This window comes from Streptomyces sp. NPDC052023, assembly GCF_044548465.1.
In the GTDB taxonomy this organism is placed as follows: Bacteria; Actinomycetota; Actinomycetes; order Streptomycetales; family Streptomycetaceae; genus Streptomyces.
In genome coordinates, this window is sequence record NZ_JBIUBW010000023.1 from 1 (window position 1) to 57,010 (window position 57,010).

The window sequence follows — 57,010 nt, forward strand, 5'->3', positions numbered from 1 at the left end:
GACATTGCCCGCGTCCGTCTTCAACGCCGCGTAGTCCAGCTCCAACTGCGCCAGATCACCGGTGAACTGAGGAATCTGCTCCGGCTTGATCACGCCTTGCCCGCCCCCGGCATGTCCAGCTTCGGCGCCTTCAGCGTGTTGCGCTGCGCCTCCGCCGCCATCTCCTGATCACCGTTCAGATACGCCGTGGTGGCGTCGACCACGCCCTGCAACGACTTACCCGCCCGGGCCGCCACGAACTGCAGATCCTTCGACGCGCGCTCCGCGTACTGCGACAACGCCAGAGCGACCAGACCGCCCTGCGCCTTCTCACCACCCTCACCGCCACCCTCGGCGGAAATGGTGCCCGCACTCGAAGCCGCCGACGTCAGATTCTCACCGAACGACTTCCCGTACTTCTCGAAACCCGACGCGGTCTCCCCCGTCGTCTTCAGCACACCCGAAATACCCTGCGGCTTCAGATCCCACCCGGGCACCACAAACCCCCGTACCTAGCCCACAAACCAGCCACCAGCCTCGGCCACAGGCCTCAGCCGATGTTGTCCACCGCAGCCTTCGCCCGCTGCAACGTCGACTGCGCCGTCCCGTCGTTCTTCTCCAACGTCGACTTCAGCAACTGGATGATGTTCCGCACCTCCTGCGAAGCGTTGTTCCAGCGCTGCTCCTTGCCGTGATACTCATCCGCCACACCATCAGCCGTGAAATCAGCCATCGCCGCCTTCACCTGCCGATCACGCGCACCGATGACCTCCTCCAGACGCCCGATCACCGTCTGAATATTGGCCTGCGCATCCGTCGACGCACCCACGTCATACGAACGACGATCCGAACCAGCAGCCATCACACACCACTCCCCGTGAAAATTAACGAACCGGACAAAGCCGCCCAGACAGCCAGGCAGGCTCCAGACAGGCCAGACGGCAACGCCTCAGCGGAAACGCGCCCCGTCGAAGTTCGCCGCCGCCATCTGCTGACGCGCGTTGTCACCCTGCTCCTGATCACCCGAGCTGAACGCCGTCTCCATACCCGACTGACCACCCAGGATCGCCGACAACGAACCGTTCAACGCCGACGTGATCTCATCCGCACGCGCCTTGAACTGGTCGAACATCGCCCGGCCCGTGCCGTTGAACTTCCCCTCCAACGGCTGCGCCGCCTGCACCAACTGCCGGATCAACGTACCGAGATCATCACTCGAACCCCGCGAATCACGCATCAACGACGACAGCGTCTGCGCACCCATGTCGAACTTCATGCAGAACTCGCCTCCCCCATCTCGTGTCCTGGTTGTCGCACCGTACTCGTCCCATCTCTACCAACTCCCCGATCGCTCACGCAATCGGGAGCGAACGGCAGTTACAGAGGCGGCACAAAGCCATGACCGGCCACCCGCCCGGGCGGTCAGCGGGCGGCGGAGTGGGCCGTCGGGCCTTCGCGGCAGATCAGCAGGAGTGCGCGGTCGTCGTTGACGTCCTTCGCGACCGCCTCGATGAGGTGCCAGGCGGCGCCCTGGAAGCCGCCGCCGACGTAGCGGTCGGCCTCGCCGGTGAGGCGGTCGATGCCCTCGACGATGTCGCGGTCGGAGGTCTCCACCAGGCCGTCGGTGAAGAGCATCAGCACGTCACCCGCCCGGAGCGAGCCCTTCACGGGGTCGAACTGGGCGCCGTCGTACACGCCCAGCAGCGGGCCGTCGGCCGCCTTCTCCTCCCAGCGGCCGCTGCCCGCGCTGAGCTGGAGCCCGGGCGGATGGCCCGCGGAGTACAGCTCGTAGTCACCGGTGTCGAGGTCGAGGACGAGGTGGATGGAGGTGGCGAAGCCCTCCTGCCAGTCCTGACGGAGCAGATAGCCGTTGGCGGCGGGGAGGAAGGCGTGCGGGGGCAGGCTGCCGAGGAGCCCGCCGAAGGCGCCCGACAGCAGCAGGGCACGCGAGCCGGCGTCCATGCCCTTGCCGGAGACGTCCGTCAGGACGACCTCCAGGGTGCGGCCGCCGTTCGTACGGGCCGCGACCACGAAGTCGCCCGAGAAGGACTGGCCGCCCGCCGGGCGCAGGGCCATCTCACTGTGCCAGCCCTGCGGCAGCCCGGGCAGCTTGCTCTGGACCCGGATGCGTTCGCGCAGGTCGAACAGCATGGTGCCGCCGCGCCGCCAGGGCACCCCGACGCGGCTGCGGAACTGGGCGATGAGCAGGCCGAAGAAGCCGCACGCGGCGACGACGAGGACGACCCCGGGCGTCACCCGGGACGGGCCTTGCGTGTAGGGGCCGAGCTGTATCGACTCGACGATCAGGGCCGTGGCGGCCGCGGCGTACAGGCCGAGCAGGCTGGCCGGGCGCAGCAGCAGGCCACCGGCGACGATGGGCAGGACCAGTACGACCGGTGAGCACCACACCGAGTTGGCGAGCGTACCGGCGGTGATCAGGGGAATGGTGAGCAGCAGGCCTGCCAGCGCGACCCAGTCGGAGCCGTCGCCGCGGAAGTAGTCGACGGCGCTTCTGCGCAGGGCTACGCGGACCCGGTGCCATCGCATCTTCAACCGGGCCGTGAACGTCTCGGCCGCCGTGCGCCGCTCTCGTCCTGCTGCCATCAGTTCGGGACCCTATCCATCGGACCAGCCGCTCGGCACGGGAGGTCCCACTTGTCCCCCGTCCGAGGCTCGACTCCACAGTGAACTTCACGGAAAGCCCGCTCGCCGCCGTCCTGGCGAAGTCGGGGAAAATTCCCTCGCCGGTCCCGCGGTGCCCTGGTAGGCATGGCCCCATGGCAACTGACTTCCCCGCCGGACCGGCCACCGGGCCGCGGGTGCTGCGACCGGACGACTGGGATTCCTGGTACGACACTCTGATCCGTGCCTTCGGCGGGGTGCCGGAGTCTCCCGAGGAGCGGGAGCTGTGGAACGCGCTCACGGAGTTCGACCGTTCGCTGGGCGTCTGGGAGGACGGCACGTGCGTGGGGACGGCCGGGGCGTTCTCGTTCCGGCTGACCGTCCCCGGCGGGGCCTTGGTGCCCACCGCGGGCGTGACGATGGTCGGGGTGGCGGCCACGCACCGTCGCCGGGGCGTGCTGACGTCCATGATGCGGCGGCAGTTGGACGACGTACGGTCCTGGGGGGAGCCGCTGGCGGTGCTCACCGCGTCCGAGCCGGCGATCTACGGCCGGTTCGGGTACGCCGCCGCGACCTTCGGGCTCAGTGCGGAGATCGACACCGGGCGGGTACGGCTGTCGGTGCCGGCCGGCGCCGATGACGTACGGCTGCTGTACGCGTCGCCCGCCGACGTCCTCGACGTGTGTGAGGACGTCTACGCCCGCCTGGTGCCGTCGCGGCCCGGGATGCTGGCGCGGCGGCCCGGGTGGGAGCGGCTGGGGGTGCTCGATCCCGAGAGCGAGCGGGACGGGGCGTCGCCCCTGCAGTGCGTCGTCGCCGGGCGGGGCGGCGAGGTCGCCGGGTACGCGCGGTTCCGGGTCAAGCTCGGGTGGGGGGAGGCCGGGCACAACGGCACGGTGGTGCTGGAGGACCTGGCGGCCCTCGATCCGGAGACGGAGGGCGCGCTGTGGCGGTTCCTGTTCGGGATCGACCTGACGACGACCCTGTCGTTGCGGGGACGGCCTGCCGACGACGCGTGGCAGTACCAGGTGTCCGACATCCGGCGGTGCCGGGCGCGGTCCCGGGACGCGCTGTACGTGCGGCTGGTCGACCTCGGGGCCGCGCTGGAGGCCCGTACGTATCAGGCGCCGGTGGACGTCGTGTTCGAGGTGGAGGACGACTTCTGCCCCTGGAACGCGGGACGTTGGCGGCTGTCAGGCGACGCGAAGGGCGCTTCGTGCGCAAGGACCACCGAAGCGGCCGACCTCGCCCTGTCCGTGCGGGAGCTGGGGGCGGTGTATCTCGGCGGGGTGAGCCTCGGCGCGCTGGCGGCGGCCGGACGGGTACGGGAGCTCCGGGCCGGTGCGCTGACCGAGGCGGCGGTGGGATTCGGGAGCACCGTGACGCCCTGGATGCCGCACGGATTCTGAGGGGGCCGGCAGGCCCGGGTCAGCCGCGCTGGCAGGCAGGGCACCAGAAGAGGTTGCGGGCGGCGAGGCCGGCGGTGCGGATCTCGCCGCCACAGATGTGGCAGGGCTGCTGGGCCCGGCGGTAGACGTAGACCTCGCCGCCGTGGTCGTCGACGCGAGGCGGGCGGCCCATGGCCTCGGGGGTGTGCTCGGGGCGGACGGTGTCGATGCGGTTGTTGCGCACGCCCTCGCGCATGAGCTCGACGAGGTCGCTCCAGATCGCGTCCCACTCGGTGGGCGTGATGTCCTTTCCCGGGCGGTACGGGTCGATCCGGTGCCGGAAGAGGACCTCCGCGCGGTAGACGTTGCCGACGCCGGCGACGACCTTCTGGTCCATGAGCAGGGCGGCGACGGTGCTGCGGCTGCGTGAGATCCGCCGGTAGGCGGCGCCGGGGTCGGCGTCGTCGCGGAGCGGGTCGGGCCCGAGGCGGTCGTGTATCGCCCGCTTCTCCTGGCCGGTGATCAGGGCGCAGGTGGTCGGGCCGCGCAGGTCGACGTACCCGGTGTCGCCGGCGAGCCGCAGGCGCACGGTGCCGGTGGGCGGCGGGGCGGGCGCGTCACCGAAGGCGACCTTGCCGAACAGCCCCAGGTGGATGTGGACCCAGTCGGCGTCGCGGAAGCGCAGGAAGAGGTGCTTGCCGTGGGCCTCGGTCGCGGTCAGGACGGCCCCGTCCAGGAGGTCCGCGGCGTCGGAGAACTTGCCCTGAGGACTGGTGACCCGGGGGGCCGTGCCGGAGAAGCGGGCGGCGTAGTCCTGCGCCAGCCGGTGAATCGTGTGCCCCTCTGGCACGGTCCCTGCTTCCTTCCGGCCCCCCGGGGGCGGTGTCGGTACGGCCGCCTCAGTCCTGCTGCGGGTGGTGCGCCGGGATCGGCGGCAGCTCGCGCGTGGTCTCGTACGCGGCCAGCATCTCGATGCGGCGGACGTGACGCTCCTCGTCCGTGAACGGCGTGTGCAGGAACGTCTCGGCGAACTTCGTCGCCTCGTCCAGCGAGTGCATCCGGGCGCCGATGGCGACCACGTTGGCGTTGTTGTGCTGGCGGCCGAGCGACGCCGTCTCCTCGCTCCAGGCCAGTGCCGCACGGACGCCCTTGACCTTGTTCGCGGCGATCTGCTCACCGTTGCCGGACCCGCCGATGACGATGCCGAGGGCGTCGGGGTCGGCGGCGGTGCGCTCCGCGGCGCGGAGGCAGAACGGCGGGTAGTCGTCCTGGGCGTCGTAGATGTGGGGGCCGCAGTCGACGGGGTCGTGGCCGGCCGCCTTGAGCCACTCGACGAGGTGGTTCTTCAGTTCGTAGCCGGCATGGTCGGAGCCGAGGTACACGCGCATGGGACGAGTGTGACATGCGCCGTGCGGGGCAGCAGGGCCGGGTGGCTGGGCCGAAAAATGTGAGTAACGCCACCGAACCTCAGGAAAACCTCAAGTAACGATCCGGAATCAAAGGTTCAAGAATCCATTCACCTCAGATTCACTGGTCCGACTCGTACGCCACCCGTACGGGGAATTGCTCACGCGGCGCAAAGGAAATCCGTCCCATGACTTCGCAGCCGACCCTGACGAAGGCCGGAAGCGGCCCCGGAGACCACGGTGGAACCGGCGATCCCGGTTCAGGTCTCCAGGCAGGGCTCAAGAACCGCCATCTGTCGATGATCGCCATCGGCGGTGTCATCGGCGCCGGCCTCTTCGTGGGGTCCTCCTCCGGTATCGCCACCGCCGGACCCGGCATCCTCCTCTCCTACGCTCTCGTCGGCACGCTCGTGGTGCTGGTCATGCGCATGCTCGGTGAGATGTCGGCCGCCAACCCGACCTCGGGTTCGTTCTCCGCGCACGCCGACCGGGCGCTCGGCAGCTGGGCCGGGTTCTCCATCGGCTGGCTGTACTGGTTCTTCTGGGTCGTCGTGCTGGCGGTCGAGGCGACCGCCGGAGCGGTGATCCTGGAGGGGTGGATCCCGGCCGTGCCGCAGTGGGCCTGGGCCCTGATCGTGATGGTGGTGCTGACCGCCACCAACCTCGTCTCCGTCGGGTCCTACGGCGAGTTCGAGTTCTGGTTCGCGGGGATCAAGGTCGTGGCCATCGCCGCGTTCATCGTCATCGGCGGCCTGGCCGTCTTCGGCCTGCTGCCGGGCGTGGACAGCGAGCAGGCCGGGCTGGCGAACCTGACCGAGCACGGCGGCTTCCTGCCCAACGGGCCGGGCGCGATCCTCACCGGTGTGCTGCTCGTCGTCTTCTCCTTCATGGGCAGCGAGATCGCCACCCTGGCCGCCGGCGAGTCGGAGAACCCGCAGCAGGCCGTCACCAAGGCCACCAACAGCATCATCTGGCGCGTGGCCGTCTTCTACCTCGGCTCGATCTTCGTCGTGGTGTCCCTGCTCCCGTGGGACAGCAAGTCCATCGCCGAGGACGGCTCCTACGTCGCCGCGCTGAACTCCCTCGGCATCCCGCAGGCCGGTCAGATCATGAACTTCATCGTGCTGACCTCGGTGCTGTCCTGCCTCAACTCCGGCCTCTACACCGCCTCCCGCATGGCCTTCTCGCTCGGCCGGCGCGGTGACGCGCCGAAGTCCTTCGCGCGGACGACCGGCCGGGGTGTGCCGCGGACGGCGATCCTCGTCTCCGTCGTCTTCGGCTTCGTGGCCGTCTTCTTCAACTACAAGTTCCCGGACTCGGTCTTCCTCTTCCTGGTCAACTCCTCCGGTGCCGTCGCCCTGTTCGTCTGGCTGGTGATCTGCTTCTCCCAGCTGCGGATGCGGAAGATCATCGAGCGGGAGGCGCCCGAGAAGCTGGTCGTGCGGATGTGGCTGTACCCGTATCTGACCTGGGCGACCGCCGCACTGATCGTCTTCGTGCTCGGCTACATGCTGACCGACACCGAGCACGACGGACGCAGGACGGTGCTGCTGTCGCTGCTCGTCGCGGCCCTGGTGCTCGCGGTCGCCGTGGTCCGGCAGCGGATCGGCAGGCGCGGGACCACCGAGTCCGCCGCGCGGCCCGCCGACGTGCGCGACTAGGCACACCCCCCCCTGCGAGAGCTTCACGCCGCTGTGCCCTCACAGCGGCGTGAAGCTCTTCTTCACGTCTTCGTAGATCGCCAGCGCCCTGTCCTCTGCCGCCGGCTGGTACCACGTGTTGATCTGGTAGGACTTCCCCCTCGCGTCGAAGCCCAGCAGCCGGGCGTGCCAGGGGACGCCGTCCAGCGTGAAGGTGTACTCCCAGACCACCGCCGGGTGGCCGCGGAACGTCGTCTCCGCCAGCCGGATCTTGCGGTAGTCCCGCCCTTGGTGGGCGTTGCGTTCCGAGGTGCGCCAGCTCTCCATGAGGTTCCCCCGGGCCAGGGACGACTTGGCGACCAGTTCCTGGGTGCCCTCGGGAGAGGTGTAGTGCACCTCCGCGCCCGTCTTCACATCCCGCCGCCAGCCTTCGGGCGTCACCCACGCGTACCCGCCGGCCTCCTCGCGGGCGCCCGGGGGCAGGCCCGGCGGCCGGGAGGTGCCGGCGACGGTGGGCGAGGCGGAGCCGGAGGCCGGGGCACCGGCCGGCGACGACGCCGGGGGCCTGCCGTCCGCCCGGGCGCCGTCCGGTGTCTTCCCCGTCGCCGCCCAGACGATCCCGGCCACCGCCGCGGCCACGAGGACACCGGCCGCGGCGGCCACCGCGGTCCGTCCCGTCCGGCGCCCGGCGGGCACCGGCGGCCCGCTCCCGGGCGGTACGTCCGCGGTTCCGGGGGCCGGACGCCGCTCGGTCACCGCCTGTGCCCGCGAAAGGGAGACACCGCCGCCCGGCCGGGCCCGTTCGGGGGGTGACTTCACGAGCGCCGGCGTCGGCCGCTCCCGCACCGGCGGCGGCTCCGCCACCGGCGGGGCCGGTGCGGGCTCCGCCGACGCCACCCCGCGCAGCGCCGCCGCCAACTCCTCCAGCCCCGGCCGGGCCTGCGGCTCCTTCCGCAGCAGCGCGCCCAGCACTTCCCTCAGCGGCCCGGCGGACGCCGGGAGTCCGGGCTCCTCGTACAGCACCGCGTGCAGGGTCGCCAGCGTCGTGTTCCGTGCGAACGGGGACTGCCCGGCCAGGGCCGCCGACAGCGTCGCCCCGAGCGACCAGATGTCCGACGGCGGCCCCTGCGGACGCCCGGAGATCCGCTCGGGGGCCATGTAGTCGGGCGAGCCGACCAGCATCCCGGCCATGGTCAGCGCCTTGGCGTCCTGGATCGCCGCGATGCCGAAGTCGGTGAGCACCACCCGCCGGCCGGCCCTGTCGACCAGGACGTTCCCCGGCTTGATGTCCCGGTGCAGCACTCCGCGCGCGTGCACCTCGCGCAGTGCCTCCACCAGCCCCAGCCCGATCCGCGCCGCCTCACCCGGCCCGAGCGGCCCGTCCTCGGCCATGATCCGTTCCAGGGAGCGCCCGGCCACCAACTCCATGACGATCCACAGGCGTTCGCCTTCATCGACGACGTCGTAGACCCGCACCACATGGGGATGGTCGATCCGCGCGGTGGCCCGGGCCTCGCGCAGGGTGCGTTCGCGGCGGGTGCGGGCGTCCTCGGCGTCGAGGCCGTCGATGCGCATTTCCTTGACGGCGACCGGCCGGTCGAGCATTTCGTCGGCGGCTCGCCACACCCGCCCCATTCCCCCCTGCCCGATGCTTTCGGCCAACCGATAGCGCCCTGCCACCAGCAGACCTGGAACACCGGAACTTCGCGTATTCCCCGGCAATTCGCCGCACCCCCCTCAACGAAGCCTCAACAGCCACACGTCAGGCCGTAACAGCATAGTGCGGAGAAATCTTGTGGTACCTCTTCAAGTACTGCGAATTCAGGCGCAGGCAAGGGGGACGAACATGCGTTCAACTCGAATGGGGACCATCACCGGATCACTGGTGGCGGCATCTTTCTCGGCCGTGCTGGTCCTTTCCGGCACGGCCGGGGCGGACGACCAGGGGCCCGGAAGCGGCAAGGGGGGAAAGGCCGTCGACAAGGCGCCCGCCGGGGTGGAACTGACCACGCTGCTGCCCGAGAAGATCTCGGTCCACAACGATTCGAAGGAAACGGCGATCACCGCCACCGTAAAGAACGGGGGGACGAAGGACAGCGGTCCGATCAGGCTTCTGGTCGTCGGTTTCGACGGGCTGACGGTCACGAATGTCAAAGGCTGCTCCGCCATACCGGAAGGCGATCTGCCGGAAGGTTCGAACAGCGGCTTCGCCTGTTCGCTGGACGATCTGGCGGCGGGCGCGTCGAAGTCGTACGGCATCGACGCGACCTACGACCTGAGCAGGACCGGAAAGATCTGTCTGCCCGTCCAGAACAGCGACGGAAGCAAGACGTTCTGGCAGCAGGGCCCCGTCCCGTTCGGTACGGCGAACCCGTCCCCGAACGCCCCGGCCACCCCCCTGCTGCTCGGCACCGACAACAAGCCGGTGGCCCCGGGCGGCGACGAGCTGCCCAGGACCGGTCCCGGCCGTGACGTCCTGCCGCTGGGCGCGGCCGGCCTCACGCTGGTCGCGGCGGGCGCCGCGGGAGTGTGGTGGACCCGGCGGCGACCGGCGTAGCGGCGGCGCGGGAAACGCGGAGGGCCGGGGTGGCGTCGCCGCGCCACCCCGGCCCTCCGCGGGATCGCCCAGGGGTCAGCGCCTGCCGACGAGCTTCCACGCCGCCGGCAGCAGGCCCATCGCCAGCGCCGCCTTCAGCGCGTCCCCGATAAGGAACGGCGTGAGGCCGGCCGCGATCGCGGCGGAGGCGGACATGCCGGTGGCGAAGGCCAGGTACGGGACGCCGACGGCGTAGATGAGGGCCTCGCCCAGGAGCATCGCGCCCGCCGTCCGCCACGGGGAGCGGTCGGCGCCCCTGCGGGCCAGCGCGCCGACGACCGTGGCGGCCAGCACCAGGCCGATGACGTAGCCGAAGGACGGGGCGGCCGCGCCGGAGCCGCCCTCCGCGAACCACGGCACACCGGCGACGCCGGCGAGCACGTACAGGGCGAGGGAGAGGAAGCCGCGTCCGGCGCCGAGGGCGGTGCCGACGAGCAGCGCGGCGAAGGTCTGCCCGGTGACCGGGACCGGGGTGCCCGGGACCGGCACGGCGAGCTGGGCGGCGAGGCCGGTGAGCACGGCGCCGCCGACGACGAGCGCGACGTCGCGGACGCGGGAGGAGGGCAGCAGGTCGGCGAGGACCTGGCCCGGGCGGGCGGGGGCGGCGGCAGCGGTGCTCATGGGGACTCCGCGAGTGAGGGCGGTTCGGGACACCGTGACGCTAACCCAGGGCCCTGGGGCCGACCACCGTCATCGCCCGACAAAGGGGCAGGCGTGGCCGTGGTTGGCTCCTTACAAAGAGTGCTGATTACACGTGAACCGGCGTGATACCGGTCACTGAGGTGGAGACGTGTGGCTCACGCGGAAGGCGTGGGACGAGCTCTGTAGGGTCTCGCCAATTGGGCGGGCAGGGGAGAACACCGACGCGGCCTTTACACTCCGTGTGATTGTCCCCCTTATCCCCTCACCTACTGGACGAGCCGCGCCCATGTCCCGCACCACCCCTGTAGAGGCCCCGCCCAAGGCGGACGCGTCCCTGTCCCACGGACTCAAGCAGCGCCACCTGTCGATGATCGCCCTCGGTGGCGTGATCGGCGCCGGGCTGTTCGTCGGCTCGGGCGCGGGCATCGCCGCCGCCGGCCCGTCGATCGTCGTCGCCTACGTCATCTCCGGTCTTCTGGTGATGCTGGTGATGCGGATGCTGGGCGAGATGTCGGCCGCGTATCCGTCGTCGGGGTCGTTCTCCGCGCATGCCGAGCGGGCGATCGGCCCGTGGGCCGGGTTCACCGCGGGCTGGGCGTTCTGGGTGCTGCTGTGCACGGCCGTCGGCCTGGAGGGCATCGGTGCCGCGAAGATCGTCAGCGGCTGGCTGCCGGGCACGCCGGAGTGGGCGTGGGTGGCGCTGTTCATGCTGGTGTTCTGCGGCGCGAACCTCGCGGCCGTGAAGAACTTCGGCGAGTTCGAGTTCTGGTTCGCCGCGCTGAAGGTCGGCGCGATCTCGCTGTTCCTGGTGCTCGGCGTGCTGGCGATCGCGGGTGTCCTGCCCGGCACCGACTCCCCCGGCGCGAGCAATCTGACGGACTTCATGCCGGGCGGCGGCGAGGGTCTGGTGATCGGCCTGCTCGCCTCGGTGTTCGCCTACGGGGGCCTGGAGACGGTCACCATCGCGGCGGCCGAGTCGGAGGATCCGGTGAAGGGCGTGGCGAGCGCGGTCCGTACGGCGATGTGGCGTATCGCGCTGTTCTACATCGGCTCGATGGCGGTCGTCGTCACCCTCGTCCCCTGGGACTCGAAGGAGGTCGTCGAGAGCGGCCCGTACGTCGCCACCCTGGACCAGCTCGGCATCCCGGGGGCCGGTCAGCTGATGAACGTGGTCGTGCTGGTCGCGCTGCTGAGCGCGATGAACGCCAACATCTACGGCGCCTCGCGGATCGGCTACTCGCTGGTGCGCCGCGGCCAGGGACCCAAGGCGCTGGGCCGGGTCTCGGGCGGGGTGCCGCGGATCGCGGTGCTCGCGTCCTGCGTCTTCGGCTTCGTCTGCGTGGTGCTCAGCTACTGGCGCCCCGACGACGTCTTCCCGTGGCTGCTGAACATGATCGGCGCGGTGATCCTGGTCGTCTGGATCTTCATCGCCGTCTCACAGCTGCGGCTGCGCCGCCGGCTGGAGCGGGAGGCGCCGCAGAAGCTGGTCGTGCGCATGTGGGCGTTCCCGGTGCTGACCTGGGTGGCGCTGGCGGGCATGGCGGGGATCTTCGTCCTGATGGCCCGGGAGCCGGACACGCGGGTGCAGTTGTACTCGACGGGCGCCATGACCCTCGTCCTGGCGGCCGTCGGCTACGCCTGGCAGCGGGCGCGCGCCAAGCGCTGACGCCACCCGCGTCCCCCGAAAGGCCCCCACGTTCACGCATGGGGGCCTTCTTCTTGCTAGGTTGTAGTTGCAAGCTCATTGCAATAAGAGGTCGGAGGGGACCCCGCATGCCCGTCTACACGCTGCCTGAACTGCCGTACGACTACTCGGCGCTCGCCCCCGTGATCAGCCCCGAGATCATCGAGCTGCACCACGACAAGCACCACGCGGCGTACGTGAAGGGTGCCAACGACACCCTGGAGCAACTCGCCGAGGCGCGGGACAAGGAGTCCTGGGGCTCCATCAACGGCCTGGAGAAGAACCTGGCCTTCCACCTCTCCGGGCACATCCTGCACTCCATCTACTGGCACAACATGACCGGTGACGGTGGCGGCGAGCCCCTCGACAAGGACGGCGTCGGCGAGCTGGCGGGCGCGATCGCCGAGTCCTTCGGCTCCTTCGCGAACTTCAAGGCGCAGCTGTCCAAGGCGGCGGCCACGACGCAGGGCTCGGGCTGGGGCGTCCTCGCCTACGAGCCGCTGAGCGGCCGGCTGATCGTCGAGCAGGTCTACGACCACCAGGGCAACGTCGGCCAGGGCGCGACCCCGATCCTGGTCTTCGACGCCTGGGAGCACGCCTTCTACCTGCAGTACAAGAACCAGAAGGTCGACTTCATCGAGGCCATGTGGCAGGTCGTGAACTGGCAGGACGTGGCCAGGCGCTACGAGGCCGCCAAGTCCCGCGCGGATGTCCTGCTGCTGGCTCCCTGAGCACCACCCCTGATCGTCCTGCCTCGTGATCGTCTTCTCACCTTTCACGCCGGCAGGCGGAGTAAAGAAGGCCCCCGCGAGGACGTGACTCTCGGGGGCCTTCCCCTGTCCGGGCGCCGGATGCCCCCGCGCGCCGGTCCGCGGGGGCTACCGGTGGGCGGGGTTCCGGGTCATGGTGGCGGCATGCCGATGGAGAGGACGATGCCCTGCTACACGTGCGGGACGGATCAGCCGCACCGGCAGGTCAAGGACGACCGTGAACGCACTGTGGTCCGAGAGCTCCAGGGGCTCGCGCCCCATGCCTATGTGGACCACTACTGGATCTGCGTCAGCACCGAGCGGGACTGCCGCAACATCCGCACCGGCCATGTGTGGAGGCCCCTGCGTCCGCCGCGCAAGATGCCGGCCGAGCCCGAGGACCCGCAGGACCATTAGAGGTTGCTGAAGTCGGGGCCCTTGGTGCGGGTGCGCTTGATCTCGTAGAAGCCCGGGACCGAGGCCACGGCGAGGGTGCCGTCCCAGAGGCGGGCGGCCTCCTCGCCCTGGGGGGCGGGGGTGACGACCGGGCCGAAGAAGGCGACCTCCTCGCCGCCGGGGCCGGGTACCGAGATGACGGGCGTGCCGACCTCCTGGCCGACCTTGTCGATGCCCTCCTGGTGGGAGGCGCGCAGCTGGGGCTCGTAGGGGGTGGCGTCCCAGTGCTCCATGAGGGTGTCCGGCAGGCCCACCTCCTTCAGGGCGGCGGCGACCGCCTCCTTCTCGGGGCCCTGGCCCTCGTTGTGGATGCGGGTGCCGAGCGCGGTGTAGAGGTCGCCGAGCACCTGGGAGCCGTGCTCCTGCTGCGCCGCGGCGACGACCCGTACCGGTCCCCACGCCTTGGTGGCGAGCATCTCGCGGTACTCCTCGGGGAGTTCGTCCAGCTTGTCCTCGTTCAGCACCGCGAGGCTCATCAGGTGCCAGCGGACCTCGATGTCACGGACCTTCTCCACCTCCAGCACCCAGCGGGAGGTCATCCAGGCCCAGGGGCACAGCGGGTCGAACCAGAAGTCGACGGGGGTCTTGTCCGACATGTCTCTCCTCATGAGGAAGCGAATCTCCCGGGGGAACGTCCGCAGCAACGCCGCCACGCGTCCCCCCATTCCCGGCTGCCCCCGGTCAGCAGCACATGGCAGGATCGGTCCTGATCAGCAGTGTCCGAAGAACCGAGGGAGTGCCGCCCGTGCCCGGTGAGAATCTGTCCCGTGACGAGGCCCGGGAGCGGGCCGCCCTGCTGTCCGTCGACGGGTACGACGTGGCCCTCGACGTGCGCTCCGCGATCGGCGAGGCGTCCGGGGACGGGCCACGGACCTTCCGCTCGGTCACCACGATCAGGTTCCGCTGCGCCGAGCCGGGCGCGGCGAGCTTCGCGGACCTGATCGCGCCGCACGTCACCGCGGTCTCGCTGAACGGCCGCGACCTCGACCCCAGCGAGGTCTTCGACGGCTCCCGGATCCTGCTGGAGGACCTCGCCGCCGACAACGAGCTGATCGTCGACGCGCTGTGCGCCTACTCCCGTACCGGCGAGGGCCTGCACCGGTTCGTCGACCCCGAGGACGGCGAGGTGTACCTGTACACCCAGTACGAGCCGGCCGACGCCCGCCGGGTCTTCGCCAACTTCGAGCAGCCCGACCTCAAGGCACCCTTCCGCTTCGAGATGCGCGCACCGGAAGGATGGACGGCGTGGAGCAACGGGGCCGGGCAACTCACCGACGGGGTCTGGCGGTTCGCCGAGACCAAGCCGATCGCCACGTACATCACCTGTGTGATCGCGGGCCCGTACCATTACGTCACCGACTCCTACACCCGCAAGCTCGGCGACGGCTCGGCACTGGAGATCCCGCTCGGCGCGCTGTGCCGCAAGGGCCTCGCGCCCTACTTCGACACCGACGAGATCTTCCGGATCACCAAGCAGGGCCTGGACTTCTTCCACGACCACTTCGACTACCCGTACCCGTTCGGGAAGTACGACCAGGCCTTCGTGCCCGAGTACAACCTCGGCGGGATGGAGAACCCGGGCCTGGTGACCTTCCAGGAGGAGTACCTCTTCCGCGGGAAGGTCACGCAGACCTCGTACGAGCACCGCGCCACGGTGATCCTGCACGAGATGGCGCACATGTGGTTCGGCGACCTGGTCACCATGCAGTGGTGGGACGACCTGTGGCTGAAGGAGTCGTTCGCCGACTTCATGGGCTCCTTCTCGCTGGTCCGCGCCACCCGCTTCACCGACGGCTGGATCGCCTTCGCCAACCGCCGCAAGTCCTGGGCCTACCGCGCCGACCAGCTCCCCTCGACGCATCCCGTCACCGCCGACATCCGCGACCTGCAGGACGCGAAGCTGAACTTCGACGGCATCACCTACGCCAAGGGCGCGAGCGTCCTCAAGCAGCTCGTGGCGTACGTCGGCGAGGAGGCGTTCCTGGAGGGCGCGCGGCGCTACTTCAAGCGGCACGCGTACGGCAACACGCGCCTCGGCGACCTGCTGTCGGTGCTGGAGGAGACCAGCGGGCGGGACATGGGCGCCTGGGCGCGGTCCTGGCTTCAGACGGCCGGCGTCAACTCGCTCACCCCGCAGGTGCTGCTGGACCCGCGGGGCCGCGTCGAGGAGCTGGCGGTGGTGCAGGATGCGCCCGAGTCGCACCCCGAGCTGCGCCCGCACCGGGTGCGGATCGGCCTGTACCGGCGCACGGCGGACGGGGCGCTGGAGCGGTACGCCGTCCAGGAGGCGGACGTCGACGGGCCGCGCACCGTGGTGACGGGGCTGGCCGGCGCCGAGGCGCCGGAGCTGGTGCTGGTCAACGACGACGACCTCACGTACTGCAAGATCCGCTTCGACGAGACCTCGCTGGCCGCCCTCAAGGACTCGCTGGGCGGACTGACCGATCCGCTGGCCCGCGCCCTGTGCTGGTCGGCGCTGTGGAACATGACCCGGGACGCGCTGCTGCCGGCGCGGGACTTCGCCGACCTGGTGCTGCGGTTCGCGGGGCGCGAGTCGGACATCGGCGTGCTCCAGATGCTGCACGCCTGGGCGGAGTCGGCGCTGATCCACTACGCCGCGCCGCAGTGGCGTTCCACCGGCCAGGAGCTGCTCGCGCAGGGTGCGCTGCGTGAGCTGCGGGCGGCCGGGCCGGGCAGCGAGCAGCAGCTGGCCTGGGCGCGGTTCTTCGCGTCGGTGGCGTCCGGCGCGGACCACCTGAGTCTGCTGACGGGGCTGCTGGAGGGCACGGAGCGGATCGACGGGCTGGAGGTGGACCAGGAGCTGCGCTGGGCGTTTCTGGAACCGCTCGCCGCGCACGGGGCCGCCGGCGAGGAGGCGCTGGCGGCGGAGCTGGCCCGGGACGACACCGCGTCCGGCAGGCGCCGTCAGGTCCGCTGCCTCGCCGCCCGCCCCTCGGCGGCGGTCAAGGCACAGGCGTGGGCGCAGGTCGTGGAGTCGGACGCGCTGTCCAACGCGCTGGTGGAGGCGACGATCGCGGGCTTCGGCCAGCCCTCCCAGCGGGAGTTGCTCGCGCCGTACGCCGAGAAGTACTTCGCGGCCATCGAGCGGGTGTGGCAGGAGCGGTCGATCCAGATCGCCATGCACGTGGTGCGCGGCATGTTCCCGGCGCTGCGCGCGGACGAGGAGACGCTGGCGGCTGCGGACTCCTGGCTGGCCGCGCACGAGGGTGCCGCCCCGGCCCTGCGCCGGCTGGTCCTGGAGGCCCGTGACGACCTGGCACGGGGTCTGCGCGGACAGGCATGTGACGCGGCAGCGGGTGACTGACCAGCAGCTTTGGCCTGAGCTTGGGCCGTAGGTCACCGTTACGAAATTCAGGCAACAACAACCGTAACCCCTGGTCCACACCCGAACGGACCAGGGGTTTTCGCCGCCCTCTCGGCATCCGAACACGCGTCCTTTAGGGCGAGCTTGTCCGGGTTTGTCGACGGGCGTGTAACAGCGGTTAAACGGCGGACCGGGCGCGGGAATCTCCGGGTCATGAACCACAACACCCCGCTCTCCCCCCGCCCCCTGCATCACCTGTCCGACGGCCGGCGCCGGGTCATGACGGCCGCTCAGCTGCGGATGCACGGCGTATCGGCAGCCGAGACGAACGGGCAGTGCAAGCCCGGCGGTTCCTGGCAGGAGCTCCTCCCGGGCGTCTACCTGCTCCACCCCGGCCCGCCCACCAGCGAGGAGCGGCTGCACGCGGTGCTGATGTACACGGCCCGGGAGCCCTCCCCCGGCGTGCCGGCCCAGCCCGGCGCCGACGACGAGCAGCGTCCGCCGTACCCCGACGCGATGATCACCGGCCTCGCCGCGCTGAACCTGCACGGCTTCTCCGCCGTCCCGCCGCTGCTCTCCCTGGACCGCGTCGACGTACTGGTCCCCCGGATGCGGCGACTGCGCTCGACCGGATGCGCCCGCGTGCTGCGCACCCCCGCACTGCCCACGCCGCAGTACCGCACGGGCCTGCCGGTCGCACCGGTGCCGCGGGCGCTCGCCGACGCGGTGGCCGACCTCGCCGACGCGGGCGCGGTACGGCGGCTGCTCACCGAGGCGGTGCGCGGCGGCCACTGCGAACCGGCCGCGGTCGTCAGGGAGTTGAACGAGGCCAGGCTGCTGAGCCGCCCGCACGTCGTGGACGCCGTGGACTCGCTGCTGGCGGAGGGGCGGGCGATCGCGGAGGACCGGCTGTACCGGATGGTCCGCGAGTACGGCCTGCCCGACCCGGTGTGGAACGTCGACCTGCGCCTGCCCGGCGGCCCGCACCTCGGGGGCCTGGACGCCTACTGGCCGGAGCACGCCGTGGCGCTGGAGCTGGACACCCGGGCGCCCCGGCAGGGCGACCGGCAGGAGAACGACGCCCTGTGGTCGGAGTACGCCCGCAAGCGTGAGCACCTGGAGCGACTGGGCATCACGGTCGTGTACATCACGCCCAAGAAGCTGCGGGAGGCGATGGAGCAGCAGGCGACGGTCGTGCGCACGGCGCTGATGGCGTCGGCGGACCGGGACCCGGCGGCGTATGTGGTGGTGCTGCCCCGGTAACGATGGACCGGGGCCGGCATCAGGAGGGGAGAGGAGGGGCCGTCCGGCGGTGACGCCGGACGGCCCCTCCTCATGTCGGGGCGTGCCAGGGCGGGTCAGGACACCTCAGGACTTCAGGACGCGTTCCGCGGCCGGCGGTCGCCGCAGAACTCCGCCTCGATCACCGCGTCGCTGTCGCCCGCCCAGTCGCCGTTGAAGTTGAGGGCGAGGGAGTGGCGGGCGTCGGGGGTGGTGACGGCCTCGGACGAGGAGCCGTGTATGCCGCCGCCGTGCCCCCAGACGTGGACTCCGCAGGACAGCTTCCGGTCCATCAGGCCGAGCCCGTAGGCGGCGTCGGGGGCGCCGTCGATCGGGACCGTCGTCTTCATCGCCCTCAGCTGCCGTGATGGCAGCAGCTCGCCGCCGAGCAGCGCCCGGTAGAAGCGGTTGAGGTCCGCCGAGTCGGAGATCATCTCGCCGGCCGCGTACGCCATGGAGGGGTTGAGCCTCGTGACGTCGTACGTCGGTCCGGTCGCCGTCTCCGCCAGCTTGCTGTACGCGCGGCTGCTGGGCTGCGGGACGGCGGCCCGGGTGCCGGGCACCGAGGTGGCGTGCAGGTGCAGGGGCTCGATGATCCGGTCGCGGATCTCCGCGCCGTAGGGACGGCCGGTCGCCTTCTCGATCACCATTCCGGCGAGGACGTAGTTGGTGTTGGAGTAGCTCCAGGACGTGCCCGGCGGGAACTCCGGCTTGTGGGCCATCGCGACCGCCAGCAGTTCGGAGGGTTCGTTCGTGTCGTAGCGGTGCGCGAGGAAGCCGTCCTTCAGGAAGTAGGTGCGGCCGAACTCCTCGTCCGAGGTGTAGTCGTAGATGCCGCTGGTGTGGTTGAGCAGCCGGCGGAGGGTGATCCTGCGACCGTCGTGGCCGTTGCCCCGTACCGCGCCCGGCAGCCACTGCTCCACCTTGTCGTCCAGTGACAGCCGGCCCTCCGCCTCCAGCTGGAGCAGCGCCGTCGCCACGAACGTCTTGGTGATGCTGCCCACCCGGTAGTGGTCGGCCGCCGAACGCGGCTGCCCGGTGCGGAGGTTGCCCACGCCCTCGGTCGCCCGCCAGGTGCCGTGCGCGTCCTTCGCGGTCGCCGTGACGCCGGGCACGCCGTCCCGCACGGCGGCCCGCAGCGCCTCGCGGGTCGCGTCATGGCCGCCGGTGGGGGTCGCCAGGGCCGCGCCGGCCAGGGCGGCCGACAGTGCCACGGCCGTCGCCGCCACCAGGGTCACTCGTACGCTCATGTCATCCCCCATCTGATCCCCTCGGATCCATTTCGGATCACAACACAGTCGGAGGAAGAAACCATGAGCACCGCGTGAAGGTTGCCGGAGGGCGTCCCGGTTGAGCGGGTTTCAGCCCTTTCTCACACGAAGGCCGCGAGGGCGGTGCGGCGGGCGGCGCGGCCGGGCCTGGGGGCGGCGGGCTCGTCGCGGACGACGCGGCTCCAGCCGGGGCCGTCGCCGAGCCGGCGAAAACCCGGACCCGTGCGGGGAGCGGCGACACCGGCGAGGGTGGTGCCGCGCGTGCGGGGGGCGAGCGGCGGGGGCGGCGCCTGGCGGGAGGGGGCGTTGTGCGCCTCGTCACCGGCCGCGGCGGCGGGTGCGGCCTCGCTGCCGGTGGGGCGCAGGGCGTGGCCGACGCCGGCGGAGAGGGACACCGCTCCGGCCGCGGCCAGGAGGCTCCGGCGGTGCACCGCCCGCCCGGAAGCGGCGGATTCGGCGGATGCCGCGGAGCTGGCGTCAGAGCGTGTGCGCGGCATGCGCGGATCTCCCCGAGTGCGACGCGTCGGCCATGGTCGCGGACGCTCGCCGGGCGCCGATCCCCCGCTCGCTTCGGATCGTTGGCAGCGGGAATGGCCTGTGCGTGAACGAGGCGGCAACGGGTGGCGCCGATCGCCGTACGTCGATCTTGGACCACCCCGCGCGCCGACGGCCGCTCGCCGCCCGGCCGGGGGACGCTCACCGGGAGTTCATCCGGCGGCGTGCCGACTCCCCTACGCCAGGTCGACGCGTCCCGCGGCCGGGCGTTCGCGCCACAGCCGCAGGCCCAGGTCGACCAGGCCGATGCGCCGGAGGGCGGGCACGGCGTCGAGTTCGTGCCAGGCGGCCATGTCGGTGGAGCCGCCGATCTCGTGGCGCAGTTCGCCGCCGACCACGGTCCCCTCGTACACCAGGCGTACGCCGTGGTGGTCGGTCGCCGGACGCCAGCGGCGGCCGGGGAAGGTGCGGTGGAGGGAGTGGACGCCGAGGATGCCGGTGACCTCGATGCGGTAGCCGGTCTCCTCGCGCACCTCCCGGCGGACGGTGTCGTAGGGATCCTCGCCGTGCTCCATGCCACCGCCGGGCAGCACCCACTCGGGGGTGCCGTCGGGGGCGGGCGAGCGGGCGAGCAGCACCTGGTCGTCGCGGACGCATATGGCGTAGGCCGCCACCCTCAACTTCTTGCGCACGAGGGGACGTTATCCCGTCGCATCAGGAATGCCACCCACCACCCGAAATGTTCCGCTCATCCCCCTGTGCCCACCCCTGTACATCGGGGGTTTTCCCCATTCATCCATTGCGATTCGGTCAACCCTCGCCAAACGTCCCCGCGTTGCGTAAGGCTGAGCGGTCGTCCGGGACCGAATTCCGGACTGTCTCGTTCCTTAACCAGCAAGGGATGCCGATGCCACTCACCCCCCAGAGCGAACCGATACCGGGCGCGAGACGCGTGGCCCGGATCGCCGTGGCCGCCGGCCTCGTCGCCGCGCTGGCCGCGGCCGGGCCGATACCCATGGCGCTCGCCGCGGACCAGGCGCCCACGGCGGCCGACCCCGGCGTGAAGTCCGCCCACGACAAGCTCGGCTCCGACGACGCCGAGCTGCTCGCGGAGGCCAAGGCCGACGGCGACAAGACCGTGACCATGATGGTCGCCACCGCGCCGGGCAGCACGGAGCAGGTCGCCGAGCAGCTCGACTCGGTCGACGGCGGCCTCGTCGGCCGTACGTACGACAAGCTCGGCTACGTCCGGGCCACGGTGCCCACCGCCAAGGCGGACGCGGCCATCGCCGCCGCCACCAAGCTCTCCTCCGTGCACGGCATCGACCTGCGCGAGGAGATACCGCTGGACGACCCGCGGCCGAACGCGGGCGCCGCGCAGGGCACCAAGGCCGACAGCGCGTACCCAGCGCCGGGGAAGAACACCCCGGCCGAGAACCCGTACAACCCGTCCTTCGAGACCGGCGCCGTCGACTTCGTCGAGGACCACCCGAAGGCGGACGGCCGCGGCGTCACCATCGGCATCCTCGACTCGGGCGTGGACCTCGGCCACCCGGCGCTGCAGAAGACGACGACCGGTGAACGGAAGATCGTCGACTGGGTGACCGCGACTGACCCGGTCGTCGACGGCGACGGCACCTGGCGCCGGATGACCACGGCGGTCAGCGGCCCCACGTTCGCCATCACCACGCCCACGCTGGGCACCGAGACGTTCAAGGCGCCCGAGGGCTCGTACAAGTTCAACTACTTCTCCGAGTCGGCCACCACCGGCGGCGACATGGCCGGTGACCTGAACCGCGACGGCGACACCTCGGACGTCTGGGGCGTGCTGTACGACGCCGCCTCCGGCACCGCGCGCGTCGACCTGGACGACGACCTCGACTTCACCGACGAGGCCGCGATGAAGCCGTACAAGAACGGCTTCCAGATCGGTTACTTCGGCACCGACGACCCGGCGACCGAGATCGCCGAGCGGATCCCGTTCGTGATCGAGATCCGCAAGGACGTCGTCTACAACGCGGCCGGCGCCAAGGCCGACTACGTCAGCATCGGCGTCATCGAGGGTTCGCACGGCTCGCACGTGGCCGGCATCACCGCCGCCAACAGCCTGTTCGGCGGCCGGATGAACGGTGCCGCGCCCGGCGCCAAGCTGGTCTCCTCCCGGGCCTGCACCTGGTCCGGCGGCTGCACCAACGTGGCCCTGACCGAGGGCATGATCGACTTGGTCGTGAACCGGGGCGTCGACATCGTCAACATGTCGATCGGCGGCCTCCCGGCGCTCAACGACGGCAACAACGCGCGCGCCGAGCTGTACACGCGCCTGATCGACGAGTACGGCGTCCAGCTGGTGATCTCCGCGGGCAACTCCGGCCCCGGCGCCAACACCATCGGCGACCCGTCGCTGGCCGACAAGGTGATCTCCGTCGGCGCGACCGTCTCCAGGGAGACCTGGGCCGCCAACTACGGCTCGAAGGTGGAGAAGCGGTACGCCATGATGCCGTTCTCCTCACGCGGCCCGCGAGAGGACGGCGGCTTCACGCCTACGCTCTCCGCGCCCGGCGCCGCCATCAACACCACGCAGACCTGGTCACCCGGCGGTCCGGTCGCCGAGGCCGGCTACAGCCTGCCGCCCGGCTACTCCATGCTCCAGGGCACCTCGATGGCCTCCCCGCAGGCGACCGGTGCCGCCGCGCTGCTGTTGTCCGCCGCCAAGCAGAAGGGCATCGACCTCACCCCGGCGACCCTGCGCACGGCACTGACCTCGACCGCCGACCACATCAAGGGTGTGCAGGCGTACGAGGAGGGCGCGGGCCTGATCAACATCCCGGACGCCTGGGACTCGATCCGCGACGACGCCACCGCGCACACCTACACGGTGAAGGCGCCGGTCGACACCGCGATCGACCAGTTCCTGAAGACGCCCGGCTACGGCACCGGCCTGTACGACCGTGAGGGCGGCCTGAAGGCCGGCCAGAAGAAGACGTACGACGTCACCATCACCCGTACGTCCGGTCCCGCCACGGCGGTCCGGCACGAGCTGCACTTCGAGAACAACACGGGCGGTACCTTCCGCATCGTCGGCGACGACGTGGTGCGGCTGCCGCTGAACCAGCCGGTCACCGTCAAGGTGCAGGCCGCGCCGAAGTCCGCAGGACTGAAGAGCGCGATCCTCGAACTCGACGACCCGCGCACCGAGGGCATCGACAAGCTGGTACTCAACACGGTCGTCGTCGCGCAGCCGCTGAAGTACAGCTACGCCGCGTCCGGTTCGGTGCAGCGCAACAGCACGACCTCGTACTTCGTGACCGTGCCCGAGGGCGCCAAGTCGCTGGAGGTCGCGCTCGGCGGGCTCAAGGACAAGAGCCAGACCCGCTTCATCGCCATCCACCCGTACGGCGTCCCGGCCGACCCGACGTCGACGATCAACTGCTACCCGAACTACACCAACCCCGCCAACACCTGCCGTCCGGACCTGCGCGCGTACGCCGACCCGCAGCCCGGCGTCTGGGAGATCGAGGTCGAGTCGCGCCGTACGTCGCCGCTGCTGGACAACCCGTACAAGCTGGATGTCACCGTGCTCGGCGCGGCCTTCGACCCGGAGACCGTGACCGTGCCCGAGGCCAAGGTCGGCGTGCCGGCCGCCGCCTCCTGGAAGGTGACCAACGGCTACGCCGCGATCGACGGCAAGCTGGTCGGCGGACCGCTCGGCTCGTCCAAGACCGCGCGCCCGACGATCAAGCAGGGCGAGACCCAGACCAGCACGGTCGAGGTGCCCGCCGGCGCCACCTCGCTCGACGTGGCCATCGGCGGCGTCTCGGACACGGCGGCCGACCTGGACCTGACGGTCTACGACAGCACCGGCGCGGTCGTCGGCCAGGCCGCCGACGGCGACTCCGAGGAGCGGGTCTCCCTTGCCTCCCCGAAGGCCGGTACGTACACCATCGAGGTCGTCGGCTACGCCGTGCCTGCCGGCTCCACCGCCTACGACTACCGGGACGTCTTCTTCTCCGCCGCTCTCGGCAGCGTGAGCGTGGACGGCTCGGCGCCGGTGAAGCTCGGCACGGGCGACTCGGCCACGGTCACCGGCAGCGTCACCGCCGCCGCGGCCGCGCCGGAGGGACGTGAGTTCTTCGGCCAGGTGCAGCTGGTCAACGCGCGCGGCACCGCCGCGGGCGTCGGCAGCGTGAAGATCGAGAAGGTCACGCCGTAAGCAACCGGTACGGCTGAGGGGCGGGCGTCCGGGTGGGCGCCCGCCCGTCTGCTATCCGCAGGGTGTCGTGCCCGCCTGCGGCAACGTCTCGGTGAGCAGCGGGCGTTGACCGGCGATGGCCGCTTCGCCGACCAGCCAGAAGTCGGGGGACGCGCTGCCTCGGCGGATGACGACGAGTGCCCGGTCGCCCTCGTCGAGGCCGGCGCTGGTGGGGATCGCGAACGTGACCTCGGCGTCGCCGTCCGCCGGCTTGTAGGAGCGGGTCACGTCGAGGGTGACGCGTTCCTCCCCGGTGCCCGGGACGGGCCGGGTGTCCGTCACCTTCCCCTCGGCGACCAGACGGGCGCAGGCCAGGTACTCGGGGGAGCCGAGGGGGCCGGCGCCCTTCGAGGAGGAGTCGGACTGGGCGCTGTCGGCGCCCACCCCGGACGTCTTCGCCGCGCCGCCGCCGGCCTGGACCAGCAGCCAGCCCAGGCCCACCACCACCGCCCCGGCCGCCGCGACCCCGACCGCGCCGAGGGCGAGGGCGAAGGGGCGGCGTCGGTGCGGGCGTACCCGGACCGACGGCGCCGGGGCCTTCTCCGGTCCCTCCGGGACCTCCGCCACCTCCGTCAGCGCCTCGCCGATGATCCCCAGCTGCTCCCGCAGCACCGCCACGTCGGCCTCGGCCGACCGGTACTCGGCAAGCAGGGCGGCGTCCGCGCGTGCCGCTTCCGGCAGCGGCTCGCCGGTGATGACGGCCATCAGCGGGTCGCGGCGGTCCGAACCGCCCTGCCCGTCACGCTCGACGGTCACGTCACACCACCTCGTCCTCGTGCAGGCGGGCGCGCAGGGCCCGGACCGCCGTGTGCAGCCTGCTCTTGACCGTGCCCTCCGGGACGCCGAGCTCCTCCGCGATGGAACGCACCGGCAGATCGGCGTAGAACCGCAGGACGAGGACCTGACGCTGGGCGTCGGGCAGCTCGTCCAGGCCCTGGGCGACGGCGAGGGACAGCAGGCTGGTGTCCTCACCGGAGGGGTGTGCCGGCTGGCGCAGCGAGGCCAGGCGCTCCCCGATGCGCTCCTGGCGGCGCCGGGCCCGGTGCCAGTCCATGGCGAGGTTGGAGGCGACGACCGCCGCCCACGCCGAGACGTCCCGTGGTGCCTCGCGGCCGCTCGCGGCCCGCTCCAGCAGCCGCAGGCGCACCTGCTGCACGCCGTCCGGCAGGTCCGACTGCGGCACCCCGCCCAGCGCGAGCACTGCCCGCACCCGGCGCTCCTGGGCCGCGTCCAGGGGATCCCCGACATCACCGTGAACGTCGCCCCCCTGGCCGCGGCGCGCCATTCTGCGCAGCACAGCCACCCCTCTCCTTGCCGCGTTTCCCCTTGGACGCCCGGACGGGCCGAAACGTTCGGCCCCGCTTCGGGCAGTCATCAGTGGCATAGGTCATAGAGGCCCCGTCCCACCAGGCGGGCACAAGCCCAAAAGATTGGACACAGGGGCCCAGGTGCCCCGCATGATGGAAAGGCCCCGGTCAGGGACGGGGCGCTCGCACACCACGTAAAGGAGTCGTCGTGAGGGTCGGAATCGTCGGAGCCACCGGTCAGGTCGGCACGGTCATGCGCAGGATCCTCACGGAGCGCGACTTCCCGGTGACGGAGCTGCGGCTGTTCGCCTCGGCCCGCTCGGCGGGATCGGTCCTGGACGGCGTGACCGTGGAGGACGCGGCCACGGCCGACTACACCGGCCTGGACATCGTCCTGTTCTCCGCGGGCGGCTCGACCTCCAAGGCGCTGGCCGAGAAGGTCGCCGCGCAGGGCCCGGTCGTGATCGACAACTCCTCCGCGTGGCGCCGGGACCCGGAGGTGCCCCTGGTGGTGTCCGAGGTGAACCCGCACGCGATCGCGAGCCGCCCCAAGGGCATCATCGCCAACCCGAACTGCACGACCATGGCCGCGATGCCGGTGCTGAAGCCGCTGCACGAGGAGGCGGGCCTCGAAGCCCTGGTCGTCGCCACCTACCAGGCGGTCTCCGGCTCCGGCCTCGCCGGTGTGGACGAGCTGTTCGAGCAGGTCAAGAAGGTCGGCGAGGACGCGCCGAAGCTCACCCACGACGGCTCGGCGGCCGAGTACCCGGCCCCGGCCAAGTACGTCGCGCCGATCGCGTACAACGTGCTGCCGATGGCCGGCTCGGTCGTGGACGACGGCCTGAACGAGACCGACGAGGAGCAGAAGCTCCGCCACGAGTCCCGCAAGATCCTGGAGATCCCCGGCCTGAAGGTCTCCGGCACCTGTGTCCGCGTGCCGGTCTTCACCGGCCACTCGCTCCAGGTCAACGCCCGTTTCGCCCGTCCGATCAGCGTCGAGCGCGCCAAGGAGCTGCTGGCCGGCGCCCCCGGCGTGGCCCTGACCGAGGTCCCGACCCCGCTCCAGGCGGCCGGTCAGGACCCGTCGTACGTCGGCCGCGTCCGCCGGGACGAGACGGTGGACCACGGCCTCGCCCTGTTCGTCTCCAACGACAACCTCCGCAAGGGCGCGGCGCTGAACGCGGTGCAGATCGCGGAACTGGTGGCGGCGGAGCTGTCCGCCAAGGCGGCCGGCTGAGCGCACCGGCCGCTCTAGCGCTGCCCCGCCCAGGGCCTGCGCACCTCGTAGAGGAAGCAGCCGTACTCGACGGCCCGGACGTGGACGAGTGCCACCTCCGGGTCGTCGAACGCGTTCGTGAGCGCCGCCTCGAAGCCGTCCTCGACCAGACGGCCGCCGAGGATGCGGCCCTCGGCCGAGTAGCGGCGCAGCGTGCGATGCGCGTTCGTGAAGGGGAGGGCGGCGCCGCGCGGCCCCGCGCATTCGGCCGCATGGATGAAGACGGGGCCCTGTTCGTCGTACGCCCCTGGATCGGCGCCCGTCTCCAGGGCCCAGCGGCGCAGCGGTGCGTACGAGACCAGGGCGATGTCCTCGCCGGGGGCACTGCGGCGCAGGCAGCAGCGCAGCGGCGCCCCGCCCGCCTCGTCCGTCACGGCAGCCGTCCCGCGTCCCGCGTCGTCGACGGCACGCAGCTGCTTCAGCACCGGCGCTTCGATGGCTCGTGCAAAGTACGTCGTCATGGGCCCAGGTTCGCGCGCCCCGGCCCCGCCCACCGGCGGTAAACGGACATCGCCATCCGCGCAGGTCGCGTGGAAGGATGGCGGAACCGACACATAACGAGGAGATGACCGCGTGCCTGGCACAAACCTGACTCGCGAAGAGGCGCAGCAGCGGGCGAAGCTGCTCACCGTTGACTCGTACGAGATCGAGCTCGACCTGTCCGGGGCGCAGGAGGGCGACACCTTCCGGTCCGTGACCACGGTGCGCTTCGACGTCGCCGAGAACGGTGCCGAGTCCTTCATCGACCTGGTGGCGCCGACGGTCCACGAGATCACTCTCAACGGCGACCAGCTCGACCCCGGCGCGGTCTTCAAGGACTCCCGGATCGCCCTGGCCGGCCTGCTCCAGGGCCGGAACGTACTGCGCGTCGCCGCCGACTGCGCGTACACCAACACGGGCGAGGGTCTGCACAAGTTCGTCGACCCGGTCGACGACCAGGCCTACCTCTACACCCAGTTCGAGGTGCCGGACGCCCGCCGGGTGTTCGCGTCCTTCGAGCAGCCGGATCTGAAGGCGACCTTCCAGTTCACCGTGCGGGCGCCCGAGGGCTGGACCGTCATCTCCAACTCGCCCACGCCCGAGCCGCAGGACAGCGTCTGGGTCTTCGAGCCGACGCCGCGGATCTCGACGTACATCACGGCGCTGATCGTCGGCCCGTACCACAGCGTGCACAGCGTGTACGAGAAGGACGGCCGGTCCGTCCCGCTCGGCATCTACTGCCGGCCGTCCCTCGCCGAGTACCTCGACTCGGACGCGATCTTCGAGGTCACCCGGCAGGGCTTCGACTGGTTCCAGGAGAAGTTCGACTACGCGTACCCGTTCGAGAAGTACGACCAGCTGTTCGTGCCGGAGTTCAACGCGGGCGCGATGGAGAACGCGGGCGCGGTGACCATCCGCGACCAGTACGTCTTCCGCTCGAAGGTGACGGACGCGGCGTACGAGATGCGCGCCGAGACCATCCTGCACGAGCTGGCGCACATGTGGTTCGGCGACCTGGTCACCATGGAGTGGTGGAACGACCTGTGGCTGAACGAGTCGTTCGCCACCTACACGTCCATCGCCTGCCAGGCGGCCGCCCCCGGCTCGCGCTGGCCGCACGCCTGGACGACCTTCGCCAACTCCATGAAGACGTGGGCCTACCGCCAGGACCAGCTGCCGTCCACACACCCGATCATGGCGGAGATCAACGACCTGGACGACGTGCTGGTCAACTTCGACGGCATCACGTACGCCAAGGGCGCCTCCGTGCTGAAGCAGCTCGTCGCCTACGTCGGTGAGGACGAGTTCTTCCGCGGTGTGCAGGCCTACTTCAAGCGGCACGCGTACGGCAACACCCGCCTGAGCGACCTGCTGACCGCCCTGGAGGAGACCTCCGGACGGGACCTGAAGACCTGGTCGAAGCTGTGGCTGGAGACGGCCGGGATCAACGTCCTGCGCCCCGAGATCGGGACGGACGCGGACGGTGTCGTCACCTCCTTCGCGATCCGCCAGGAGGCGCCCGCGCTGCCCACGGGCGCGAAGGGTGAGCCGACGCTGCGCCCGCACCGGATCGCGGTCGGCCTGTACACGATGGACGACGAGGCGGGGAAGCTGGTGCGCCAGGAGCGCGTCGAGCTGGACGTGGACGGCGAACTGACGGCCGTACCGCAGCTGGTGGGGCGGCAGCGCCCGGACGTCGTCCTGCTCAACGACGACGACCTGTCGTACGCGAAGGTCCGCCTCGACGAGCAGTCGCTGGCCTTCGTCACCGAGCACCTCGGCGACTTCGAGTCGTCGCTGCCGAGGGCGCTGTGCTGGGCGTCGGCCTGGGACATGACCCGGGACGCGGAGCTCGCCACCCGTGACTACCTCTCCCTCGTCCTCTCCGGCATCGGCAAGGAGTCGGACATCGGCGTGGTGCAGTCGCTGCAGCGGCAGGTGAAGCTGGCGATCGACCTGTACGCCGACCCGGCCGCCCGCGAGACGCTGCTGGCCCGCTGGACGGACGCCACGCTGGCGCACCTGCGCGCCGCCGAGGCGGGCAGCGACCACCAGCTCGCCTGGGCGCGCGCGTTCGCGGCCACCGCGCGGACGCCGGAGCAGCTGGATCTGCTGGAGGCGCTGCTGGACGGCTCGCAGACCGTGCAGGGGCTGGTCGTGGACACGGAGCTGCGCTGGGCGTTCGTCCAGCGGCTCGCGGCCGTCGGCCGCTTCGACGAGGCGGAGATCGCGAGCGAGTACGAGCGTGACCGGACGGCGGCCGGCGAACGCCACGCCGGCACCGCCCGGGCCGCCCGGCCCACGCAGGAGGCGAAGGCGGAGGCCTGGACCTCGGTCGTCGAGTCCGACAAGCTGCCGAACGCCGTGCAGGAGGCGGTCATCGGGGGCTTCGTGCAGACCGATCAGCGGGAGCTGCTCGCGCCGTACACCGACAAGTACTTCGCGGCCCTGAAGTCCGTCTGGGACTCCCGCTCGCACGAGATGGCCCAGCAGATCGCGGTCGGGCTGTACCCGGCGGTGCAGGTCTCCGAGGAGACCCTCGCGAAGACGGACGAGTGGCTGTCGTCGGCGGAGCCGAGCGCGGCGCTGCGGCGGCTCGTGTCGGAGTCCCGCGCGGGCATCGAACGAGCGCTGCGGGCGCAGGCCGCGGATGCGGCGGCTCAGGGGTAACCCGCTGCCGGCCGGCCCGGTCGGGGCGCCCACCGAGTGCGGCTCGGGGGCGCCCCTTCGCAGGGGCGTCCTACGACACGACGATCGCGGGGCTGTGAGCCTGCCCGAGCTCCCCGCAGCGGCCCAGCCCCGCAGCCGCCCCGGCCCCGGCGGGGTCTGACGTCGGGGGCGAACGGCACCAGCCCTCGCCCCCCGGCCCCGGGCACACCACGACACCGGCCCTCACCCCAACCCGGCCGCCACCTCGCGGAGCGCCCCCAGCACCTTCCCCGCGGCGCCCGCCTCTCCGCCCTTCCGCACCGCCGCCAGTACGTGCCGCCGCGGCTGCTCCGCCGTCAGTTCCCGCATCACGACGCCCTCCCGTCGCGCCGCCACCGTCCGGGGCACCAGGGCCACGCCCATCCCCGCCTCCACCATCGCCAGGATCGCCGTCCATCCGGCCGCCGAATGCCCCTGCACCGGCCGGAATCCGGCCGCCTCGCAGGCTCCCCTGGTGATGTCGGACCAGGGCCCGCTTCCCCCGAAGATCCACGGCTCGGCGGCGAGGTCGGCGAGCCGTACCTCCTCGGCGCCCGCCAGCGCGTGCCCCCGGGGCAACGCCAGGTCCAGCGGGTCCGACAGCAGCCGTACGACGGTGAAGCGCCCGTCCGCGGCGGTCGGCGCCTGCGCGGCCAGCGACAGGGCGACGTCCACCTCTCCGGCGGCCAGCAAGTCGTACGCCTCCCCCGCCTCGGACTCCCGCACCCGCACGGTCACCCCGGGGTGCGCCCGGCGCAGCGCCCGCACGGCCGCTACGACCAGGGCCGGCACGGCGGTCGAGAAGGCCCCGACCCGCACCTCACCGACCTCCCCCCGCACATAGGCCGCCAACTCCGCGTCCGCCCGCTCCAGTTGCTCGAACACCGCCTCGGCGTGCCGCAGCACCAGCCGGGCCGCGTCCGTGAGCCGCACCCGCCGCCCCTGGGCCTGAAGCAACGGCACCCCCAGTTGCCTGGACAGATTCGTCAGTTGCTGCGAAACCGCCGAGGGAGTCATCCGCAACGCCTCGGCCGTCGCGGTCACCGTCCCCCGTTCCCGCAACGTCCGCAGGATGTGCAGCTTCCGGATGTCCCACTCGGCCATGAGACGCAAACCTACAGCTCAGCACCGCCGGTCCCCGGCCCCCAGCACGACCCCGCCCACGATCAGCGCCATGCACAGCATCTGCCCCCATCCCGTGCCCTCCCCGAGCAGCGCCCACGACAGCAGCGACACGCACACCGGTTGCAGGTAGTAGACGACCCCGGCACGCGCCGCCCCGACCAGCGCGATCGCCTTGTTCCAGGCGAGGAAGGCGACGGCGGACGAGGCGACCCCGACGTAGAGAAGCGGCAGCACGGTGCCGTACGAGGGCTCGAAAGCGCCCTGCACGGCGAGACTCACGCCCTGCGCGGGCAGCAGCAGCACCGCGCCGACGAGGAAGGTGGTGAAGAGGAAGCCCGCACCGCCCAGTTCGGCGGGCTTGCGCCGCAGCAGCGCGCTGTACGCGGCGAAGCAGCAGGTGGCGACGGTCATCCAGGCGGCCCCGGGCCCGAACCCGGCGCCCGCGCCCACCAGCAGCAGTGCCCCCGCGCAGGCGATCAGCAGTCCGGCGACCCGGCGCCCGCCGAGCCGTACGCCGCTCGCGCGCTCGCCCAGCGCCATCAGCACCGGCGACGCCGCCATGATCATGCCCATGGTGGCGGCGGGGGTGGTGCGGCCGGCCTCGTTGACGAAGGTGTTGTAGAGGGTGACGCCGAGCAGCGAGGCGAGCAGCACGAACCCGGCGTTCCGGTGGATCACCCGGCGCTGCCGCCAGGCCTGCCGGGCCCCCAGCGGCGCGACCACCACGAGCGCCACCACCCAGCGCCAGAACGCGTGCTGGACGGGCGGGACGCTGTCGTGCAGGGCACGGGAGGTGACGAAGCTCCCGGACCAGACGAGGGTGGCGAGAGCGGCGAGCGCGAGTCCGAGCGCCGGCCCGGCACTCGCCGGGATCGACGCCCTGAGCGCCGTACCGCGCGTGCGTGTCGCGTCACTGGAGGTCTGGTCGGAGGCTACGGCCACGGAGGTCCTTCCACTGGGCGGTGATCAGGTCGCTTCCACCGTCCCAGCGAGGCATCCGTCAGGTCCATCGAATCTTTTCGATGATTTCCTTCAGCAAATCCGAACAGTGGCGCCGAGTCATCCTCTCGACTCCGGGCAGCTCACGTGGGAGCCGTTTCCTTGCGGCCGCCGCACCCCGCACCGATACTCCCTCCATGACCTCGAACCCCGGCCCCTCCGCCGCACCGGGGGACCCGGTCGACGTCATCGTCGAGAAGTGGGCCGCCGTACGCCCCGACCTGGACACCAGGGCGATCGAGGTCTTCGGCCGCATCCACCGCCTCGCGCGCACGATGGACGACCGGATGCAGAAGGCGCTCACCCGCTTCGGTATCTCCCGTGGCGAGTTCGACGTCCTGGCCGCCCTGCGCCGCGCCGGCGAGCCGTACACCCTCTCGCCACGCCGGCTCTCGGCCACGCTGATGCTGACCACCGGCGGCATGACCGGCCGCCTCGACAAACTGGAACGAGCCGGCCTCCTGCGCCGCTCCCCCCACCCCCACGACCGCCGCGCCCTCCAGGTGACCCTCACCGAAGAGGGTCTCCGCCTCGTCGAGGACGCGGCGGGCGTCGCCATGGCCGTCCAGACGGCGGCCCTCTCGGCCCTCACGGACGAACAGGCCGGTCAACTGTCGGACCTGCTGCGGGAGTTGCTTGCGGAGGCGGACACCGAGGGCCAGTAGGGCGGGTTCAGCCGATGTGGGCCCTCAGGGCTGCCTCGATCCTGGCCGGGGTGGCGGAGCCGGCCGCCCAGGCGACGTAGCCGTCGGGGCGGACCAGGAGCGCCGTGCTGCGGGCATCCGTCCAGTGGCTCACCGTCAGGCGGTCGGCGCGGGGTGCGGGTCCCGGCTCGTGGGGCTCCGGGGTGATCAGGAGGAAGCGGCCGGTGCGCAGGGCCTCGTAGAGGCGGCCGGTGGTCAGGCGCGCGTCGGGGGCGCGGCGGCCGGTGAGGGGGTGGACGCCGCTCGGAGCGGGATAGCGGTAGCCGATGCCGGAGATCTGGGCCAGGGCCTTGCTGCGGGCGGGCCGGGCCGCGTTGACGAAGGCGGAGACCAGGGCGCGAGCGGCGCGCAGGACGGGGTTCTGCGCCCGGGCCAGGCGGACCAGGCCGCCGCTGCTGCGCAGCACCGCCTTGCCGACGGGGTGACGCTCGCTCTGGTACGTGTCCAGCAGCCCCTCCGGCGCCCAGCCGTGGACGGCCGCGGCGAGCTTCCAGCCGAGGTTGGCAGCGTCCTGGAGACCGGTGTTCATGCCCTGACCACCGGCCGGGGAGTGGACGTGCGCGGCGTCACCGGCGAGGAAGACCCGTCCGACCCGGTAGCGCGGCACCTGCCGCTCGTCGCTGTGGAAGCGGGACAGCCAGCGGGCGTCGTGCATGCCGTAGTCGCTGCCCAGGGCGCGGCGGGTGACGTCCCGGACCTCGTCGAGGTCGAGAGGGGCGTCGTCGGGGACCTCATGGCGGCGGTTCCAGCCCATCACGCGGTACCAGCCGTCACCGAAGCTCGCGATCATCGCGAAGGCGTCGCCCGCGCCGTTGACCGTGAGCACGCTCTCGGGCCTCTCGGCCAGCCGGACGTCGGCCAGGAAGAGGGACTTGATGACGGAGACGCCCGGGAAGGGCAGGCCGATCGCCGCCCGCACGGCGCTGCGGTGGCCGTCCGCGCCGACGACGTACGCCGCGCGGTGGGTCACGACCGCGCCGTCCGCACCCCGCACGTCCACGTCGACGCCGGTGCCGTCCTGCCGCAGGCCCACGACCTCGCTCTCGTACGCGAACCGCGCGCCGTGCTCGCGTGCCCGCCGTTCCAGCAGGCGCTCCACCTCGTACTGCGGGGTGATGAGCAGGTACGGGAAGCGGGAGGGGAGCGTGCTCAGGTCGAGGGAGAGACGGCGGAAGAGGCGCAGTTCGGTGAGGGTGCCGCCGGTGGCGATCAGCGGGTCGGCGAGGCCTCGGGCGTCGAGCTGCTCCAGGGTGCGGGCGTGGACGCCGAACGCCCGGGAGAGGTTGCTGATGCCGTGGGGGCGCCGTTCGAGGACGGTGACGGGGACCCCCGCGTGGGCGAGGTCGCCGGCCAGGAGGAGGCCGGTGGGGCCGGAGCCGACGACGATCACGGAGCCGGGGGTCCGGGGGGCGCCGGGGGTCTCGGCGGGGGCTGCGGTGCCGTTCATGGTGGCCTCCAGATGCCAATGCCAACAGGTGTTGGTCAACGCTTGTTGGCAACGGTAGAGCGGGGTACGGTGGAGTGTCAACGGGTGTTGGCCTACACTCGTTGGCATGCCGCACACCCCGCCCGCGTCACCGGCCTCCCCCGCCCCCCGCCGCTCCGACGCCACCCGCACCGCCATCCTCGACGCCGCCCGCGAGCGCTTCGCGGCCGAGGGGTACGAGCGCGCCACCATCCGGGCCATCGCGAAGGACGCGAGCATCGACCCGTCGATGGTCATGCGCTACTACGGCAACAAGGAGGGCCTCTTCGCGGCCGCCGTCGCCATCGATCTGAAGCTTCCCGACCTGACGGCGGTGCCGCCCTCCGGCGTCGGCCGCGCCCTCGTCTCCCACTTCCTCGACATGTGGGAGGACAACGAGGTACTGACCGCCCTGCTGCGGGTCGGCACGACCAATCAGGCCGGGGCCGAGCGGATGCAGGAGATCTTCCGGGAGCAGTTGCTGCCGGTCGCCCAACAGATCTGCCCCGATCCCGAGCAGGTCCCCACCCGGGCCGCGCTGTGCGCGATGCAGTTGCTCGGGCTGGCGCTCACCCGCTACGTCCTGCGGATTCCCCCCGCGACAGCGCTCGTGCGCCCGGAGATCGTGGCCTGGCTGGCGCCCACCATCCAGCGTTACCTCACCGCGCCGAGCCCCTGAGCACGACAAGCCACAGCCCGCCCCCGGCATCGACGCCGGACCGCCGGACCCGACTCCGGTACCCATCACCGTCGGCCCGCCGGCCCGTCGGCCCGCCGGCCCGGCTCCGGCGTAGGCCCCAGGACCGGCGCAAGGCGGCCGGACATGCCGAAGGCGCCGGCCTCGTCGACGTACGGAACGTACGACGGGGACGGCGCCTTCGGGAAGTGCGGTGGGGGGGCGGAGCCCGGTGGTCAGGCCTTCGCGTCGGCCTTGGTCGTGATGTTGGAGGTCGTCGTGTCCTTCTGCTTGTGGGACTTGTCCAGCACCATCACCAGGCCCGCGATGACCCCGAAGATCACGATCGGGGCGATCACGAACCAGCCCAGCGTCTCGATGACGCTCAGGCCCGTGCCGGGGTCGTCGCCGTCGTCACGCGTCAGCGCGAGCGCGGGGGACGACATGAGCAGCATCATCAGCGTCGTACCGGCAGCCAGGGCGCCGGCGCGCAGGGCGTTCTTCTTGTCCACGGTGCCAAAAGTACCGAACGCCGGGCAGGGCCGCGCGTCCGGGGTGCCGTAACGGGCTCGGGCCGCGAGGCGCCGCCCCTCCGGCGCGCCCCGCGACTCACCCGCTCCCCTCGTCCCCCCGTCCGGCGTCGTCCCTCTCCGCCCTCAGCACCTCCATCAGCGAGCGCAGCCGCGCCGAGGACGCCAGCCCCTCCAGGGTCACCGCCCGGCCCGCCGCGTCGGCGATCGGCAGCCGCCAGTTCGGATACTCGTCCCACGTCCCGGGCAGGTTCTGCGGCCGCCGGTCCCCCACCCCGTCCGGCAGCCATACGCCGATCATCCGGGCCGGCGTGCGCAGCAGGTAGCGGTGGACGGCCTGGACCTCGGCCTCCTCCTCCCCCGTTCCCCGGCCTCCGCCCGTGCCCCGCAGCAGGCCGAGCCGGGTGAGCAGGGCGAGCCACTCCCCCGTGTCGGCGGCGGCCGCCGCGCGTTCGGCGTCCAGCGAGCCGGCGAGGAGGCCGAGCCGGTCCCGGAGTTCGACATGCTCGCCGGTGAGCCGGGCCGCGGTCGGCGGCAGGTCGTGGGTGGTGGCGGTGGCCAGGCAGTCGGCGCGCCAGCTGTCCGGCGGCAGGGGGCGGCCGTCGCCCGCCCAGTCCCGCTCGAACCACAGCACCGAGGTGCCGAACACCCCCCGCTCCCGCAGTGCTTCACGGACACCGGGCTCCACGGTCCCCAGGTCCTCGCCGATCACCATCGCCCCGGCCCGTGAGGCCTCCAGCACCAGTACGGCGAGCATGGCCTCGGCGTCGTAGCGGACGTACGCCCCCTCCGTGGGCGGCAGCCCCACCGGCACCCACCACAGCCGGAACAGGCCCATGACGTGGTCGATGCGGAGCGCGCCCGCGTAGCGGAACAGACCTCGGAGCAGGCCACGGAAGGGTGCGTACCCGGACTCGGCCAGCCGGTCCGGGCGCCAGGGCGGCAGGCCCCAGTCCTGGCCGCGGGCGTTGAAGGCGTCCGGTGGTGCGCCCACGGACATCCCGGCGGCGAAGTACCGCTGCTGCGCCCAGGCGTCGGCACCCCCGGGATGCACGCCGACCGCGAGGTCGTGCACGATCCCGACCGGCATCCCCGCCTCGCGCGCGGTGCGCTGGGCGGCGACGAGCTGGGCGTCCGTGAGCCAGGCGAGCCGGGAGTGGAAGTCGACGCGGTGCATCAACTCCCGCCGGGCGCGCGCGGTTTCGGCGGACCGCGGGTCCCGCAGTCCGGCCGGCCAGGTGTGCCACTCGGGCCCGTGCACCTCGGCCAGGGCGCACCAGGTGGCGTGGTCCTCCAGGGCCTCGCCCTGTTCGGCGAGGTAGTCGCAGTAGGCGGCGCGTCTGCCGGGCCCGAGGGGGACCTCGCCCGCCAGCTCCAGCGCCTCCCGCTTCAGTTCCCACACGGCGTCCCGGTCGATCAGCGCACCCTTCTCCAGTACCGCCTCCCGCAGCCGTTCGGCCCGTTCGGCCAGGGCGCCCACCCGCTCACGGTCGCCGGCGTAGGCGTACTCGGGGACGGCCTCGACGCGCAGATGCGCCGGGTCGGGGAAGCGGCGGGAGGAGGGGCGGTAGGGCGAGGGGTCGGTGGGCGCACCGGGTACGGCCGCGTGCAGCGGGTTGACCTGGATGAACCCGGCGCCGAGGGAACGCCCGGCCCAGGCGGCGAGTTCACCGAGGTCGCCGAGGTCGCCCATGCCCCAGGAGCGTTCCGACAGCAGGGAGTAGAGCTGGACCAGCAGTCCGTACGAGCGCGTCGCCGGTGTGGGCAGCCGGGACGGGGCGGCGATCAGATGGGCGTCGGCGGCGCGGCCGTCGGGTGCGGTGACGGTGAGGCGGTGGACGCCGGGCGGCAGGTGCTCGGCGGAGTCGCGGGTCTCGCCCTGCTCGGTCTCGACCCGCAGCCGGGTGCCCTCGGGCAGTCCGGCGAGAGCGTCCGGCGCGGCGCCGCCCCAGCCCACGACGGTCGGCGGCAGCAGCCGCTCACGCAGTTCCGTGCGGCGGGCGGCGAGCGCGGCGCGGGTGGCCTCGGGCGTGCCCGCGTCGACCCCGAGCGCGGTAAGGGTCCGGGTGAGCGCGGCGGCCGAGGCGGCGACCGTGCGGCCCGCGGAGGGGCTGTAGGAAGGGGCGACGCCGTACGACTCGGCGAGCCGGCACAGCTCCTCGGCGGGGGTTTCGTCCGGCCGCGGCACGGTCATCGGCGACCTCTCGCTGCCGACGTCCGCGGCGCGGTCATCCGCGGGCCTCTCACGGCCGGCGTCAGGGGTGCGGTCCCTCGCGGGACGCCCAGCGCCGCCCTCCACGGTGCGGTCCCTCGCGGGACGCCCAGCGCCGTCCTCCACGGTGCGGTCACTCGCCGGACTCCCAGCGCCGCCCTGCACGGTGCGGTCGCCCGCAGGTCGCCCTCCGGAGGCATCCACGATGCGGTCATCCACCTGCCCCCACCCCCGACGTCCACGCTGCGGTCATCCACGGGCCCCTCCCCCGATGTCCACGGTGGGGGTCCTTCACGGGCCCTCTCGCCCGATGTCCACGGTGCGGTCCACCACGGCCTTGCGCGGCCGGCGTCCGGGCTCGGGTCATCTACGGCCTCGAGAAGTCGGCGTCCGGGGCGGCGAGCGGCGGCTCGCTGGTGAGGGGCTCGGCGTCGGGCAGCGGGGGTTCGCTGGTCAGGGGTGCCTCGGTGCAGGCGCCCTCCGCGCTGAAGACGCACACATGTGCCAGATCCGGGTCGCCGGCATGCTCCCTCACGGGGTCCCGGTCCGCGGACTGCACGGCCTGGCGCGGGAACGGCGTGCGTTTGGAGCGGTGCGTGTTCCGGGGCGGGGAGCTGCGTTTGGAGCGGGCACCGCTCCCGGTGCGGGGCGTGTCGTCGGAGAGGGCGGACAGCAGCAGGTGTGCCGATGCGGCCACGGGAGCCTCCTTGTCGGTTCGAGTGGGTCATCGCAGCCCTACCCAGTGAGCGCGAGGCCAGACGCCCTCACGACGAAGAAGGTCCTTCTCATCACATTCCGTGCGCACGCGCTCTCTCCAGGTTCTGGCAATCCACACATAACGGCCAACGTCGTTGACACTCCCCTCTTCGGATGGTGGGCTCGATCTCTCCCTGACGCGGACATGGGAAGAAACGGAACCGGACCGGTGACGGCGAGGAGGGCGTGTGCGGCTGCGGCACGGACGGGGGGCGGTCGCGCTGGCGCTCGTCGTGGCGGCGGGTACGGGTACGGCGGGAAGCGAGTTCCCGTCACCGGAGCGACCGGAACCACTGACATCACTCCAGTCCCCTGCGTCACTGAAGTCATGGTCGTCACTCACGCCCCCGCCCTCACAGGAGCCCCATAGGGCCCCGACCCCCCACACCCCTGCCCGGCAGACCCCCGCCACCCGCGCCAAGTCCCCCTCCCCCTCCCCCTCCGTCTGGCCCCGCCCCCAGTCCCTGCGCCTCACGGGCACCCCGGCCACCGTCACCGACGTCGTCGCCCTCCGGACCGGCCCGGGAGCCGACCCGTACGCCCTCCAGGCCCTGCGCACGCTGCTGCGGCAGGCGGGCGCCCGCCGTATCGCCGGCACCGGCGACCCCGTCCCGCCGGGCGCCCTCGTCGTCCGCGCCGGTACGCAGGACGCCGGCCGTGACCTCCCTTCCGGCGGCTACCGGCTCACCGTCGACGGCGGCACCGTCACCCTCTCCGGCACCGGCCCGGACGGCCTCTTCCACGCCGTGCAGACCCTGCGTCAGCTCCTGCGTCCGGACGGCACGTTCGCGGGCGCCGTCGTGCGCGACTGGCCCGGCACCGCCGTACGCGGCACGGCGGAGGGCTTCTACGGCGCACCGTGGACCCGCGAACAGCGGCTCGCACAGCTGGACTTCATGGGCCGCACCAAGCAGAACCGCTATCTGCACGCTCCCGGCGCCGACCTCTACCGGCAGGCGCGCTGGCGTGAGCCCTACCCGGCCGGGCAGCGGGCGGAGTTCCGGGAGCTGGCGGAGCGCGCGCGGCGCAACCACGTCACCCTCGGCTGGGCGGTCGCCCCGGGGCAGGCCATGTGCCTCTCCTCGGACGCGGACGTGCGGGCGCTCTCCCGCAAGCTGGAGTCGATGTGGGCGCTGGGGTTCCGGGCGTTCCAGCTCCAGTTCCACGACGTCAGCTACAGCGAGTGGCACTGCGAGGCGGACGCGGAGCGGTTCGGGTCGGGACCTGAGGCGGCGGCACGGGCACACGCGCGCGTGGCCGACGCCGTCGCGCGGTACCTGGCGGACCGCCACCCGGACGCGCCGGCGCTCACCGTGATGCCGACCGAGTACTACCAGGACGGCGCCACCGCCTACCGGCGTGCGCTCGCGGGCGCGCTGGACACGGATGTCCAGGTGGCGTGGACGGGCGTGGGCGTGGTGCCGAGGACCATCACCGGGCGCGAACTGGCCGCCGCGCGCGAGGCGTTGCGGCATCCGCTGGTCACCATGGACAACTACCCGGTCAACGACTACGCCCAGGACCGCCTCTTCCTCGGCCCCTACACCGGACGTGAGCCCGCCGTCGCCACCGGTTCGGCCGCTCTCCTCGCCAACGCGATGCAACAGGCCGAGGCCTCCCGCATCCCCCTGTTCACCGCCGCCGACTTCGCCTGGAACCCGCGCGCCTACCACCCCCAGGACTCGTGGCAGGCGGCCCTCGCCGACCTCGCGGGTGGCGACGAGCGCCGGGCGCGGGCCCTGTCCGCCCTCGCGGGCAACGACGCGTCCTCGGTGCTGGACGGCGAGGAGTCGGCGTATCTGCGACCGCTGATGGAGGCGTTCTGGCGGACGCGGACGACCGCGGACGACAGCGCCGCCGCGGACCTCCGCGCCGCCTTCACCGCGATGCGCGAAACCCCGGCCCACCTCTCCGGCACCCCGCTCGCCCTCGAAGTCGCCCCGTGGACAGAGCAGTTGGCCCGCTACGGCGACGCCGGCACCGCCGCGCTCGACATGCTCGAGGCGCAGCGCACCGGCGACCCGGCGGCGGCCTGGACGGCGTACCGCACCCTCGGCGCGCTGCGTGAGCGGCTCGGCGCGGCGCGGGTGACGGTCGGCGAGGGCGTGCTGGACCCCTTCCTGGCGCGGGCGCGGCAGGCATACGAGAGCTGGGCCGGTATCGGCGCCGAGCCGGACGCGAACCGGGGTGGCGCGGGCGACGGCCGCACCGTCAGCTTCCCGCGCACCCGCACCCTCAGCACGGTGACCGTCCTGGCCGACCCCGGCACGCGCGGCACCGTCGAGGCCCGGGTGCCCGGCGACGGCTGGCGGCACGTCGGCGCGCTGGACGACTCGGGCGCCACCGAGCTGCCCGCTCCTCTGCGTGCCCAGGCCCTCCGCGTCACCGGCCCGGCACCCGCCCGGATACGGCACCTGGTGCCCTGGTTCGCCGACGCGCCGGCGGCCGGGCTGGAGCTGGCGGACCGCACGGACGCGGAGATCGGCGGGACCCGGCGGCTGACGGCCCGGCTGGACTCGCTGCGGCCTGCCGACGTGCGGGGCCGTCTGACCGCCGAGGCGCCGAAGGGCATCGAGATACGCGTTCCGGACGGCACGCTGCGGGTGCCGCGCGGCGCGTCGGTCGAGGTGCCGGTCGAGGTGACCGTGCCGGAGGGGACGCCGATGCGGTCGTACGACGTCCGGCTGGCGTTCGGGAAGGCGTCGCGCACCCTGACCGTGCGCACCTTCCCGCGGACCGCCGGTCCCGACCTGGCCCGGACCGGCACCGCCCGGTCCTCCGCCGACGAGACACCCGCCTTCCCCGCGTCGGCGGCGAACGACGCGAACCCGGGGACACGCTGGTCGTCACCGGTGGAGGACGGCGCCTGGTGGCAGGTCGAGCTGGCCGCGCCGGTGCGGCTCGGGCGGGTGGCGCTGCACTGGCAGGACGCCCACCCGTCGGCGTACCGGATCGAGGTCTCGGCGGACGGCCGCCACTGGCGCACGGCCGCGGTGGTGCGGAACGGACGCGGCGGCCACGAGGACCTGCGGATGGACGAGCGGGACGTGACGCACATCCGCGTACAGGGCGAGAAGCGCGCGACCCGCTACGGCTACTCCCTGTGGTCGGCGGAGGCATACGCGGTGGCCGAGGACTGAGCTCCGCATCCGGCAGGCTCACTTCCGCATCCCGGACCCGCCCACTATTCACTCAGTACATGTACTCAGTACATAATGAGGGTCATGAGCACCCGCCACCTCCTGCTCGGGCTGCTCGCGACGGGTCCCAGCCACGGCTACGACCTCAAGCGACGGCATGACGAGCGCTTTCCCCAGGCCCGCCCGCTGGCCTACGGGCAGGTGTACACCACCCTGCAACGGCTGGTCCGTGACGGACTGGCCGAGGTCGACGGCACCGACGCCGACGGGGGCCCGGAGCGCACGCGGTACCGCCGCACGGCGGACGGAACGCGTGAACTGACCCGCTGGGCGGGCGAGATCGCACCGCCCGCCCCCTTCGTGACCAACGAGATCTTCGCCAAGGTCGTCGTCTCGATCCTGTCCGGCGGCGATCCGGAGACCTATCTGCGCGCGCAGCGGGCCGCGCACATGGAGCGGATGCGGGAGCTCACGGCCGTCAAAACCGGCCCGGGAGCGGACCTGTCGACCGTGCTCTCGGCGGACTACGCCCTCAACCACCTCGACGCCGACCTCCGCTGGATGAGCACCACGGCGGCCCGGCTCGGCACCCTGACCGCGGAGGTCCACCCAGCATGAGCAATCCAGAGCCGCTGCTCGCGGCCCGTGACCTCACCAAGGCGCACGGCAGGACCGATGCCCTGCGCGGTGCCTCGGTCGAGCTGCTCGCCGGCGAGATCCTCGCCGTCACCGGCGCCAGCGGCAGCGGGAAGTCGACATTACTGCACTGCCTCGCGGGGATCGTCAAGCCCGACGGGGGTGCGGTGTCGTACGGCGGCGAACGCGTCGACCGGCTGCCGGAGCGGCGGCTGAGCGAGCTGCGGCGCACGCAGTTCGGGGTGGTGTTCCAGTTCGGGCAGCTGATCCCCGAGCTGACCGCCCTCGACAACGTGGCGTTGCCGCTGATGCTGGGCGGCACCGGGCGCGCGCAGGCGCAGGACCGTGCCGGGGAGTGGCTGGAGCGGTTCGGGATGGGCGGGCAGGGGGACCTGCGGCCGGGCGAGCTGAGCGGCGGCCAGGCCCAGCGGGCAGCGCTCGCGCGGGCACTGGTCACCGGGCCGAAGGTGGTCTTCGCGGACGAGCCCACGGGAGCGCTGGACTCGCTGGCGAGCGAGCAGGTGATGACGGTGCTGGCGCGCACGGCCCGGGAGACCGGCACGTCCGTGCTGCTGATCACGCATGACGCGCAGGTGGCGGCGTACGCGGATCGCGAGGTCCGGCTGAGTGACGGGGTCGTCGTCGCGGCGGGGGTGACGGCGTGACGCGTACCGGCCCCGGTGGCATGACGTCCGATCTGCGGCTGGCCTGGCTGCTCACCCGTGGTTCCGGCCTGCGGGAGTGGTGGCGGTCGGGGCTCACCGCGGTCGGCGCGGGGCTGGCCACCGGCTTCGCGCTGGCCGCCGTCGCGATCGCGTCGCTGGAGGGGCAGTACACCGTCGGCTTCGGCAACGGTCTGCTCGACCAGCCGGGGGAACGGTCGGGTGTCGTCCTCGCGCTGGCCCTGCTGCTGATCCCGGTGCTCGGCTTCCTGGGCCAGTGCTCCCGTGTCGGAGCCGTGCACCGGGACCGCAGGCTGGCCGCGCTGCGGCTCGCGGGGGCGGCACCGGCGCAGGTGCGTCGCATCGCCGCGCTGGAGGCGGGGCTCGCCTGCCTGGCCGGGTCCGCAGCGGCTTCGCTCGCCTCCGCCCTGGTGGTGCTGGAGGTGTGGCACCGGCCGCCGGTGACCGTATGGGCCGGGTTCGCCCTCGCAACGGTGGCGGTGCCGGTGCTGGGGGCGCTGGTGAGCGCCCTGGCGCTGCGCCGGGTGATCGCCTCACCCCTGGGCCGGGTGCGCCGGGTGCACACCACCCCGCGCCCTGGGCGCGTGTTCCTGGGGGCGGCCGCGGTGCTCACCGTGCTGCTGCTCACGGGGCTGGCTTCGAACGGGAGCGGGCCTCTCGGGTCGGCGCAGGCGCCACCGACGGTGTTCTTCGCCGTCCTGCTCACCGGTTCGGGCGCTGTCTGGCTGTGCGGCGCCTCGGCCCGGCTCATGGGCACCTTCCTCGCCGCCCGGACGGGCCGCCCGGCCGTGCTGATCGCTGCGGAGCGCCTGCGCGACGACCCCTGGGCCCTGGCCCGTACCCATGCGGCGGTGCTGCTGGTGACGATCGTCGGCACGGGGTTCGTCGGCGTCCGCCAGGCGCTGCTGGACACGCTCGACTCCCCACAGCAGCTGGCCGCGAGCCGCTCGTTCTACACCACCGGCCTGGACCTGACCGCCGCCGCGATCGCGGTCGCCCTGCTGATCACGCTGTCGGCGCTCGCCGTCGGCACCGCGGAGTCCCTCGCCACCCGGCGCCGGGGCCTGGCCGCGCAGGCCGCGGCCGGGGTGCCGCAGGCGGTGCTGGGCCGGGCGCTGCTGCTGGAGACCGCCCTGCCGCTGGCACCGGCGTTGCTGCCCGCGGGCGTCGGCGGCATGGTCATCGGCACCGGCTACGCCGGGCTCGCCGGGAGCGGCTCGCTCCCGTGGGCGGCGCTGCTGGTACCGGTGGGGATGTACAGCGCGTGCCTGCTGGCGGCGGCCGCCTCACTGCCCCTGCTGCGCCGGTCCGTGCGGCCGGGCGAGCTGAGGTACGCCTAGGGCCGGCACGCGCGCCCGCGGGACCGGGGTGGGCGGGAAGCTCCCCGGTCCCGTACAGGCACCCTGCCCGGGACATGCGAAAGCCCGGATCCGTCAGGCGGAAATGCCGTCGATCCGGGCCATGGCGTCGTCCGCGCCGTACGGCTGCAAGTACGGCAGCCAGCGCGGGTCCCTATGCCCGGTCCCGATGATGCGCCAGGCCAGGCCGGTGGGTGGGGCGGGTTTGTGGCGCAGCCGCCAGCCGATCTCGCCGAGATGACGGTCGGCCTTCACGTGGTTGCAGCGGCGGCAGGACGCCACCACGTTGTCCCAGACGTGCTTGCCCCCGCGGCTGCGCGGGATGACGTGGTCGACGCTGGTTGCGACGCCACCGCAGTACATGCACCGGCCCCCGTCGCGGGCGAAGAGCGCGCGGCGGGTCAGTGGAACGGGCCCCCGATAGGGAACCCGGACGAATCGCTTGAGCCGGACCACGCTGGGTGCGGGGACTGTGACGGTCGCGCTGTGCAGGTAGGCGCCGGACTCCTCGAGGCATACGGCCTTGTTCTCGAGGACGAGGATGAGCGCGCGGCGGAGCGGTACGACGCCGAGCGGCTCGTACGACGCGTTGAGGACCAGGACATGCGGCACGGATGCCTCCTTGTACGCCGGCGGCGCGTGGCTCGCGCCGGGACGATCTGCAGTCAGTCTCCCCTCATGCCTGGTGAAAGCGCCACCATGTCCCGGTAACGGGCTGGGAGTGTTTTCGACCACATCAGCTTCCTCCCCAGGCTCCCGGCCATTTCCTCCCCCCTCCTCGCCGGACTGTTCTCCTCACCTGCTGTTCGTCTGCTCTGTACATCCCCCGGCGGACACCGTTCCTCCCTCGAACAGCGCAACGATCCCCACACGGTGCCCCGATAGTGTGGTTGTTCCGCCCGTCCGGTGACCCGTTCGTGACCTTGGACCTGACCGCCGTACCGGGGGCGGACCGTTGCACCTGGAGGTACCCGCCGTGTCGTCCCTGCCCGCCCTGCCGGCCGCCGGACCGTCACCCTCACCGTCCCCGTCCGGGACGGGCCCCTCCGTGCCTTCCCTCCAGGACGCCCAGCAGAGCGCCTCGAACGCGGCCGGCTGGGTGGAGGAGAACTGGTCGACGTGGCTCGCGATCGGGCTGCGGGTGCTGCTGATCGTGGTGATCGCGGCGGTGCTGCGGGTGGTCGTGCGGCGGGCGATCACCAAGCTGATAGAGCGCATGAACCGCACCGCGCAGTCGGTGGACGGCACCGCGATCGGCGGCCTGCTGGTGAACGTGGAGCGCCGCCGTCAGCGCTCCCAGGCGATCGGCTCGGTGCTGCGCTCGGTGGCGAGCTTCGTCATCCTCGGTACGGCCGCCCTGATGATCCTGTCCACGTTCCAGATCGATCTGGCTCCGCTGCTGGCCTCCGCGGGTGTGGCGGGGGTGGCGATCGGTTTCGGCGCCCGCAACCTCGTCACGGACTTCCTGTCCGGCGTGTTCATGATCCTTGAGGACCAGTACGGCGTCGGCGACTCCATCGACGCGGGAGTCGCGTCCGGCGAGGTCATCGAGGTGGGCCTGCGCGTGACGAAGCTGCGGGGCGACAACGGCGAGATCTGGTACGTCCGCAACGGCGAGGTCAAGCGGGTCGGCAACCTCTCCCAGGGCTGGGCCACGGCCGGCGTGGACGTCACCGTGCGCCCCTCCGAGGACCTCGACCACGTCAAGGCCGTGCTCGGCGAGGTCGGCGAGGCGCTGAGCAAGGAGGACCCCTGGAACGAGATGCTCTGGGGCCCGGTCGAGATCCTGGGCCTGGACAGCGTCCTGCTCGACTCGATGGTCGTGCGCGTCTCCGCCAGGACCATGCCGGGCAAGGCGCTCACGATCGAACGCGAGCTGCGCTGGCGCATCAAGCGCCGCTTCGACCAGGAGGGCATCCGCATCGTCGGCGGCCTGCCCGTGCAGCACGAGCAGCCGCCGGCCGATCCGACGGCGGGGATGTCGGCCCCGTCGGCGTTCGCGAGCAGCACCTCTCCGCAGGCGGTCGCGGCGTCCCCGATCGCGCCGCCGACGAGCACGGCCAAGTAGCGCAACGGTCAGGCACGCTCGCTCGTGTGAACGGTCGCCCAGCGGGCGGCCGACGGCAAGGCCGGCCTCGGCGGGCCGCTCCCCGGCCGGCCCCTGCCCCGCCCGCACCACCGCGCCCCTCCCCGGCGACCGCGCCGTCAGCCTCCGTGCGCCCCCGCAGGTAACGACTCCGTTGCCGGGGACGTGCGCTCTTGACGCCCCCTCGCGCCGGGCCTACGGTCCTGCCCAGCAGACAGGAAACCTTCCTAACAGTGGCGGCGCACCACCGCCGCTGCCAAGCCGAGCGGCCGAAAGGCAGGTGCCGAACCCATGGCAGGAACCGCCGGCACCCCGGGCACCCCCCGTGTGCTGCGGGCCATGAACGACCGTGCCGCCCTGGACCTGCTCCTGGAGCACGGCCCGCTCTCGCGCACCCGGATCGGCAAGCTCACCGGCCTGTCCAAGCCGACCGCCTCGCAACTGCTGGCCCGGCTGGAGGCCGCCGGGCTGGTGCTGGTGACCGGGACGAGCGAGGGACGCCCGGGCCCGAACGCCCAGCTCTACGCCGTCAACCCGGCCGCCGCCCACGCCGCCGGCCTCGACGTCACCCCTGAGCGCATCCTCGCCGCCGTCGCCGACATCACCGGCCGTACGGTCGGCACGTACGAGGTCCCCACCCGCGGCCGACGGCCGGCCCAGCCCGTCGTACGCCAGGTCACCGACGCACTCGACGGCGCCGTGAAGGCCGCCGGGCTGGCGCGGGACGACATCCACCGGCTCGTCATCGGCACCCCGGGTGCCTTCGACCCGAACACCGGCCGGCTGCGCTACGCCTCGCACCTGCCGGGCTGGCACTCCCCCACCCTCCTCGACGAACTCGCCGCCGCGCTGCCGATGCCGGTGGAGTACGAGAACGACGTCAACCTCGTCGCCGTCGCCGAGCAGCGGCTCGGCGCCGCCCGCGGGCACGGCGACTTCGTTCTGCTGTGGAACGAGGGCGGCCTCGGCGCCGCCCTCGTACTCGGCGGCCGGCTGCACCGCGGCTGGACCGGCGGCGCCGGCGAGGTCGGCTTCCTGCCCGTCCCGGGCGCGCCTCTGGTCCGCCAGGTCACCAAGGCCAACAGCGGCGGCTACCAGGAGCTGGCCGGCTCCCAGGCCCTGCCGTCGCTCGCCCGCGACCTCGGCGTCCCGGACATCCCCCCGGGCCCGTACACCGAGGCCGCCGCCACGCTGCTGGCTCGCGCGGCCGAGCGGTACGGCGCCGGGGACTCCGGGCCCGGCGCGCGGCAGGCCGGTGAGGGCTCGGGGCGCGGCGTACGGCACAGCGACGCGGACTCCGACCCCCGTGCGTGCCGGGCCGACGCCGGCTCCAGCCGCCGCACCCTCCCGGCCGGCGGCACCCCCGGCACGCACCCCGACGGAAACCCCGGCACCCCCGGCACCTGCAGTTCGCACCCCGGCGGCGACCCCCACCGCCGCCTCCTGCACACCTACGCCACGCGCCTCGCCACCGGTCTCGCCTCGCTCGTCTCCGTCCTCGACCCCGAGCTCGTCGTCCTCAGCGGCACCTCCCTGACCTGCGGCGGCGAGACCCTGCGCGCCCTGGTGCAGGCCGAGCTGGCGGAGCTGGCGGCCGCGCGGCCCCGGCTCGTCCTCGGCGACGTACGCGAACATCCCGTCCTGCGCGGCGCCCTGGAGAGCGCCCTCGCCACCACCCGCGACGAGGTCTTCGACACCTCGCGCTGAGCAGCACCCCGACCCGGCCCGTTCCTCGTCCCCTGCCCTGGGAGGCTTCGCCATGCCCGGAAAGTCCCGAAAAGCGGCCACGCGCTTCACCGTCTCCATAGCCGTCACCGCCGCCACCGTCCTCCTCGCCGGCGCCTGTACCGGCCAGTCCTCCGCCGGCGCGGACGACGATCCCTCCCAGGCCACCACCCTCACCTTCTGGCACGCCTGGAGCGCCCCCTCCGAGGTCGCGGCCGTGAAGTCGCTGATCGCCGGCTTCGAGAAGGCGCACCCCCACATCGACGTGAAGGTCGTCGGCAACATGACCGACGACAAGATCAACCAGGCCCTGCGGGCGGGCGGTACCAACGCGCCCGACGTGATCTCGTCGTTCACCACCAACAACGTCGGCAAGTTCTGCACGTCGGGCGCGCTGGTGGACCTCGACCCGTTCTTCGAGAAGTCCGGCGTCGATCCGGAGAAGACCTTCCCGAAGGCGATGCACGAGTACACCCAGTTCGAGGGCAACCGCTGTGCGGTCCCGCTGCTGGGTGACGCGTACGGGCTCTACTACAACAAGACCGCGTTCGAGAAGGCCGGCATCACGTCCCCGCCGAAGACCTGGTCCGCGTTCGAGTCCGTCGCGAAGAAGCTGACCGTCCCGCGAGGGAACTCGTACAAGCAGCTCGGGTTCATGCCGAACTACCACGGCTGGGAGACCACCACCGAGCACTATCTGGGCCAGTTCTCCCCGACGTACTTCGACGACAACGGCAAGTCCAACGTCGCCAAGGACCCCGCTTTCGAGGCCGCTTTCAAGCTCCAGAAGCGACTTGTCGACTCCCTCGGCGGTTACCGGAAGCTGGAGACCTACCGCGCCACCCTCGGCGACGAATGGGGCCCGAAGCACCCCTTCCACACCGGCCAGGTCGCCATGCAGCTCGACGGTGAGTGGCGCCTGGGCATGGCCCTGGACGCCGACCCGGACTTCGAGATCGGCGTCGCCCCGCTGCCCGTCCCCGACGACCAGGCGGACCAGTACGGCAAGGGCTACATCACCGGCACCATCGCCGGCATCGCCGCCACCAGCGAGAAGCAGAACGCGGCCTGGGAGCTGGTGAGGTACATGACCACCGACACGGACGCGGTCGTGAACTTCTCCAACGCCATCCACAACGTGCCCTCCACGCTCGAAGCCCTGAAGTCGCCCGAGCTGAAGTACGACCCGCGCTTCAAGACGTTCCTGGACATCGCCGCGAACCCGCACTCCACGACCACCCCGGCCTCCGTCAACGGCGGTGTGTACCTCACGACCATCCAGGAGTTCGGCTACCGCTACGAAAGCGGCAAGGAGACCGATCTGAAGGCGGGCCTGGAAAGGACCGCCCAGCAGATCGACACGGACATCGCGCAGGCGAAGTAGCGGCACACCATGACCACCCTGGCAGCCAAACGCCGCAGATCAGCACTGCGCACCGTGGCCTTCCTGTCCCCCTGGCTGATCGGCTTCTCGGTCTTCTTCGCCTATCCGCTGCTCTCGACGGTCTACTTCTCGTTCATGCGCTACGACGGCTTCCGGCCGCCGGCCTGGAGCGGGACGCAGAACTGGACGTATGTCTTCGCGCACTACCCGCTCTTCTGGCCGGCCCTGCGCAACACCCTGTGGCTGGTGCTGGTCATGGTCACCCTCCGGGTGGTCTTCGGACTCGGTGTCGGCCTGCTCATCACGAGGATCAGGACCGGCACGGGCGTCTTCCGCACCCTTTTCTACCTGCCCTACCTCGCACCACCCGTCGCCGCCACCATGGCCTTCGCCTTCCTCCTGAACCCCGGCACCGGCCCGGTCAACTCGATCCTCGAGGGGGCCGGCATCCCGGCACCCGCCTGGTTCGCCGACCCGGACTGGTCCAAACCGGCGCTCACCCTGCTCGCCCTGTGGGGCATCGGCGACCTGATGGTCATCTTCATGGCCGCCCTGCTCGACGTGCCGAAGGAGCAGTACGAGGCGGCGGAGCTGGACGGCGCGTCGGCGTGGCAGCGGTTCCGGTTCGTGACGCTGCCGAACATCTCGCCCATCGTGATGTTCGCGGTGGTCACGGGCGTGATCCAGACCATGCAGTACTACACGCAGCCGCTGGTCGCCGGGAAGGTCGCCTCGGGCGTGATCCAGGGCGCGGGCACGCTGTTCGAGCCCGGCTACCCGGACAAGTCGACGCTCACCCTCCCCCAGCTCGTCTACAACCTCGGCTTCCAGCGCTTCGACTACGGCGCGGCGTGCGTGGTGGCCCTCGTCCTGTTCGCCCTGTCGATGGCGTTCACCGCGCTGCTGATGCGGCGCCGGGGTGGTCTCGTCCAGGCAGGTGACCGATGACCCAGGTACTCGACAAGCCCGTGGTGCTCGGCGCGCCCGTGCCCCGGCGGCGTGCGCTCCTCGAATGGATCGCCGTCCACGCCCTCGGTGTCGCGGCCGCCCTGTTCTTCACGCTCCCGTTCGTGTTCGTGCTGCTGACCTCGCTGATGAGTGACAGTCAGGCACTGAGCCGCGACCTGATCCCGGACACCTGGGAGTGGGACAACTACCGGCGGGTCTTCGGCACGCCGGGCTTTCTGACCTGGTGGCGCAACACCCTCCTCTACGCCGGTCTGGGCACCGTCCTGACCGTGGTGTCGTCCCTCCCGGTGGCCTACGCCCTGGCCAAGTTCCGCTTCCGGGGCCGTCATCTGTCGCTCATGCTGGTGATCTCGATGATGATGCTGCCGCCCCAGGTGGTCGTCATCCCGATGTACCTGTTCTGGGCGAAGCAGCTGGACCTGTCCGGCACGCTGTGGCCGCTGCTGATCCCGATGGCCTTCGGGGACGCGTTCTCCATCTTCCTGCTGCGCCAGTTCCTGATGACCATTCCCGACGAGTACCTGGACGCGGCGCGGGTGGACGGCTGCGGGGAACTGCGGACGCTGCTGAGGGTCGTGCTCCCGATGGCCCGGCCGGGCGTGGCCGCCGTGGCACTTTTCCAGTTCTTCTACGCGTGGAACGACTACTTCGGCCCGCAGATCTACGCCTCCGAGAACCCGGGCGCCTGGACCCTGTCCTACGGCCTGGAGTCGTTCAAGGGCGCGCACCACACCGACTGGAACCTCACCATGGCCGCGACCGTGCTGGTCATGGCCCCCGTGATCCTCGTGTTCTTCTTCGCCCAGAAGGCGTTCGTCGAGGGCGTCACGCTCACCGGAGTGAAGGGTTGACTGGACAGATGAAACTCACCGTGGTCGGCGGCGGTTCGACCTACACCCCCGAACTCGTCGACGGCTTCGCCCGTCTGAGGGACACCCTGCCCGTCGAGGAGCTGGTGCTGGTCGACCCCGCGGCCGACCGCCTGGAGCTGGTGGGCGGCCTGGCCCGGCGGATCTTCGCCCGCCAGGGGCACGCCGGCCGGGTGGTGACCACCTCCGATCTGGACGCCGGCGTCGAGGGCGCCGACGCGGTGCTGCTCCAGCTGCGCGTCGGCGGCCAGGCGGCCCGGCAGCAGGACGAGACGTGGCCGCTGGAGTGCGGCTGCGTGGGCCAGGAGACCACCGGCGCGGGCGGCCTGGCGAAGGCGCTGCGCACGGTGCCGGTGGTGCTCGGCATCGCCGAGCGGGTACGGCGGACCAACCCGGACGCCTGGATCATCGACTTCACCAACCCGGTCGGCATCGTCACCCGGGCCCTGCTCCAGGCCGGGCACAAGGCGGTCGGGCTGTGCAACGTGGCGATCGGCCTGCAACGGAAGTTCGCGGCGCTGCTCGGGGTCGCCCCGGCCGACGTCCACCTCGACCACGTGGGCCTCAACCACCTCACCTGGGAGACCGGCGTCCGGCTCGCAGGAGAGGACGTCCTGCCCAAGCTGCTCACCGAGCACGGCGACACGATCGCCGCGGACCTGCGCCTGCCGCGCGAGCTGCTGGACCGCCTGGGCGTGTTCCCGTCGTACTACCTGCGCTACTACTACGCGCACGACGAGGTGGTGCGCGAGCAGCGCACCAAGCCGTCCCGGGCCGAGGAAGTGGCAGCCATGGAGCGGGAGTTGCTGCGGATGTACGGCGATCCGGCGCTCGACGAGAAGCCGGAGCTGCTGGCCAGGCGGGGCGGCGCCTTCTACTCGGAGGCGGCCGTGGACCTGGCGGCGGCGCTGCTGTGCGGCGCCGGAAGCCCGCACCAGGTGGTGAACACGTACAACCGGGGCACGCTGCCCTTCCTGCCGGACGACGCGGTGATCGAGGTGCAGGCGGCGGTGGGCGCGGGGCAGGGCCCGGCGCCGCTGCCGGTGGCCACGGTGGATCCGCTGTACGCGGGACTGATGGCGAGCGTGACGGCGTACGAGGACCTCGCCCTGGACGCGGCCCTGCGCGGCGGCCGGGAACGGGTCTTCCGGGCGCTGCTCGCGCATCCCCTCGTCGGCCAGTACGAGTACGCCGGCGCCCTGACCGACCAGCTGATCGCACACAACCGGGAGCACCTCGCGTGGGCCTGACCACATGTGTCCTCGCCGTCGACGCGGGCAACAGCAAGACGGACGTCGCGGTGGTGGCGGCCGACGGCAGCGTGCTCGCCACCGCGCGGGGCGGCGGGTTCCGGCCGCCCACCGTGGGGGTCGAGGCGGCCACGGACGTCGTCGCCGAGGCGGTGGAGCGGGTCTTCGCCGCGGCCGGGGTCACCTCCGTCACGCATGTCTCGGCCTGCCTCGCCAACGCCGACTTCCCCGTGGAGGAGGAGCGGCTGACGAGCGCGCTGCACGCGCGCGCGTGGGGCGCGACCGTCGACGTGCGCAACGACACCTTCGCGATCCTGCGGGCCGGGGTGACCGAGCCGCGCGGTGTCGCGGTGGTGTGCGGCGCGGGCATCAACTGCGTCGGTATGCGGCCCGACGGGCGCACCGCGCGGTTCCCGGCGATCGGGCGCATCTCCGGGGACTGGGGCGGGGGCTGGGGACTGGCCCATGACGCGCTGTACCACGCGGCACGCGCGGAGGACGGGCGCGGGGAGCCGACCGAGCTGGCGCGGACCCTGCCCGCGCACTTCGGCTTCGGCTCCATGTACGCGCTGATCGAGGCGCTCCATCTGGAGCGGGTGCCGCTGCTGCGTCGGCACGAACTGACGCCGGTCCTCTTCGCCACCGCCGCCGCCGGCGACCCCGTGGCCCGCGCTCTCGTCGACCGGCAGGCCGAGGAGGTCGTGAGCATGGCGACGGTCGCCCTGTCCCGGCTCGACCTGCTGGACGAGGAGACGCCGGTGCTGCTGGGGGGCAGCGTGCTGGCGGCCCGTCATCCGCAACTCGACGACCGGGTCCGTGACGTGCTGGCGGAACGGGCGCCGAAGGCGGTCCCCCGCGTGGTGACGGCGAGTCCGGTCCTGGGGGCGGCGCTGCTGGGCCTGGACCGGCTGGGAGCGGTGGCCGCGGAGGTGCGGGCGCGGGTGCGGGCCCACTTCGAGGGCTGAGGGGCGCGAGAGGGCGCGCCGGGGGGCGCGCACGTCGCCGGGTTCCATGGGAACCGAACCGATTCCACCGGCGTATTCATGGGCAGGGGGTGCTGCGGGGCTCGCGATCCACCAAGATCCACGCAATGCCGGTGCGGATGTCGGTCCCGGCAGCGATACTTGCGGCGACGGATGACCACGGGGGAGGTCAGGAGTGACACAGACGCCGAAGGGCAGCGCGGCGCCACCGGTGCCGGGCGTGCCCACCCAGCCCACCGTGCCGCCCCGACCGCCCTCCCCCGAACGCCCCGCGCCCGGACCGGCGCCGGCCGCCCTCGCCCCGCGCCGTACGGCGTTCGCCGAGGGCGTGGACCGGTTGCGCGCCGCCGCGACCACGGAGCCGGGGCGGCTGCGCCTCATCGGCGCCCTCCTCGCCCTGCTGGTCGTGGCCTTCGGCGCCGTGTCCGCCTGGCAGGCCACCGACCGCGCGGCCGCCGCCGACGACGTGCTGAACAACAGCCAGCCCCTCAGCTCCGCCGCGGCCGACATCTACCGCTCCCTGGCGGACGCCAACACGGCCGCCTCCAGCGGCTTCCTGGCCGGCGGCCAGGAGACGAAGGCGTCCCGCGAGCGGTACGAGAAGGACATCCGCACCGCTGCCGACAAGCTCGTCCTGGCGGCCGGCAACTCCGACCCGGACTCCCCTGCGGCGGAGACGATCACCCGGCTCAACCGGCTCCTGCCGGAGTACAAGGGCCTCATCGAGCGCGCCCGCGCCAACAACCGCCAGGGCTACCCGCTCGGCGGCGCCTACCTGCGGTACGCCAACGACACGATGCAGACCGAGATGCTCCCCGCGGCCGAGGACCTCTACACCTCGGAGAACGCGCGGCTGCGCGCCGACTACGCGGACGCGACGCCGTACCCCTGGGCGGCGATCGCCCTCGGCCTGCTCGCCCTGGCCGCCCTCGCCTGGGCCCAGCACCGCTCGTTCGTACGGACGAACCGGGTCCTGAACCACGGCCTGGTCGCCGCCACCGCCACCACGACGGCGGTGCTGCTCTGGCTGGTCGTCGGCCACAGCGTGGCCCGCGCCGGCCTGAACGACTCCTACGACCACGGAGTCCGCTCCCTGAACGTGCTGCACGACGCCCGGATCGCCTCTCTGAAGGCACGCGGCAACGAGAACCTCACGCTGGTCAGCCGGGGCGCCGAGACGGTCGAGGTGGGCGGCGAGTTCAAGGACAGGTTCGACGTGGCCTTCCAGGCGTCGATGAAGGACCTCGCCGCGCATCTCGCCGCCGCGAAGGACCTGGCCGACGACCAGGCGGGCCGGCAGCCCGTGCGGACCGCCGCGGGCAGCATGGAGATCTGGCAGGAGCGGCACCAGCAGGCCCGGGACGCCGACGACGCGGGTGACTACCAGGCGGCGCTGAGCAAGATCATCGGCGCCAAGAGCGAAGAACCGACCGGCGAGTGCTTCGACAGCGTCGACCGCAGCCTGGAGACTGCCCTGCAGCACGAGAAGCTGGAGTTCCAGCAGTCCGCGGGCGACGGCCGGAACGCGATGACCGGGCTGCCGGCCGGCGCGGCGGTGCTCGCGGTGCTGGGCGCGGCGGGCGCACTGTTGGGCATCGGCCGCAGGCTTTCGGAGTACCGGTGAAAGGGGGCGTGACGATGCATGCACGACGTTTGCGGGCCAGCCTGAAGGGCTGGGGCGGCGTGGGAGCCATGGCGGTCGTCTGCGTCCTCGCCGTGGCCTTCGCGCTGCTGCTGCCGCACACCCAGCCGCGCGGCGACGGCAGCACGGGCGTCGGCGGCCCCGGCGTGGCCGACGGCCGGCAGGCGAAGGCGGAGACGTGCGAGAACCCCCAGGACCAGAGCCTGCCCCCGTCCGGCGCCGAGGGCGACACGATCGCGGCCGTCAAACAGCGCGGCTATGTCTCGGTCGGCGTGGACCAGAACAGCTACCGCTGGGGCTACCGCGACCCCAACTCGGCCGCCCAGGACGTCGGGCTGGAGGGCTTCGACATCGACCTGGCCCGCCGGATCGCGCAAGAACTGCTCGGCGACCCGGACCGGATCCGGTTCAAGGCCATCCCCACCAACCAGCGCATCCCCGCGATCCGCAGCGGCCAGGTCGACATGGTGGTGCGCACCATGACGATCACCTGCTCCCGGCTGGAGGAGGTCGCCTTCTCCGCGCCGTACTTCCTCACCGGCCAGCAGGTCCTCGCGCCCAACTCCTCACCGGTCACGGGCTACGACGACACACTCGCCGGCAAGCGGATCTGCTCCGCGGCCGGTTCGACGGCGTACGACAACCTGGCGGCGGACCGCAAGTCCGGCAAGCTGCCCGCCTCCGCCGACATCTCCACCACCGTGCCCAACCAGCTCGACTGCCTGGTCCGGCTCCAACTCGGCGAGGTGGACGCGGTGGTGACGGACGGCGCGCTCGCCGCCAGCCAGGCCGCGCAGGACCCGACGGTGGAGCTGAAGGGCGACCGGTTCACCACGGAGTACTACGGCGTGGCGATGAAGAAGGACGCCGGCGATCTGGTACGCCGGGTCAACCGCATACTGGCGGACTACCGCTCGGACGGCGGCTGGAAGGCCTCGTACGACAAGTGGCTGTCCCCGACGCTGGGTAGGGACTCGGAGTCGGCGACCCCGCCGGCGCCGCGCTACAGGTGACCGTCCGGCAGCGAACCGGCAGCACGGACCAGCAGACGAGAGGTGATCGATGGGCGTCACGGGAGCCTCCGGTCCGGTGATGGACCGGGACGAGGTGGACCGTGCGCTGGCGCGGCTGGGCGCGGAGCACGAGGCGATCGAGACCTCGCTGTTCGCCCTCCAGGACCACGCGGGCCGCCGGCTCCTCGAAGGCGCGGAGCTCACCGGCACGACCAAGGAGCGCTGGGCGGCCACGGAGGCGTCGATCTCCCTGTTGTGGGCGTACTTCGACGCGTACAGCGACGCGCTGCGCACCGCCCGTGACATCCGCTCCCGCCGCCGCTGGTCCAGCCGCGAGGACCTGGTGGAGCTGACCGACCTGCTGCGCGGCGAGTCCGTCACGGTCGCCGGCGGCGCCACCGCGACGGCGAACGCGCCGACGCTGCACGGCGCGGGCAAGCTCAGCGAAAGGTTCACCCTGGTCACGCTCGTGGAGCGGATGAACGAGCTGTACGCCGGGTCGCTGGACATGGTCGTGGCCTCCGACGCGGTCTGGTCGGCGCTGCCCGCCCGGATCGATCTGCTCGCCGCCGAACTCCAGCGCACCCGCAGGCTCGCGCACTCCGTCGGCGTGCGCCCCGGCGAGCATCCGGCCGGGGACGACCTGGAGCGCATCACCCGCACCCTGACCCGGCTGCGCGAGCAGGTGGTGTCCGACCCGCTGGCCTTCTGGCTGCGCGCCGAGGGCAGTTCGGCACCGGGCGGTGGCAGGCCGGACACCACGGTGTACGACCGGGAGGCGCGCGCCCTGGAGGAGGTGCGCCGGGAGATCGACGCCGTGCTCGCCGTGCGCAAGGACGCCGAGCAGCGGCTGGTGAAGCTGCGGGACGTGCTCTCGCGCGCGGACCGCACCCTCGCCGAGGCGCGTACCGCGCGCGGGGAGGTGCTCGCGAAGATCGCCGCCACGGAGGTGCCGGTGGTCAGCGGTCCGCCGACCGTGCTGCAGGAGCAGCTGGCGACGGCCGCCGAGTACCGCAGACAGGCTCAGTGGCATCGCCTCTCCCCGCTCCTGGAGTCCCTGGAGCAGAAGGCGGAGGACGAACTGCTGCGCGCCCGCGAGTCGTTGACGGCGGTCACCGCGCCGCTGGCGGTCCGGGCCGAGCTGCGCGGCAGGCTCGACGCGTACAAGGCGAAGATCGCCCGGCACGGCCTGGCGGAGGACCCGCTGCTGATCGAGCGGTACGACGCGGCCCGCCGGATGCTGTGGAGCGCGCCCTGCGATCTGCGGGTCG

Annotated in this window: 48 protein-coding genes and 1 pseudogene (1 of these 49 cut by a window edge); 27 read left to right on the forward strand and 22 right to left on the reverse strand. The window is 72.2% G+C overall.

Annotated features, from left to right (window positions below; genetic code table 11):
• Positions 1–89 precede the first annotated feature (89 nt).
• From ACIHCM_RS32020 to ACIHCM_RS32035, 4 genes are all read right to left on the reverse strand, one after another.
• The gene (locus tag ACIHCM_RS32020) at positions 90–479 is read right to left on the reverse strand and encodes a DUF6507 family protein (protein ID WP_399903626.1); all 390 of its coding nucleotides are present in this window, start codon (positions 477–479) and stop codon (positions 90–92) included.
• Between the two features lie 50 nt (positions 480–529).
• Positions 530–841 carry a pore-forming ESAT-6 family protein gene (locus ACIHCM_RS32025; protein ID WP_399903628.1) on the reverse strand — a complete coding sequence of 104 codons (312 nt, stop codon included), beginning with the start codon at positions 839–841 and terminating at the stop codon, positions 530–532.
• An 87-nt stretch (positions 842–928) separates the two neighbouring features.
• The gene (locus ACIHCM_RS32030) at positions 929–1,255 is read right to left on the reverse strand and encodes a hypothetical protein (protein WP_393104950.1); all 327 of its coding nucleotides are present in this window, start codon (positions 1,253–1,255) and stop codon (positions 929–931) included.
• 146 nt (positions 1,256–1,401) lie between these two features.
• A complete protein-coding gene (locus ACIHCM_RS32035) occupies positions 1,402–2,583 on the reverse strand; it encodes a PP2C family protein-serine/threonine phosphatase (protein ID WP_399903631.1) in 1,182 nt (393 codons plus the stop codon).
• Positions 2,584–2,756: 173 nt separating this feature from the next.
• Here ACIHCM_RS32035 and ACIHCM_RS32040 point away from each other — a divergent pair, with 173 nt between their 5' ends.
• The gene (locus tag ACIHCM_RS32040; RefSeq protein WP_399903634.1) at positions 2,757–4,010 is read left to right on the forward strand and encodes a GNAT family N-acetyltransferase; all 1,254 of its coding nucleotides are present in this window, start codon (positions 2,757–2,759) and stop codon (positions 4,008–4,010) included.
• A gap of 19 nt (positions 4,011–4,029) precedes the next feature.
• Here the strand turns inward: ACIHCM_RS32040 and ACIHCM_RS32045 are convergent, their stop codons facing one another.
• Together ACIHCM_RS32045 and ACIHCM_RS32050 are read right to left on the reverse strand one after the other, a co-directional pair.
• A complete protein-coding gene (locus tag ACIHCM_RS32045; protein ID WP_399903636.1) occupies positions 4,030–4,839 on the reverse strand; it encodes an Fpg/Nei family DNA glycosylase in 810 nt (269 codons plus the stop codon).
• Between the two features lie 49 nt (positions 4,840–4,888).
• Complete coding sequence (locus tag ACIHCM_RS32050; RefSeq protein ID WP_399903639.1) at positions 4,889–5,377, reverse strand: ribose-5-phosphate isomerase; 489 nt, start codon at positions 5,375–5,377, stop codon at positions 4,889–4,891.
• Between the two features lie 206 nt (positions 5,378–5,583).
• Between ACIHCM_RS32050 and ACIHCM_RS32055 the strand changes: the two genes are divergently transcribed.
• Complete coding sequence (locus ACIHCM_RS32055; protein ID WP_399903642.1) at positions 5,584–7,056, forward strand: amino acid permease; 1,473 nt, start codon at positions 5,584–5,586, stop codon at positions 7,054–7,056.
• Between the two features lie 39 nt (positions 7,057–7,095).
• Here the strand turns inward: ACIHCM_RS32055 and ACIHCM_RS32060 are convergent, their stop codons facing one another.
• Positions 7,096–8,697, reverse strand: coding sequence for a protein kinase (locus ACIHCM_RS32060; RefSeq protein ID WP_399903645.1), 1,602 nt, complete (start codon positions 8,695–8,697; stop codon positions 7,096–7,098).
• Between the two features lie 184 nt (positions 8,698–8,881).
• Here ACIHCM_RS32060 and ACIHCM_RS32065 point away from each other — a divergent pair, with 184 nt between their 5' ends.
• The gene (locus ACIHCM_RS32065; RefSeq protein ID WP_399903647.1) at positions 8,882–9,592 is read left to right on the forward strand and encodes an LPXTG cell wall anchor domain-containing protein; all 711 of its coding nucleotides are present in this window, start codon (positions 8,882–8,884) and stop codon (positions 9,590–9,592) included.
• A 75-nt stretch (positions 9,593–9,667) separates the two neighbouring features.
• On the opposite strand, the gene ACIHCM_RS32070 is transcribed toward ACIHCM_RS32065, so the two are convergent.
• Positions 9,668–10,252 (reverse strand): biotin transporter BioY, encoded by a 585-nt coding sequence (locus ACIHCM_RS32070; protein ID WP_399903650.1) that lies wholly within the window; start codon positions 10,250–10,252, stop codon positions 9,668–9,670.
• Between the two features lie 307 nt (positions 10,253–10,559).
• Here ACIHCM_RS32070 and ACIHCM_RS32075 point away from each other — a divergent pair, with 307 nt between their 5' ends.
• From ACIHCM_RS32075 to ACIHCM_RS32085, 3 genes are all read left to right on the forward strand, one after another.
• The gene (locus tag ACIHCM_RS32075) at positions 10,560–11,939 is read left to right on the forward strand and encodes an amino acid permease (protein WP_399903653.1); all 1,380 of its coding nucleotides are present in this window, start codon (positions 10,560–10,562) and stop codon (positions 11,937–11,939) included.
• Between the two features lie 107 nt (positions 11,940–12,046).
• Positions 12,047–12,688, forward strand: a complete 642-nt coding sequence (locus ACIHCM_RS32080; protein WP_399903656.1) for a superoxide dismutase — start codon at positions 12,047–12,049, stop codon at positions 12,686–12,688.
• A 201-nt stretch (positions 12,689–12,889) separates the two neighbouring features.
• Positions 12,890–13,123, forward strand: coding sequence for a hypothetical protein (locus ACIHCM_RS32085; protein ID WP_399903659.1), 234 nt, complete (start codon positions 12,890–12,892; stop codon positions 13,121–13,123).
• On the opposite strand, the gene ACIHCM_RS32090 is transcribed toward ACIHCM_RS32085, so the two are convergent.
• On the reverse strand, positions 13,120–13,758 hold the full coding sequence (locus ACIHCM_RS32090) for a DsbA family protein (RefSeq protein ID WP_399903662.1): 639 nt from the start codon (positions 13,756–13,758) through the stop codon (positions 13,120–13,122). The genes ACIHCM_RS32085 and ACIHCM_RS32090 overlap by 4 nt on opposite strands.
• A gap of 149 nt (positions 13,759–13,907) precedes the next feature.
• On the opposite strand from ACIHCM_RS32090, the gene pepN (ACIHCM_RS32095) reads away from it, so the two are divergent.
• Both pepN (ACIHCM_RS32095) and ACIHCM_RS32100 read left to right on the forward strand, forming a co-directional pair.
• A complete protein-coding gene (gene pepN / locus ACIHCM_RS32095) occupies positions 13,908–16,487 on the forward strand; it encodes an aminopeptidase N (protein ID WP_399903665.1) in 2,580 nt (859 codons plus the stop codon).
• 213 nt (positions 16,488–16,700) lie between these two features.
• On the forward strand, positions 16,701–17,750 hold the full coding sequence (locus ACIHCM_RS32100; RefSeq protein WP_399903668.1) for a hypothetical protein: 1,050 nt from the start codon (positions 16,701–16,703) through the stop codon (positions 17,748–17,750).
• Positions 17,751–17,863: 113 nt separating this feature from the next.
• On the opposite strand, the gene ACIHCM_RS32105 is transcribed toward ACIHCM_RS32100, so the two are convergent.
• From ACIHCM_RS32105 to ACIHCM_RS32115, 3 genes and pseudogenes are all read right to left on the reverse strand, one after another.
• A complete protein-coding gene (locus ACIHCM_RS32105; RefSeq protein WP_399903670.1) occupies positions 17,864–19,018 on the reverse strand; it encodes a serine hydrolase domain-containing protein in 1,155 nt (384 codons plus the stop codon).
• Positions 19,019–19,143: 125 nt separating this feature from the next.
• Positions 19,144–19,536, reverse strand: a pseudogene (locus tag ACIHCM_RS32110) (TIGR03767 family metallophosphoesterase); the annotation flags it as partial.
• A gap of 234 nt (positions 19,537–19,770) precedes the next feature.
• Entirely contained in the window at positions 19,771–20,226 is a 456-nt protein-coding gene (locus ACIHCM_RS32115; RefSeq protein ID WP_399903673.1) for an NUDIX hydrolase, read from the reverse strand.
• A 215-nt stretch (positions 20,227–20,441) separates the two neighbouring features.
• Here ACIHCM_RS32115 and ACIHCM_RS32120 point away from each other — a divergent pair, with 215 nt between their 5' ends.
• The gene (locus tag ACIHCM_RS32120; protein ID WP_399903676.1) at positions 20,442–23,744 is read left to right on the forward strand and encodes a S8 family serine peptidase; all 3,303 of its coding nucleotides are present in this window, start codon (positions 20,442–20,444) and stop codon (positions 23,742–23,744) included.
• A 51-nt stretch (positions 23,745–23,795) separates the two neighbouring features.
• Here the strand turns inward: ACIHCM_RS32120 and ACIHCM_RS32125 are convergent, their stop codons facing one another.
• Together ACIHCM_RS32125 and ACIHCM_RS32130 are read right to left on the reverse strand one after the other, a co-directional pair.
• On the reverse strand, positions 23,796–24,539 hold the full coding sequence (locus ACIHCM_RS32125) for a hypothetical protein (RefSeq protein WP_399903680.1): 744 nt from the start codon (positions 24,537–24,539) through the stop codon (positions 23,796–23,798).
• Position 24,540: 1 nt separating this feature from the next.
• A complete protein-coding gene (locus tag ACIHCM_RS32130) occupies positions 24,541–25,086 on the reverse strand; it encodes an RNA polymerase sigma factor (RefSeq protein WP_399903683.1) in 546 nt (181 codons plus the stop codon).
• Positions 25,087–25,298: 212 nt separating this feature from the next.
• On the opposite strand from ACIHCM_RS32130, the gene ACIHCM_RS32135 reads away from it, so the two are divergent.
• A complete protein-coding gene (locus ACIHCM_RS32135; RefSeq protein ID WP_399903686.1) occupies positions 25,299–26,327 on the forward strand; it encodes an aspartate-semialdehyde dehydrogenase in 1,029 nt (342 codons plus the stop codon).
• A gap of 14 nt (positions 26,328–26,341) precedes the next feature.
• Here ACIHCM_RS32135 and ACIHCM_RS32140 read toward each other — a convergent pair whose 3' ends face one another.
• Positions 26,342–26,827 carry a DUF1203 domain-containing protein gene (locus ACIHCM_RS32140; protein ID WP_399903688.1) on the reverse strand — a complete coding sequence of 162 codons (486 nt, stop codon included), beginning with the start codon at positions 26,825–26,827 and terminating at the stop codon, positions 26,342–26,344.
• Positions 26,828–26,939: 112 nt separating this feature from the next.
• Between ACIHCM_RS32140 and pepN (ACIHCM_RS32145) the strand changes: the two genes are divergently transcribed.
• Complete coding sequence (gene pepN / locus ACIHCM_RS32145; RefSeq protein WP_399903691.1) at positions 26,940–29,516, forward strand: aminopeptidase N; 2,577 nt, start codon at positions 26,940–26,942, stop codon at positions 29,514–29,516.
• A 222-nt stretch (positions 29,517–29,738) separates the two neighbouring features.
• On the opposite strand, the gene ACIHCM_RS32150 is transcribed toward pepN (ACIHCM_RS32145), so the two are convergent.
• Together ACIHCM_RS32150 and ACIHCM_RS32155 are read right to left on the reverse strand one after the other, a co-directional pair.
• Positions 29,739–30,638 carry a LysR family transcriptional regulator gene (locus tag ACIHCM_RS32150; protein WP_399903694.1) on the reverse strand — a complete coding sequence of 300 codons (900 nt, stop codon included), beginning with the start codon at positions 30,636–30,638 and terminating at the stop codon, positions 29,739–29,741.
• An 18-nt stretch (positions 30,639–30,656) separates the two neighbouring features.
• Positions 30,657–31,601: a DMT family transporter gene (locus ACIHCM_RS32155; RefSeq protein ID WP_399903697.1), complete on the reverse strand. Its 945-nt coding sequence runs from the start codon at positions 31,599–31,601 to the stop codon at positions 30,657–30,659.
• Between the two features lie 194 nt (positions 31,602–31,795).
• Here ACIHCM_RS32155 and ACIHCM_RS32160 point away from each other — a divergent pair, with 194 nt between their 5' ends.
• Positions 31,796–32,323 (forward strand): MarR family winged helix-turn-helix transcriptional regulator, encoded by a 528-nt coding sequence (locus tag ACIHCM_RS32160; RefSeq protein ID WP_399903700.1) that lies wholly within the window; start codon positions 31,796–31,798, stop codon positions 32,321–32,323.
• 7 nt (positions 32,324–32,330) lie between these two features.
• Here ACIHCM_RS32160 and ACIHCM_RS32165 read toward each other — a convergent pair whose 3' ends face one another.
• Complete coding sequence (locus ACIHCM_RS32165; RefSeq protein WP_399903703.1) at positions 32,331–33,809, reverse strand: FAD-dependent monooxygenase; 1,479 nt, start codon at positions 33,807–33,809, stop codon at positions 32,331–32,333.
• 106 nt (positions 33,810–33,915) lie between these two features.
• Between ACIHCM_RS32165 and ACIHCM_RS32170 the strand changes: the two genes are divergently transcribed.
• On the forward strand, positions 33,916–34,506 hold the full coding sequence (locus ACIHCM_RS32170; protein ID WP_399903705.1) for a TetR family transcriptional regulator: 591 nt from the start codon (positions 33,916–33,918) through the stop codon (positions 34,504–34,506).
• A 233-nt stretch (positions 34,507–34,739) separates the two neighbouring features.
• On the opposite strand, the gene ACIHCM_RS32175 is transcribed toward ACIHCM_RS32170, so the two are convergent.
• The 3 genes from ACIHCM_RS32175 to ACIHCM_RS32185 all read right to left on the reverse strand — a co-directional run bounded on the left by ACIHCM_RS32175 (position 34,740) and on the right by ACIHCM_RS32185 (position 37,942).
• Positions 34,740–35,015: a hypothetical protein gene (locus ACIHCM_RS32175; RefSeq protein WP_399903708.1), complete on the reverse strand. Its 276-nt coding sequence runs from the start codon at positions 35,013–35,015 to the stop codon at positions 34,740–34,742.
• A 97-nt stretch (positions 35,016–35,112) separates the two neighbouring features.
• Positions 35,113–37,227 (reverse strand): 4-alpha-glucanotransferase, encoded by a 2,115-nt coding sequence (malQ, locus tag ACIHCM_RS32180; RefSeq protein ID WP_399903711.1) that lies wholly within the window; start codon positions 37,225–37,227, stop codon positions 35,113–35,115.
• A gap of 385 nt (positions 37,228–37,612) precedes the next feature.
• Positions 37,613–37,942 carry a hypothetical protein gene (locus tag ACIHCM_RS32185; protein ID WP_399903940.1) on the reverse strand — a complete coding sequence of 110 codons (330 nt, stop codon included), beginning with the start codon at positions 37,940–37,942 and terminating at the stop codon, positions 37,613–37,615.
• 247 nt (positions 37,943–38,189) lie between these two features.
• On the opposite strand from ACIHCM_RS32185, the gene ACIHCM_RS32190 reads away from it, so the two are divergent.
• The 4 genes from ACIHCM_RS32190 to ACIHCM_RS32205 all read left to right on the forward strand — a co-directional run bounded on the left by ACIHCM_RS32190 (position 38,190) and on the right by ACIHCM_RS32205 (position 43,800).
• On the forward strand, positions 38,190–41,141 hold the full coding sequence (locus ACIHCM_RS32190) for a beta-N-acetylglucosaminidase domain-containing protein (RefSeq protein ID WP_399903713.1): 2,952 nt from the start codon (positions 38,190–38,192) through the stop codon (positions 41,139–41,141).
• An 84-nt stretch (positions 41,142–41,225) separates the two neighbouring features.
• Positions 41,226–41,759 (forward strand): PadR family transcriptional regulator, encoded by a 534-nt coding sequence (locus ACIHCM_RS32195; protein WP_399903716.1) that lies wholly within the window; start codon positions 41,226–41,228, stop codon positions 41,757–41,759.
• Positions 41,756–42,442, forward strand: a complete 687-nt coding sequence (locus ACIHCM_RS32200; protein WP_399903719.1) for an ABC transporter ATP-binding protein — start codon at positions 41,756–41,758, stop codon at positions 42,440–42,442. The genes ACIHCM_RS32195 and ACIHCM_RS32200 overlap by 4 nt, the downstream gene beginning before the upstream one ends.
• A gap of 20 nt (positions 42,443–42,462) precedes the next feature.
• Positions 42,463–43,800: an FtsX-like permease family protein gene (locus tag ACIHCM_RS32205; protein WP_399903935.1), complete on the forward strand. Its 1,338-nt coding sequence runs from the start codon at positions 42,463–42,465 to the stop codon at positions 43,798–43,800.
• Positions 43,801–43,893: 93 nt separating this feature from the next.
• Here ACIHCM_RS32205 and ACIHCM_RS32210 read toward each other — a convergent pair whose 3' ends face one another.
• Positions 43,894–44,430, reverse strand: a complete 537-nt coding sequence (locus ACIHCM_RS32210) for an HNH endonuclease (protein ID WP_393105084.1) — start codon at positions 44,428–44,430, stop codon at positions 43,894–43,896.
• A 343-nt stretch (positions 44,431–44,773) separates the two neighbouring features.
• Here ACIHCM_RS32210 and ACIHCM_RS32215 point away from each other — a divergent pair, with 343 nt between their 5' ends.
• From ACIHCM_RS32215 to ACIHCM_RS32260, 10 genes are all read left to right on the forward strand, one after another.
• The gene (locus ACIHCM_RS32215) at positions 44,774–45,886 is read left to right on the forward strand and encodes a mechanosensitive ion channel family protein (protein WP_399903722.1); all 1,113 of its coding nucleotides are present in this window, start codon (positions 44,774–44,776) and stop codon (positions 45,884–45,886) included.
• Positions 45,887–46,195: 309 nt separating this feature from the next.
• Positions 46,196–47,611, forward strand: a complete 1,416-nt coding sequence (locus ACIHCM_RS32220) for an ROK family protein (protein WP_399903725.1) — start codon at positions 46,196–46,198, stop codon at positions 47,609–47,611.
• Between the two features lie 52 nt (positions 47,612–47,663).
• Positions 47,664–49,013: an ABC transporter substrate-binding protein gene (locus ACIHCM_RS32225; RefSeq protein ID WP_399903728.1), complete on the forward strand. Its 1,350-nt coding sequence runs from the start codon at positions 47,664–47,666 to the stop codon at positions 49,011–49,013.
• Positions 49,014–49,022: 9 nt separating this feature from the next.
• Positions 49,023–49,961 (forward strand): carbohydrate ABC transporter permease, encoded by a 939-nt coding sequence (locus tag ACIHCM_RS32230; protein WP_399903732.1) that lies wholly within the window; start codon positions 49,023–49,025, stop codon positions 49,959–49,961.
• The gene (locus ACIHCM_RS32235; protein WP_399903735.1) at positions 49,958–50,833 is read left to right on the forward strand and encodes a carbohydrate ABC transporter permease; all 876 of its coding nucleotides are present in this window, start codon (positions 49,958–49,960) and stop codon (positions 50,831–50,833) included. Before ACIHCM_RS32230 ends, ACIHCM_RS32235 begins: the two co-directional genes overlap by 4 nt.
• An 8-nt stretch (positions 50,834–50,841) precedes the next feature.
• A complete protein-coding gene (locus ACIHCM_RS32240; protein ID WP_399903738.1) occupies positions 50,842–52,101 on the forward strand; it encodes a 6-phospho-beta-glucosidase in 1,260 nt (419 codons plus the stop codon).
• On the forward strand, positions 52,092–53,066 hold the full coding sequence (locus tag ACIHCM_RS32245; protein ID WP_399903741.1) for an N-acetylglucosamine kinase: 975 nt from the start codon (positions 52,092–52,094) through the stop codon (positions 53,064–53,066). The genes ACIHCM_RS32240 and ACIHCM_RS32245 overlap by 10 nt, the downstream gene beginning before the upstream one ends.
• A gap of 193 nt (positions 53,067–53,259) precedes the next feature.
• Positions 53,260–54,708, forward strand: a complete 1,449-nt coding sequence (locus ACIHCM_RS32250; protein ID WP_399903744.1) for a hypothetical protein — start codon at positions 53,260–53,262, stop codon at positions 54,706–54,708.
• Between the two features lie 14 nt (positions 54,709–54,722).
• Positions 54,723–55,739, forward strand: coding sequence for a glutamate ABC transporter substrate-binding protein (locus ACIHCM_RS32255; RefSeq protein ID WP_399903747.1), 1,017 nt, complete (start codon positions 54,723–54,725; stop codon positions 55,737–55,739).
• Between the two features lie 49 nt (positions 55,740–55,788).
• Positions 55,789–57,010: the 5' portion of a hypothetical protein gene (locus ACIHCM_RS32260; RefSeq protein WP_399903750.1), read on the forward strand. Its footprint extends 122 nt past the window's final position; 1,222 of the gene's 1,344 nt are visible here — the first part of the coding sequence; its start codon is at positions 55,789–55,791; the stop codon falls past the right edge of the window.

Bases quoted from the DNA above. Each gene is read 5' to 3' on its own strand.
- ACIHCM_RS32205 (WP_399903935.1), top strand. From the start codon at position 42,463: ATGACGTCCGATCTGCGGCTGGCCTGGCTGCTCACCCGTGGTTCCGGC.
- ACIHCM_RS32055 (WP_399903642.1), top strand. From the start codon at position 5,584: ATGACTTCGCAGCCGACCCTGACGAAGGCCGGAAGCGGCCCCGGAGAC.
- ACIHCM_RS32075 (WP_399903653.1), top strand. From the start codon at position 10,560: ATGTCCCGCACCACCCCTGTAGAGGCCCCGCCCAAGGCGGACGCGTCC.
- ACIHCM_RS32220 (WP_399903725.1), top strand. From the start codon at position 46,196: ATGGCAGGAACCGCCGGCACCCCGGGCACCCCCCGTGTGCTGCGGGCC.
- malQ (WP_399903711.1), bottom strand. From the start codon at position 37,227: ATGACCGTGCCGCGGCCGGACGAAACCCCCGCCGAGGAGCTGTGCCGG.
- ACIHCM_RS32195 (WP_399903716.1), top strand. From the start codon at position 41,226: ATGAGCACCCGCCACCTCCTGCTCGGGCTGCTCGCGACGGGTCCCAGC.
- ACIHCM_RS32100 (WP_399903668.1), top strand. From the start codon at position 16,701: ATGAACCACAACACCCCGCTCTCCCCCCGCCCCCTGCATCACCTGTCC.
- ACIHCM_RS32170 (WP_399903705.1), top strand. From the start codon at position 33,916: ATGCCGCACACCCCGCCCGCGTCACCGGCCTCCCCCGCCCCCCGCCGC.
- ACIHCM_RS32200 (WP_399903719.1), top strand. From the start codon at position 41,756: ATGAGCAATCCAGAGCCGCTGCTCGCGGCCCGTGACCTCACCAAGGCG.
- ACIHCM_RS32025 (WP_399903628.1), bottom strand. From the start codon at position 841: ATGGCTGCTGGTTCGGATCGTCGTTCGTATGACGTGGGTGCGTCGACG.
- ACIHCM_RS32140 (WP_399903688.1), bottom strand. From the start codon at position 26,827: ATGACGACGTACTTTGCACGAGCCATCGAAGCGCCGGTGCTGAAGCAG.
- ACIHCM_RS32070 (WP_399903650.1), bottom strand. From the start codon at position 10,252: ATGAGCACCGCTGCCGCCGCCCCCGCCCGCCCGGGCCAGGTCCTCGCC.
- ACIHCM_RS32105 (WP_399903670.1), bottom strand. From the start codon at position 19,018: ATGAGCGTACGAGTGACCCTGGTGGCGGCGACGGCCGTGGCACTGTCG.
- ACIHCM_RS32240 (WP_399903738.1), top strand. From the start codon at position 50,842: ATGAAACTCACCGTGGTCGGCGGCGGTTCGACCTACACCCCCGAACTC.
- ACIHCM_RS32225 (WP_399903728.1), top strand. From the start codon at position 47,664: ATGCCCGGAAAGTCCCGAAAAGCGGCCACGCGCTTCACCGTCTCCATA.
- ACIHCM_RS32150 (WP_399903694.1), bottom strand. From the start codon at position 30,638: ATGGCCGAGTGGGACATCCGGAAGCTGCACATCCTGCGGACGTTGCGG.
- ACIHCM_RS32040 (WP_399903634.1), top strand. From the start codon at position 2,757: ATGGCAACTGACTTCCCCGCCGGACCGGCCACCGGGCCGCGGGTGCTG.
- ACIHCM_RS32160 (WP_399903700.1), top strand. From the start codon at position 31,796: ATGACCTCGAACCCCGGCCCCTCCGCCGCACCGGGGGACCCGGTCGAC.
- ACIHCM_RS32030 (WP_393104950.1), bottom strand. From the start codon at position 1,255: ATGAAGTTCGACATGGGTGCGCAGACGCTGTCGTCGTTGATGCGTGAT.
- ACIHCM_RS32080 (WP_399903656.1), top strand. From the start codon at position 12,047: ATGCCCGTCTACACGCTGCCTGAACTGCCGTACGACTACTCGGCGCTC.
- ACIHCM_RS32090 (WP_399903662.1), bottom strand. From the start codon at position 13,758: ATGTCGGACAAGACCCCCGTCGACTTCTGGTTCGACCCGCTGTGCCCC.
- ACIHCM_RS32165 (WP_399903703.1), bottom strand. From the start codon at position 33,809: ATGAACGGCACCGCAGCCCCCGCCGAGACCCCCGGCGCCCCCCGGACC.
- ACIHCM_RS32050 (WP_399903639.1), bottom strand. From the start codon at position 5,377: ATGCGCGTGTACCTCGGCTCCGACCATGCCGGCTACGAACTGAAGAAC.
- ACIHCM_RS32065 (WP_399903647.1), top strand. From the start codon at position 8,882: ATGCGTTCAACTCGAATGGGGACCATCACCGGATCACTGGTGGCGGCA.
- ACIHCM_RS32120 (WP_399903676.1), top strand. From the start codon at position 20,442: ATGCCACTCACCCCCCAGAGCGAACCGATACCGGGCGCGAGACGCGTG.
- ACIHCM_RS32085 (WP_399903659.1), top strand. From the start codon at position 12,890: ATGCCCTGCTACACGTGCGGGACGGATCAGCCGCACCGGCAGGTCAAG.
- ACIHCM_RS32255 (WP_399903747.1), top strand. From the start codon at position 54,723: ATGCATGCACGACGTTTGCGGGCCAGCCTGAAGGGCTGGGGCGGCGTG.
- ACIHCM_RS32035 (WP_399903631.1), bottom strand. From the start codon at position 2,583: ATGGCAGCAGGACGAGAGCGGCGCACGGCGGCCGAGACGTTCACGGCC.
- ACIHCM_RS32235 (WP_399903735.1), top strand. From the start codon at position 49,958: ATGACCCAGGTACTCGACAAGCCCGTGGTGCTCGGCGCGCCCGTGCCC.
- ACIHCM_RS32230 (WP_399903732.1), top strand. From the start codon at position 49,023: ATGACCACCCTGGCAGCCAAACGCCGCAGATCAGCACTGCGCACCGTG.